This is a genomic window from Burkholderia sp. AU6039, from assembly GCF_002223365.1.
Classification (GTDB): Bacteria; Pseudomonadota; Gammaproteobacteria; order Burkholderiales; family Burkholderiaceae; genus Burkholderia.
The window spans coordinates 57,672-112,559 of record NZ_NKFK01000008.1; the positions used below are offsets into that span (position 1 = coordinate 57,672).

Consider the following 54,888-nt stretch of genomic DNA (forward strand, 5'->3'; position numbering starts at 1 on the left):
TGCAACGTACGTCAGCGTCGGCCACCGCGATTCGCTGCTGGCGTACCACCAGAACGTACTCCGGCTTGAGGCGGAGGGCGCGTGGCAATTGCTGACGGCGGAGCAGATGCAACGAGAAACCGATCGCGTGAAGAATGAAGACGCCGCGTGACGGGCGATTCGGCAACCCGTCACGGGCGCCATTCCAAACACAAACGAACGTTCATGAATCAACCTCTACCTGACATGACGCCGGCGGCGGCTCGCATTGCGCGACTGCGCGGCGCGATGATCCGCGAGGGGACTGCCGCGTATCTCGTGCCGTCCGCCGACCCTCACCTGTCCGAGTACCTGCCCGAACGCTGGCAGGCGCGCCGCTGGCTGTCCGGCTTCACGGGCTCGGTCGGCACGCTCGTCGTCACCGCCGATTTCGCGGGCCTGTGGGTCGACAGCCGTTACTGGGTGCAGGCCGAGGCCGAACTGGCCGGTACGGGTGTACAGCTGATGAAGATGACGGGCGGTCAGCAAAGCGCGCCGCATGTCGAGTGGCTCGCGCAGAACGTGGCGGCCGGTGCGACGGTCGGCGTCGACGGCGCGGTGCTCGGGGTCGCGGCGGCCCGCACGCTGACGGGGGCGTTGAACGCGCGCGGCATCGCGCTGCGCACCGATCTCGATCTGCTCGACGCGATCTGGCCCGAGCGGCCGGGGCTGCCCGGCGACGCGGTATTCGAGCACGTCGCGCCGCAGGCCGACACGACCCGCGCGAGCAAGCTCGCCGAGGTGCGTCGCGCGATGCGCACACAGGGCGCGCAATGGCATTTCGTGTCGACGCTCGACGATCTCGCGTGGCTGTTCAACCTGCGCGGCACCGACGTCAACTTCAACCCCGTGTTCGTCGCGCACGCGATGATCGGCAGCGATCGCGCGACACTGTTCGTCGCCGAAGGCAAGATATCGCAGGCACTGGCCGCGGCGCTCGCGCAGGACGGCGTCGAGGTTCGCGCGTACGATGCCGCGCGCGCATCGCTCGCGGCGCTGCCCGACGGCGCGATGCTGCTGATCGATCCGCGCCGCATGACGTTCGGCACGCTCGAGGCGGTGCCGGCCGGCGTGACGCTGATCGAGGCCGTGAACCCGTCGACCTTGGCGAAGTCGCGCAAGACGGCTGCCGAGATCGAGTGCGTGCGCGTGACGATGGAACACGACGGCGCCGCGCTCGCCGAATTCTTCGCATGGTTCGAGCAGGCGGTGAACCGCGAGACGATCACCGAGTTGACGATCGACGAGAAGCTCATGGCCGCACGCGCACGGCGCTCCGGCTACGTGCAGCCGAGCTTCGCGACGATCGCCGGCTTCAATGCGAACGGCGCGATGCCGCACTACCGCGCGACGCCCGAGTCGCACGCGACGATCGCCGGCGACGGCTTGCTGCTCGTCGACTCGGGCGGCCAGTACACGACGGGCACGACCGACATCACGCGCGTCGTGCCGGTCGGCACGATCAGTTATCTGCAGCGCCGCGATTTCACGATCGTGCTGAAGTCGATGATTGCGCTGTCGCGCGCACGCTTTCCGCGCGGGATCCGCGCGCCGATGCTCGACGCGATCGCGCGCGCGCCGATGTGGGCAGCCGGGCTCGACTACGGGCACGGTACGGGGCACGGCGTCGGCTACTTCCTGAACGTGCACGAGGGTCCGCAGGTCATCTCGCACTACGCGCCGGCCGAGCCGCATACGGCGATGGAAGAAGGGATGATCACGTCGATCGAGCCGGGCGTGTACCGACCCGGCAAATGGGGCATCCGGATCGAAAACCTGGTCGTGAACCGCGAGGGCGAGCAGACGGAGTTCGGCGACTTCCTCGCATTCGAGACGCTGACGCTATGCCCGATCGACACGCGCTGCGTGCTGATCGACCTGCTGCATGACGAAGAGCGCGCGTGGTTGAACGCGTATCACGCGACGGTGCGCGAGTGCGTCGGCGGGCACGTGAGCGGCGATGCGAAGGCGTGGCTGGATGCGCGCACGCAGCCTGTCTGACGAAGCCATCCGGGTCAACACAAGAAGGATCGTCACGTCACCGATGGTGACTTGTGACGACACGTCGCAATTAATACGAGACAGTGGAACATGGAAGCCAACCAGAACATGCAACCGAATGATTTTCTGCATACGCAAGACGAATTCAACCAATATGCGGCCGACATCCTGGCGCACGCCAAGGCTATCGGTGCGACCAGTGCGATGACAAGGATCACGGAAGGCAGCGGCTTTTCCGTATCTGTTCGGCGTGGTGCAACCAATACCATCGAACACAAGCACAGCAAGGGCGCCAGCGTCATCGTCTATGTCGGCAACAAGCAGGGTACGGCGACCACGTCCGATTTATCCCCGGCTGCCCTGAAAGATGCGGTCGCTGCCGCTTACCATATTGCCTGCGCCACGGCCGAGGACACGGCGACCGGGCTTGCCGACGACGACCAGCTCGAACATTCGCCGCGCGATCTCGATCTCTACCACCCGTGGTCTCTGTCGATCGACGGAGCGCTGGAACTGGCGCGCCGAGCCGAGGACGCTGCGTTTTCGGTGAGCCCGCAGATCCAGAATTCGGAGGGTGCGAGCGTCGACACCATGAACGGACACTTCGTGCTCGCCGCGTCGAACGGGTTTCAGGGAGGCTACGCGTCGTCGAATCACTCGATATCATGCAAACCGCTGGCGGGAAGCGGCAGTCATATGCAGATGGAATCCTGGCACACGTCGCAGAGGCGGCCCCAGGATCTGGCGTCGCCCGAATTCGTGGGGCGTTACGCAGCCGAGCGTGCCATCGCGCGTGTGCAGCCGCGCCCCTTCGAGACCAGAAAGGTTCCTGTGCTGGTGGAGGCGCGGTTGGCGACGGGTTTGCTGATGAATTTCGTCCAGGCGGCCAGCGGCAGCGCGCTGTTCGCGAAAGCGTCTTTCCTGGTCGACAGTCTCGGGAAGAAGATCTTCGCTTCGCATGTCCGTATCGACGAGGATCCGCATGTACCCGCTGCGATGGGCAGTGCGCCGTTCGACGGCGAGGGCGTGAGAACGCGGAAGCGTCGCGTCGCGCACGACGGTGTGATCGAAGGCTACTTTTTGTCGTCTTACGCGGCAAGAAAACTCGGCATGCAAACGACCGGCAACGCGCACGGCCCGCACGGTCTGTCGTTGCGCAGCACGGCAACCCTGCCGGGCGACGATCTCGACGGCATGCTCGAGCGCCTCGGGACGGGGCTGCTGCTCACGTCGATGATCGGACAGGGCATCAATTTGGTGACCGGAGACTATTCGCGAGGCGCCGCCGGGTTCTGGGTCGAGAACGGCAAGATCCAGTACCCCGTGGAAGGCATTACGGTCGCCAGCACGCTGCAGCAGATGTTCAGGAACATCGTTGCGGTGGGAAGCGATACGTTTACGGCGGGCGCGTTGACGTCGGGCTCGGTGTTGATCGAAGAAATGACCGTGGCCGGACGATGAGCGGTTTCGTCGAGATCGCGTCGGCTCGCGGGGCGTTGCCTGGACGATTGCCGAATGGCTTTTCCGGGCTGCGTGGAAGGGGGAGCCTTCGTCCGGCAATTTCCTGGACAGTGATCGATGCGTGATTTCCATAGCCGGTCTCGCCAATCCAGTCTGAGGAAACGCGCTCGAAAGATCGATTGCATGCCGCTTCCCCGGCATGTCAGGGATAGTCTGGCGCTCGAATATCATCTGCAACTCGAAGCACTGAAGGCGGGCGTTGGGACGTTGACGTCGCTGCAATTGCTGACAAGGGTGGCACTGGCCGCCGATATGCTGCGATCGCTGGGGTATGGCGCAGCGGAAACGCGGGGGTTCCATGAGTACGAGGCCGCTGCATGGAATGCGCTTCAGGCTGGGCGGGATGGCGAGATCCAGTTCGACGAGGACAGCTATCGGTTATTCGCCGAGCTGGTGACGAGCCATGATGACCAACTGGCTCGCGCTCCCGTGAGCGCGATCGAGGCCGTCGCGAATCGACTGGAATCGGCAAGTCGCCAGGCGTGACACTGCACGGTCGTCTTTTGAAAGTTGACCATGCAGAAGTGGAGTGGGCAGCAATCGCTAGAGGGCAGGCTAGGTGAGAAGGACAGCGAGACACCCATGAATTCCCAAGCTGGGTGGGGTTGCTCCGTCATACCAAGCTTCGGGAGGCAGTTGTCGCAGAGACTGCCTCACCGTTGCCTTTGTTTCCCCGCATGCTTCCAATCGAAGCGATACGATCAGCCTAGCTACTAGAGGCCGAGATCCGACAAGCCGGGATGATCATCCGGCCGACGGCCCAGGGGCCAGTGATATTTGCGCTCGGATTCCTTGATCGGCATATCGTTGATGCACGCATAGCGGCGTTGCATGAGGCCATCCTCGCCGAACTCCCAGTTCTCGTTGCCGTAGGAGCGGAACCAGTTGCCCGAGTCGTCGTGCCATTCGTAGGCGTAGCGCACGGCGATGCGATTGCCGCCGAACGCCCACAGTTCCTTGATCAGACGATACTCGTGCTCCTTCTTCCATTTGCGCTCGAGGAACGCCTGCGCTTCCGCTCGATTGTTCGCGAACTCTGCGCGATTGCGCCATTTCGTGTCGAGCGAATAGGCGAGCGCGACCTTGGCGGCGTCGCGCGAATTCCAGCCGTCTTCCGCGAGACGGACTTTCTCGATGGCCGTCTCCAGCGTGAACGGCGGAAGCGGCGGGCGGAGTTCAGTGTTGGTCGACATGGTGTTTCCTCAGTGGCTGGTGGATGAAGACCCGATACCGGGTCGAAGGGTGGATAAGCGCAGTGCTGCGTGTTCTCGATCGCTTAGTCTGGCGACTCGCCCGTGTGCAGGGCGGACTTCGCCCGCTTACACCGCGAAGGTGATGTAACCGCCCGAGTGCGTCATGATGTGCGCCCAACGCACGGCCGCGTACAGGCCCTCGGCGGATGCAAAGTCGCTGCCGTCAATCGCGACGACCCACTGGTCCTCTTTGAGGCGAAGCGCGAGTCGATGGTTTTCGATCAGGTCGCTGTACCAGCGCCATGTGGCCGGATTCGACTTATCGGCCTGCAGAGCTTGATGAAGGGCAGTGACTTCGCAATCTGAGGGGCACATGACAGTCTCCTTGACGGACCGACCTTGAGTGATTGAGACAGGTCTGTATCAATACTGGTGTAGACAGGTCTGTCTGTCAAGAAATTTCTGTGCCGCTCGGCGCCTATGCAGAGACAGGTCTGTCTGCCATAATGGAGGCATGATTTGGCAAAAAAGGGGCCGAAATGTCACAACCCTCCGCACGCGACCGGATATTGGAAACCGCTGCGCACCTGTTCTATCAGGACGGGTTTCGTGCCACGGGCATCGACAAGATCATCGCCGAGTCAGGCGTCGCAAAAATGTCGCTTTACCGGCACTTCGCCTCCAAGAGCGAACTTATTGCAGCGTTCCTGGACCGTCGTCACGAGTTCTGGATGCGCTGGTTTGTCGAAGAGGTGGAGGCCCGTTTTGCTCAGCGTGCCGGGCTGCCCGTCATCGCGGAAGCCTTAGGTGAATGGTTTGCGCAGGAAGACTTCCGTGGTTGCGCCTTTATCAATGTGGTCGCCGAAGCCGGATCGACGGGAGACCCGGGGCATCTTCAGCAGGCCGTATCACATAAGCACGCGCTTGAGCAGTACATTGCTGAACTCGCTGGCCGCCTCAGGCTCCAGTCGCCTGCTACCGTCGCCGCAGATGCGATGCTCTGCGTGGAAGGCATGATTGTGCGCTATCAGGTGACACACGATCCCACCGTGGCGGATTCGGGCAAGCGTGTACTGGCGAGAATCGAAGAAGGCGCGTCGACAAGGCGCAGGTCCAAAGCTGCTTGAAGGCGCCATTTCTGCGTGGACGTCAACACGCGTGTCGAGTTTCATGTACGCCGAGGCCTCTCATCCGAGTAACCGTTCTTCCAGTTGTACAGAGGCCCCCCTGTCGTCGTCCAGCTTTCGCGCCACCGCCTGTGCACTTGCTTCCCGTGTGCACAGTTCGGACGCCAATGAAGCAGGTCGGCCGACCCTCTACTTCGGCGTGCGCCGGCGCTTCCCTGCCGGCATCGCGGTCGCCGTGCAGGCACGATCCCGAAGCACCGCTCAATCAGCAGTAGCGATTGCCCGCTCAAGCTCGGATTTCGCACAACGCGTGACCGCCGCTGCCGGCACCGCAAGGGAAGTTGCCACTGGGCTTCGCGGCACCGCGCCTGGTGCCGACTTTAATTCGTGGCGAGCAATTCCTTGAATTCAGAAGAGTGCCCGGCTCCCGGGCGGATGTGAGCCGGCGAAGGGACATCTCCACTTCGCAAACGAGGACAAACCTTGTTTGGGTCTACGGCGAACGGAGGCCCTCCGGCGCCCTGGAATTGACGCGTAATATATTGGACTGGCTTTGCCTGGATGATCGCCCGAGCGCGATATCGCTTTGCCGGCGTTCTGCAAATTTCCCAAGATTCCAATATGCGTATCCCGCCGCTCAAGGCCATCATCGCGTTCGAAAGCGTCGCCCGGACCAAAAGCGTCAACCGCGCGGCGGAAGAGCTCGGCCTGACCGCGTCCGCCGTCAGTCATCAGCTCAGCAACCTCGAATCGCAGATCGGTCAGCCGCTGTTTCAGCGCTCGGGGCGCGGCCTCGTCCTCACGCCGACCGGCGAACGCTATCTGGCCGACGTCACCGGCTCGCTCGCCGACCTCAGCCGCGCGACCGAGCGCGCGTCGAGTCGCACCGAGGTCGATATCCTGCGCGTGCATTCGAGCCCGAGCTTCGGATTGATGTGGCTGCTGCCGCGGCTGTCGTCGTTTCAGGAGGCGAACGGCGATATCCAGCTGAACCTCGCGTGCTCCTACGAAAACGTGTCGTTCTCGAACGGCTTCTACGATATCGACGTCCGGCACGGCTACGGCAACTGGGACAACCTCGAGGTCCGGACCGTGCGCGGCGAGTTCATCGCGCCGCTCGCGTCGCCGCGCTATCTCGAGCGGCATCCGGTGAACGCGCCGGAAGACCTGCTCGCGCACCGGCTGATCTATTCCGAAACGCCGCTGGTCCAGTGGAAGCAGTGGTTCGGCCGGACCGGCGTGCCGCTCGCGGCCCAGAAGACCTTCGATTTTTCGTTCGACCGTTCGTACATGTCGCTCGAAACCGCCGCGCTCGGCCTCGGCATTGCGCTCGAAAGCCTGATGCTCGCGTCAGTGAAGATCCGCGAAGGGCTGCTGGTGCCGGTGTTCGGCTCGGAACATGCGGTCGAAGTCGGCGCCCATCATCTCGTTTACCCGCGGCAGAACGCTGAATTGCCGCGCGTGAAGCGCTTCCTTGCCTGGATCGAGCGAGAAGTCGCGGGTCATCAGCAAACGGGTTGACCGGGCCGTTCGGCCGCGCCCCGGGATATTGCGCTGCAGCACCGGCCGCGCGCCGTCATCTGAATTTTTCTCAGCCATGGCTGAGCGTTTCCGCGTTGATGCGGGTGTCAGGGGAGCCGACACTCCATGCACACATCAACACACAGGAGACGACCGATGTTGCTCGACCAGAAGACCATCATCGTGACCGGCGCCGCGTCGCCGCGCGGTATCGGCAAGGCCGCCGCCCGGGCACTGGCCGCCCACGGCGCACGCGTGGCGATCCTCGACCTTCGTCGGGAAGACGCAGAGGCGGCAGCCGCCGAACTCGGGCGCGACCATCTCGGCCTGGCCTGCGACGTGACCGACCGCGACGCATGCTTGGCCGCGGCCCGTGCGACGCTGGAACGCTATGGCCGCATCGACGGCCTCGTCAACAACGCCGGCATCACGCAACCCGTGCGCACGCTGGATATCTCGGCGCGCGACTTCGATGCGATCGTCGACGTGAACCTGCGCGGCACGCTGTACATGTCGCAAGCCGTTCTGCCGGCGATGAAGGAGCAGCGCGGCGGCAGCATCGTGTGCATGTCGTCGGTATCCGCGCAGCGCGGCGGCGGCATCTTCGGCGGTCCGCACTACAGCGCCGCGAAGGCCGGGGTGCTTGGGCTCGCGAAGGCGATGGCGCGTGAATTCGGCGGCGACCATATCCGCATCAATTCAATCACCCCGGGCCTGATCCAGACCGACATCACCGGCGACAAACTGACGCCCGACATGCGCGCGGACATCATCAAGGGCATTCCGCTCGGCCGCCTCGGCGAAGCCGACGATGTCGCCCATGCATGCCTGTTCCTGCTGAGTGACCTGTCGAGCTATCTGACGGGTATCACGCTCGACGTCAACGGCGGGATGCTGATCCACTGAAAACGGCGCCGCGATACGTGCGGCGCCGCCCATCATGCACCCGGGACAACCCGGGGCCGTGGCAGGAGACAAACATGAGAGCAAAGTACCCCGCACCGCCGGTTCACGGCGAGATGCTGCAACAGGGCGATGTACGGACGTTCGAAGCGGCCACCTATGCGAAGGTCGCGCGCCGGCTGATCCCGTTCCTGATGTTGTGCTACCTCGGGGCCTATCTCGACCGGGTCAACGTCGGATTCGCGAAACTGCAGATGCTCAACGACCTGCGGTTCAGCGAGACCGTGTACGGGATGGGCGCAGGCATCTTTTTCCTCGGCTACTTTCTGTTCGAAGTGCCGAGCAACCTGATCCTGCATCGGGTCGGGGCGCGCCGCTGGCTCGCGCGCATCATGCTGACGTGGGCCGTGATATCCGCGAGCTTCGTGTTCGTGAAGTCGCCCACCGCGTTCTACGCGCTGCGGTTTCTGCTCGGTGTCGCCGAGGCGGGCTTCGCGCCGGGCGTGATCCTGTATCTCACGTACTGGTTCCCGTCGGCGCGTCGCGCGAAGGCGCTGTCGCTGTTCTTCATGGCGATTCCGCTCGCCGGGATCATCGGTGGGCCGCTGTCGGGCGCGATCATGCATGCGCTGCACGGCGCGATGTCGATGGCCGGCTGGAAGTGGCTGTTCCTGCTCGAGGCGCTGCCTTCGTTCGTGCTGGGCTTCGCGATCCTGCTGTATCTCGATGACGGCATCGCCGGCGCGAAATGGCTGACCGATGCCGAAAAAGCCTTGCTCGCGCGCAACGTCTCGGCCGATGCCGCGCACACGACCGCTCACCTGTCGATTCGCGCGTTCGTTGCCGATCGCCGGCTCTGGCTGATGGCCGCGATCTATTTCTGCGTCGTGCTCGGGCAGTACGGCCTGACGTTCTGGCTGCCCACGATCATTCGCAAGGCCGGTGTCGCCGATCCGCTGTGGGTCGGGCTGTTCACCGCGATTCCGTATGCGTGCGCGATCGTCGCGTTGCCGCTGATCGGCATGAGCGCCGACCGCCGCCGCGAGCGCCGTTTCCATCTCGCGGTGCCGATGCTGGTCGCGGCGGCGGGTTTCGCGACGTTGCCGATGCTGGGCAGCGTCGGCGCATCGATCGTGTGCCTGAGCATCGCGTCGGCCGGCATTCTCGCGTCGTCGTCGCAGTTCTGGTCGCTGCCGACGGCGCTGCTCGGCGGGATGTCGGCCGCCGCGGGCATCGCCGCGGTCAACTGCTTCGCGAACCTCGCGGGATTCTTCTCGCCGGCGATCGTCGGCTGGCTGAACGACCTGACCGGCAGGTCCACCGCCGGGCTGCTCTTCATCTCCGTTGCGATCACGTTCGGCGCGCTGCTGGTGTTCCTCGTGCCGCGATCCGTGAACCGCTGATTCGACCTGCATACCTTCTGATCCAATACTGGAGTAATCGATGGATACCGAAACGATCCATGAAGCGGTCACGCTCGCCGAGCGCGCGTACCGCATCCGCAGGAACGCCGTGCTGATGGGCGAAGTCCAGGGGCAGGGCTATGTCGGCCAGGCGCTCGACATCGCCGACGTGCTGGCCGTCGCGTACTTCGGCGCGATGCGCTATCGCCCGGACGACCCCGAGTGGGAAGGGCGCGACCGCTTCCTGCTGTCGAACGGGCACTATGCGATCGCGCTGTACGCCGCGTTGTTCGAAGCCGGCATCCTGCCGGCCGACGAACTCGAAACCTACGGCAGCGACGACAGTCGCTTGCCAATGTCCGGGATGGCGAGCTACACGCCGGGGATGGAGATGTCGGGCGGCTCGCTCGGGCAGGGGCTGACGATTGCGGTCGGTCGTTGCCTCGGTCTGAAGCGCAAAGGCTCGGACGCATTCGTCTATACCCTGTTCTCGGACGGCGAACTGGACGAAGGCGCGATCTGGGAAGGGCTGATGTCGGCCGCGCACTGGAAGCTCGACAACCTGATCGCGATCGTCGACGTGAACAACCAGCAGGCCGATGGCCCGTCGACGCAGATCATGGCGTTCGAACCGCTGGTCGACAAGCTCGAGGCCTTCGGCTGGTACACGCAACGCGTGGACGGAAACGACATCGATGCGGTGAAGCGCGCGTTCGACCATGCACGCGAACATGACGCACCGCAGCCGCGCATCATCGTCTGCGACACGAAGATGGGGCGCGGCGTACCGTTCCTCGAAGCACGCGAGAAGAGCCATTTCATTCGCGTCGATGCGCACGAGTGGAAGCTCGCGCTCGACGCACTCGAAGCAGGGAGACACGCATGAGCACCGTCGACAACAAGCCGCGCCTGAAGACTTCCGCGATGATCGCGTCCATCGCCGCGGAAGGGCAGGCGACCCGCTCCGCACCGTTCGGCCATGCGCTGGCCGAACTCGCACGCACGAACGCCAACGTGATCGGCATGACGGCCGATCTCGGCAAGTACACCGACCTGCACATCTTCGCGAAGGCATTTCCCGAGCGTTACTACCAGATGGGGATGGCCGAGCAGCTGCTGATGGGGGCGGCCGCCGGATTCGCGCACGAAGGGGCGCAGCCGTTCGTCACGACCTACGCGGTGTTCGCGACGCGCCGCGCGTACGACTTCATCCATCAAGCGATCGCCGAGGACAATCTCGACGTGAAGCTGATCTGCGCACTGCCGGGGCTTACGACCGGCTACGGACCGAGCCACCAGGCGGCCGAGGATCTGGCGTTGATGCGCGCGATGCCGAACATGACCGTGATCGATCCGTGCGACGCGCTGGACATCGAACAGATGGTGCCGGCCATCGCCGCGCACAAGGGGCCGGTGTACGCACGCCTGCTGCGTGGCAATGTGCCGGCCGTGCTCGACGAATACGATTACCGTTTCGAGCTCGGCAAGGCGAAGCTGCTGCGCGACGGCAACGACGTGCTGCTGATCTCGTCCGGGATCATGACGATGCGTTCGCTCGAGGTCGCGAAGGCGCTCGAGGCCGATCGCGTCGATGTCGCGGTGCTGCACGTACCGACGATCAAGCCGCTCGATACGGCGACGATCGTCCGCGAGGCGGCGCGCAGCGGGCGCATGGTGATCGTCGCCGAAAATCATACGGTGATCGGCGGGCTCGGCGAAGCGGTCGCGACCGCGCTGCTGGCGGCCGGCGTTGTCGTGCCGTTCCGGCAGATCGGGTTGCCCGATGCGTATCTCGCCGCGGGTGCGCTGCCGACGCTGCACGATCGTTACGGGATCTCGGCCGGCGCGATGCGGGCGAATATCCGGTCGTGGATCGGATGACGGATTGAAGCCGGGGTATGCCGGGAGAACGTTACATAGTGCGACGGCCGTATTGTGACCGCTTCCTGGCGCTACCGGCTGCTTGCTACAGCCTCCCCGGCAAGCAAGCGGTTTGCTGGGGAGCATTGCCAAGATCGAATATTGACGACCTGAATGGGTTAGCGGTAACGGCCTTTTTCTGGTCCGCGGTGGCTCTGCACCCCGTTAAAGCGACGCGCCGCTGCACACGACGGTTGCTGCCTGAGGATCTCGCGTGCATCCGCGCTCAACAGGAAGCCCGTCAGCGCAGGGGTGCCACCGAAGCCCCTGTGATTCGGTGTCGACGGAACGAATCCGCGACGAAGCCCGACACCTTCATCTCCTCGACGAACTGGCCGAGCAGCGCGGCGGCCGCTTCGCCGCGGCTCTTCGGCACGCCCATCGCCTGGCGGATCACCATGAAGCGCTCGTCGAGCAGGCGCAGGCCGGGCGTCTTCGCCGCATCGGCTTCGAGCTGCTGCTTCACGCCGGCCGCGACTTCGAGCTGCTGTTCGACGAACGTCGGCACGACGGCCGGCGATGTCGGCGCGCGCACGATCTGCGCGGCCTTCAGTTCGCGCGTGAGGAACAGGTCATATGCGCTGCCCTTGCCAACCGCCACCCGGTTGTGCGGCTGGTCGACATCCGCGTTGCCGCGAATCGGCGAATCGTCGCGCACGAGATAGAAGCCTTCGATCAGCACGTACGGTTCGGTGAACGCGACCGTCTCGCCGCGCAGCGGATCGACCGCGAAGAAGCCGAAATCGGCGCGCTCTTCGGTCAGCGCCTGCACGGACTTGCCGGCGGCGTCGAACACGACGAGCTCCAGCTCGGCAGACAGCCGCTCAGCGAACGCGCGTGCGAGGTCGATCGACACGCCGAACGGCTCGCCCGTGGCCGGGTCGCGGTTCGCAAGGATCGGGTTGCCGAGATTGATCGACGCTCGCAGCTTGCCGGTCGGGGTGAACGCGGAGAGGACGGAAGGGTCGACGGTCATGAAAGGGCTCGTTTGGGAATCGGATGCGCCGCTCGCACGGGCGCTCAAGGTTTGAGAATGGCGCTGATGCGCGACAGCGCATCGAGCGTATGCAACAGGTGTTGACGCAGTTCTTCCGACGCCTCTTCATTGCGCTCGCGCTCGAGCAGCTCGAGCACGTGAAGATGCTGCTTCGCATGTTCGACGTAGCGCTCGCGATCCTGCATCGAGCGGTACGACAGCAGGCGGCGCACGCGATTCACGCGCCGGATCGTGTCGATGAAGAAACTGTTGCCCGATGCTTCGACGAGTGATTCGTGGAACCGCACGCCGCGATCGTGCAGTTGATCGGCGGTATCGGCCTCGATGCCGCCGGCGAGCAGGTGTTTCTCGACTTCGCGGCACCGTTCCAGCACCTTCGGTTCGAGCCGGTAGCCGGGTTCGAGCAGTGCGGCCGGTTCGAGCGCAAGGCGCAGCCGGTACGATTTCAACAGGCTGTCGGGCGTCGTGAGCATCGGCGAGAACTGCCAGCCGTAGCCCGGCTTGCGCTCGGCCCAGCCTTCTTGCGCGATACGCCCGAGCACGGCCGTGAGCTGCGCGTTCGTCAGCCCGTAGCGGGTGCGGATCAGCTGCTCGGAAAATTCGTCGGGCAGCTCGCCCTTCAGGCGATCGTCCGCGATCCGGAAATACACGCTCGTGATCACGTCGGCTTCGCCGAGACCGAGTTCGTCGACGACGTCCGACAGCGGCTCGATCACGGGCTTCGCGACGAAGAAGCCGCGATTGCGCTCGCGCGTCAGGATGCCTTTCTCGTGCAGCAGCGCGAGCGCCTCGTTGACGGGTGAACGGGATACGCGCAGGCGGTCGGCCAGCATCTGCGCGGGCAGGTGCGCGCCGACGGCGAGTCCTTCCGTCTTGATCAATTCGACAATCTGGGTCGCGATGGAGCGGTCGATCATGTGAGTGAGCATTCGGGGCGCCGCGGGCGGCTTCGGTCTCAAGCCTCCTGCGTCGTCAAGTTCTTCTGCAATATCAGCGGAATGACGCCGCCTGAGCGCAGCAGCTCGCATTCGAGACGGGTCTCGACCGCGGCCGTCGCGTCGACGGGCTCGACGCGACCGTCGGCGCGCACGATGCGCACGGGCACCGTGCAGCGCGGCGACAGCGCATCGGCCGGCGCGTCGACCTCGAGCTTATCACCTGGCCGGAGGTCCAGCGTGTCCGGGTGGATGCCCGCCGCGAAGCGCAGCGGCAGGATGCCCATCCCGATCAGGTTCGAGCGGTGGATGCGCTCGAAGCTTGCCGCCAGCACCGCGCGGATGCCGAGTAGCCGCTGGCCTTTCGCGGCCCAGTCGCGCGACGATCCGGTGCCGTAGCGCTCGCCGGCGACGAGCACGACCGGATTGCCTTCCTCCCGGTAGCGCGCGGCTGCCTCGAAGATCGGCAACACGTCGCCGCTCGGCACGTGCAGCGTATGCGCGACCGGCATGCCGTCGCGCAGCCGGTTGACGAGGGTCCGGTTGTAGAACGCGGCCCGCATCATCACTTCCCAGTTGCCGCGCCGCGATGCGAACACGTTCAGGTCATCGCGATCGTCGCCGCGCGACACGAGGAAATCCGCGACGAAGCTGTCCTTCGGGATCGCGCTGGCGGGCGAGATGTGATCGGTCGTCACGTCGTCGCCGAGCACCAGCAGCGGATACGCGCTGTACGTGCCGAGCTGGCTGCGCTGCGACGCCGACGCGAACGGCGGCCGGCGCAGCGCGGTCGAGGCCGGATCCCACGGGAACTGCGCGCTGTCGGGCGCGTCGAGGTCGTGCCAGGCCGGGTTCGCACTGGCGTGCGCGAAGGCGCGCGGGTAGTCGTGCGGATCGGCGGCGGCCGCCGTCAGTTCGGCGATGGCTTCGCGTGTCGGCCACAGGTCGTGCAGGTACACGGGCCGGCCGTCGGCCGTGTGCTGGAGCGGGTCGCGACTCACGTCGATTTCGGCGTCGCCGGCCAGCGCGAACGCGATCACGAGCGGCGGCGACATGATGAAGCCGAGGTCGAGATCCGGGTGGATGCGCCCCGGGAAATTGCGGTTGCCTGACAGCATCGCGACCGGCCGGATCGACGCGTCGGCGAGCGCCGCGCGGATCGGCTCGGTCAACGGCCCGGAGTTGCCGATGCAGGTCGTGCAGCCGTACCCGACGATATCGAAACCGACCGCCGACAGGTCGTCGACGAGCCCGGCCCGTTCGAGGTAGGCGGCCGCCGCGGGCGAACCGGGGCCGAGCGACGTCTTAACCCATGCCGGCACCTTCAGCCCGAGCGCGCGCGCGTTGCGCGCGACGAGGCCGGCTGCGATCAGCAGCGCAGGATCGGACGTGTTCGTGCAGCTCGTGATCGCGGCGATCGCGACCGGATGCTTCGGCATCGACGGATGCGGATGCGCGGGATGGAACGCGAGCGGCGCGAGCGCGGCGGCCGTCTGCGAATGATCGAGCAGGTCCTGCGGGCGGCGCGGCCCGGCGACGTGCATGCCGATCGACGCGAGGTCGAGGTCGATCGTGCGCGTGTAGCGCGGCTCGGCATCCGGATCGAACCACAGGCCGGCTTGTCGCGTGAACGCTTCGACGAGCCGGATCGCCGATTCGGATCGGTGGGTCGCGCACAGGTAGTCGAGCGTGTTGCCGTCGACCGGGAAGAAGCCGGTCGTCGCGCCATACTCGGGCGCCATGTTCGCGACGACCGCGCGCTCGCCGGCACTGAGCGTCGCGACGCCCGGGCCGAAGAACTCGACGAACTCACCCGATACGCCGATTGCACGCAGCCGCTGCGTGACGGTCAGCGCGAGATCGGTCGCCAGCACGCCCGCGCGCAACGCGCCGGTCAGCCGTACGCCGATCACGTCGGGAATGCGCTGCATCACGGGCATCCCGAACATCACCGTCTGCGCCTCCAGGCCGCCTACGCCCCAGCCGAGCACGCCGATGCCGTTGATCATCGGCGTGTGGCTGTCGGTGCCGATCAACGTGTCGGGCACGGCCCAGCGCTCGCCGTCGCGCTCGAGCGTCGTGACCACCGTCGCCAGTTGCTCGAGGTTGATCGTATGCATGATCCCCGTGCCCGGCGGATGGATGCGCACGCCCGTCAGCGACTTCGATGCCCAGCGCAGGAACCGGTAGCGCTCCGCGTTGCGGCGCAGCTCGCGCTGCAAGTTCAGCGGCGCGGCGTCCGGCCGCGCGAAATATTCGACGGCCAGCGAGTGGTCGACCGACGAATCGACCGGGAGCACCGGGTTCAGCGACGCCGGATCCGCGCCGGCTTCGGCGAGCGCGTCGCGCATCCCGGCGATATCGACGAGCGCCGGCGTGCTGGTGGTGTCGTGCATCAGCACGCGGTTCGGCTGGAACGCGATCTCGGCCTCGCTGGTCGCGCGGCGCGTCCATTCGACGATGGCGTCGACCGCCTGCTGCCGCTCGTCGCCATCGGTATTGCGGATCACGTTTTCGAGCAGCAGACGCAGCACGACGGGCAGTTCGCGCAACGTGGCGCCGAACCTGCCGGGAAGGTCGACGAAGCGAAACGTCGCGCCATCGACTGTCAACCGGGCTTCCGAGGGGGAGTTGGTGTTTTCCATGACTGTATTTTTGCACTTTAACAAGTAAAAATGCAATCTAGTGCTAACCCGACATACAACAATTCAGGAGACGACCGTGACGAAAACAGGCAACGACCCGGACGAAAACGGTCCGGATCCGATGCGTCGCCGCGTGATGGGGCACACGGCGGCGCTCGGCGCGCTCGCGCTCCTCGGCGCGGCCGCCGGGCCGGTTTCTGCAGACGAATCACACAAGGCTTTGAAAGGAAAAACACCCATGTTTGCTTATGTCGGATCGCGCACCACGCGCGAACGAAACGCCCGCGGCGACGGGATCAGCGTCTATCGCGTCGATACCGGAACGGGGGCGCTCGAGCGCGTGCAGCTCGTCAAGGATCTGGTGAATCCGTCGTTCCTTGCGTTGAGCGCGAATGGCGAACACCTGTACACGGTCCACGGCGACCTGAGCGACATCAGCGCATTCAAGGTCGACAAGACGACCGGCCAGCTCACGTTCCTGAACCGCCAGAGCACGCAGGGCAAGAACCCCGTGCATCTCGCGATCGACCCGACCGGCCGCTACGTGGTCGTGTCGAACCACATCGGCGCGAGCCTGGCGGTGCTGCCGATCGCGGTCGACGGGACGCTGCAGGAGGTCGCGCAGCTCGTTCCGCTCGAAGGCCCGATCGGCCCGCATCGCATCGAGCAGAAGCAGGCGAAGCCGCACTTCAACCCGTTCGACCCGACCGGGCAATTCGTGATCGTGCCGGACAAGGGGCTCGACCGCGTGTTCTCGTTCCGGTTCAAGGACGGGCGGCTCGCGCCGGCCGATCCGGCGTTCGTCGTCACGCGCGAGACGGCCGGCCCGCGTCACGTCGCGTTTCATCCGAACGGCGCGCTCGCGTATGTCGTCAACGAACTCGACTCGACCGTCACGACCTATCGGTACACGTCGTCGAACGGTGCGCTGACGCCCGTGCAGATCGTGTCGTCGCTGCCGGACACGTACACCGGCAACAGCCGCGCGTCGGAGATCGAGGTCGATCCGGCCGGGCGCTTCGTCTACGCATCGAACCGCGGCGACGACAGCATCGCCGTGTTCCGCATCGACCCGGCCAGCGGCCATCTCGCGTTCGTCGCGGCCGAACCGGCCGGCGGCCGCACGCCGCGCTTCATGACCGGCACGCCGGACGGCCGCTTCATGTACGCGCTGAACGAAGACAGCGACAGCATCGTCGCGTTCGCGATCGATGCCGCGACGGGCCGCCTCAAGCCGACCGGCTTCTCGGTCGCGTCGGGCAGCCCCGTGTGCATGGTGTTCTCCGGACACCGCGCGTAATCCTTCCCGCCCCATCAGGAGACAGCCGGCGGCAGGTCCGCCGGTGCACATTCATGAATCAAGCAACCCCTATCGACGAACGCGCGCTGGTGCGCAAGATCGCGTGGCGCATCATCCCGTTCGTGTTCGTCCTCTACATCATTTCGTATCTCGACCGCGCGAACATCGGCTATGCCGCGTTGCAGATGAACAAGGAGCTCGCGCTGTCGAGCGAGGCGTTCGGCTTCGCGTCGGGCATCTTCTTCATCGGGTATTTCCTGTTCGAAGTGCCCAGCAACGTGATGCTCAACAAGTTCGGCGCACGCGTATGGATCGCGCGGATCCTGGTGACGTGGGGCGTCGTGTCGGTGATCTCCGCATTCGTGCAGGACGCGACGCAGCTCTACGTGCTGCGGTTCCTGCTCGGCGTGGCGGAAGCAGGCTTCTTCCCCGGGATCATCGTGTACCTGACCTACTGGTTCCGTGCGAAGGAACTCGCGACGACCGTCGCGCTGTTTACGGCCGCGATCCCGGTGTCGTACATCATCGGCGCGCCGCTTTCGACGTGGATCATGGATCACGTCCACTGGTTCCAGTGGAGTGGCTGGCGCTGGATGCTCGTGCTCGAAGGCGCGCCCGCGCTGGTCGGCGGGATCCTGTGCTTCCTGTACCTGACGGACCGCCCGGGCGACGCGAAGTGGCTCACGCCCGCGGAGCGCGCGTGGCTGCTGAACGAACTCGACAACGACCGCAAGGCGCGGCCGCGTGCGCAGCATCTCGGTTCGCTGAAGACGATGACGAACCCGAAGGTGTTGTACCTGTCGTTCATCTACTTCGTGTATCAGTGCGGCAGCCTCGGCGTCGGGTACTGGATGCCGCAGATCATCAAGGGCTTCTCGTCGAGGCTCTCGCATACCGAGATCGGGCTCATCGCGACGGTGCCCTACGTGGTTGCGACGATTGCGATGGTCATGTGGTCGCGTCGTTCGGACCGGCGCAGCGAACGACGCCTGCATTCGGCGATTCCGCTGGCGGTGGCCGCCGCGGCGCTGCTCGGCGCGGGCCTGTCGACGAACCCGTACGTGTCGATCGCGATGATCAGCCTGAGCCTCGCGGGCCTGTACGCGTTCAAGTCGCCGTTCTGGGCGCTGCCGACGCTGTTTCTCAGCCGCTCGACCGCGGCCGTGTCGATCGCGGTGATCAACTCGATCGGCAACCTCGGCGGCTTCGTCGGGCCGTTCATGATCGGCTTCGTCAAGGGAGCGGGGCAGAGCGCGACCCCTGGACTGCTGTTTCTCGCGGCGCTGCTCGTCGTGTCGTTCCTGATGACGTTCTTCATTCGCGTTCACGAACAGCCGGCCGCCGACACGCCGTCGAACGTGGTGAACCAGACCCATTGACACGATGAAGCTCAATCCGGCGGCGAGCCGGAACATATAACCGAAGGAGGAGATCGATTGATGAAGAAGCTTTCATTTTGCTTGGTTGTACTGAATTCAGTGCCGGCGATCGCACTGGCGCAAAGCAGCGTGACGTTGTACGGGATCATCGACAGCGGCATCAATTACACCAGCAATGTGCAAACGGCGCGAACGGCGGCCGGCCCGGTCGGTGGTCATCAGATCGCGATGATCGAAGGCGGATCGGCCGGCCTGCAGGGGAGCCGCTGGGGGCTCAAGGGCAGCGAGGATCTCGGCGGCGGTCTCAAGGCACTGTTCGTGCTGGAGAGCGGTTTCTACAGCAATAGCGGCGTGCTGAACCAGGGCGGTGCGATGTTCGGGCGGCAGGCGTATGTCGGCCTGGGCCATCCGGTCGGCACGGTCACGCTCGGGCGCCAGTACGATCCTGTCGTTGACTTTTACGGGCCGTTCCTCGCCGCGCCGCAGTGGGGCGGCTACATGACCTCGCATCCGGGCGACCTCGACAACGCGTTGAACACGCGACGCATCAACAATTCGATCAAGTTCCGCAGTGCCAGCTACCGCGGGCTGACGGTCGAAGCATTGATGAATCTCGGCGGCACCGCCGGGTCGTTCTCGACCAACTGGATCTGGGGCGCCGGCGCGTCGTACGCGGCGGGGCCGTTTTCGATCGGCGCGGGCTACCTGAACGTCCGCAACCCCAACACGTCGTTCTTCGGCGCGAATCCGAATGCCGGCCCGGCGACAAGCAACAACCTCGGCAGCGCCGGCAGCGCGAGTGCGCCGGAGAACAACCCCGTGTTCGCCGGCTATGCGTCGGCGAACCGGCTCGAAATCGCCGGCGTCGGAGCGGGCGTGACGCTGGCCGCCCTCAGCGTCAATCTCGCGTATTCGAATACGCGCTTCGAGGGGCTGGGCTCCGCGTCGGGGCCGAATGCGCTGCGTTACGCGGGCACCGCGGCGTTCAACAACGTCGAGATCAACGCGAAATACCAGTTTACGCCGTCGTTGCAAGCCGGCGTCGCCTACGACTACACGAGAAACGGCGGTGCCGGCGGCAAGGGCGGCGCGAATTACAACCTGTTCAGCGCGGGTGTCGATTATTTCCTGTCGAAGCGTACCGACGTTTATACGGTTGCCGTGTTCGAGAAGGCGAGCGGGACGGACTCGCTCGGGCAGCCCGCGGTTGCGCAGATCACCGGATTGACACCGTCCGCGACTGACAAGCAGGTTTCGCTTCGGGTCGGGGTGCGGCATAAGTTCTGAGCGAGCAGTGGCGGGCGCCGGGTGTGCTGGGCGGAGCGGCTCAATGAGCGTCCGCGAATAGCCCTTTACTTCGATACACCGGCTGAGCGATTTCATCAAGCTGTTGCATCGACGGGTTGAATCCACCGTCATCATCGTCTTCGCGTGGCACGACCTGACGCGCGTCGATCCCTGACGACCATTGCGGGGGCGTTCGCGTTGCTCGCCGCCCAGCGGCACGGCGATCATGTCCTTCTCGATGACCTGTCCCAGCCGGATCCCGGCATTGAATTCGCGCGCGACGACGTCGAATGCTTCGTCCGTGACGGTCATGTCGATGGTCGCGTCGGGATAACGCACCGCAAAGCTTGCCAGCCACGGGCCCGACAGGAAGGGCTCGGCAATCGACGTGGCCGAGAGCCGAAGATGGCTGCGCGGCGCGGCGCGTCCGTCGTGCCTCAACGACGCCCTTGGCGCCGTGACGGACGAATGCTCTCCGCACCGCGGAGAGCATTCAGGCCAGGCCCGTCAGGGCTCATTCCTTGCTCGATTGTTTTCTCGGTAGTTCCGAGAACGTTCGAACAAGGAGGGCCTGACATGAAAGCAGTCGTATTTCACGGTATCGGCGACATTCGCATCGACACGGTGCCCGATCCCGAAGTCACCGACGCGACCGACGCGGTCGTGCGCCTGACGGCCAGCGCGATTTGCGGCACCGACCTGCACATGGTGCGCGGCACCCTCGGCGGGATGAAGCCGGGCACGATCCTCGGCCACGAGGGCGTCGGCATCGTCGAGACGGTCGGGCGCGACGTGCGCAACCTGCGGCGCGGCGACCGTGTGCTGATTCCGTCGACGATCGCATGCGGCAGTTGCGCGTACTGCCGCGCGGGCTACACCGCGCAATGCGACGTCGCGAACCCGGGCGGCCCGCGTGCGGGTACCGCGTTCTTCGGCGGTCCGGCCGCGAGCGGCGCGTTCGACGGGCTGCAGGCCGAGTACGCGCGCACGCCGCTTGCGCATGCGAGCCTGATTCGGCTGCCGGATGCGATCGACGACGATCGCGCGATCCTGATGTCGGACATTTTTCCCACCGGCTATTTCGGCGCGCAGCTCGCGGAAGTGCGCGCGGGCGACACGGTCGCCGTGTTCGGCGCGGGGCCGGTCGGCCAGTTCGCGATCGCGAGCGCGAAGCTGATGGGCGCCGGGCGCGTGATCGCGATCGACCGCGTGGCGTCGCGCCTCGAGATGGCGTGCGCGCAAGGCGCGGAGATCGTCGATTTCGCGGAGGACGACCCGGTCGAGACGGTGCTGCGGCTGACGGGCGGAATCGGCGTCGATCGCGTGATCGACGCGGTGGGCGTCGACGCGATGCGCGCGACGCACGGGCCGGCCGCGGCCGATCGCGACGCGGCGCATGCATTCGATGCGGAAGTCGAGGCGATCGCGCCGCACCGCAAGCCGGACGGCCGCAACTGGGTGCCGGGCGACGGGCCGTCGCAGGTGCTGCAATGGGCGGTGCGCGCGGTCGCGAAAGCCGGCACGGTCGCGGTGATCGGCGTGTATCCGCCGGCGGCGCGCGTGTTCCCGGTCGGCGATGCGATGAACCGCAACCTGACGATCAAGATGGGCAACTGCAATCATCGAACGGTGACGCCGCCGCTCGTCGAGCTCGTGCGCAGCGGCGCATTCGACCCGCTGTCGGTGCTCACGCGTTGCGAGCCGCTGACGAATGCGATCGATGCCTATCGCGCGTTCGACACGCGCGAGCCGGGCTGGATGAAGGTGAAGCTGACGCCGTGACGATGCCAACCGAAACCGGGAGGACTGCGATGAACGACCCCTACGACAACTGCATGGCCGCTTGCGACGCGTGCGCCCACGCCTGCGATGCCTGTACGGCCGCGTGCCTCGCCGAGCGCGACGCGCAGGCGCTGGCCGACTGCATCGCGCTCGACATCGAATGCGCGCAGCTGTGCCGCTTCGCGTCGGGCGCGATGGCGCGCCGCAGCGTGCTCATGCCCAGCATCTGCGCGCTGTGCGCGCAGGCATGCGACTTGTGTGCGGCGGAATGCCAGCGGCATGCACACGATCATTGCCGCCGCTGCGCGCTCGCGTGTGAAGCATGCGCGGCGATGTGTCGCGCGGTGGCTTGAGCACGTGAGCACGGCGGTCACGGTGTGCGGCGAACCCGGCGTGCGACGCGCTGCAGCAGCGCGTCGAGCACGGTGATTTCGACGGGCTTCACGAGGTGCTCGTCGAAGCCTGCGCGTGCGGTGCGCTCCAGGTCCGCCGCGCTGGCGTGTCCCGACAGCGCCACGCAGGTCGTGTCGCGCAGCGCGTCGATCGCGCGCAGTTCGTGCAGGAGCGTGAAGCCGTCGACGTCGGGCATCGTGAGGTCGAGGATCATCAGCTGCGGGGCGTAGTCGCGGGCGAGCGCCACGGCGTCGTGCGCGTTGTAGGCGACGCGCGGCGCGTGCCCCTTCACCTGCAGCAGCACGGCGAGCGTGTCGGCCGAATCGCGATTGTCGTCGACGATGACGATACGGAGCGGCGTCGTGTCCGTCTGCGCGGACTTGACCGGCCCGCGCACGTCGCCGCGGGTCGCGCGCGCCATGCGGTCGATCGGCAGCCGCACCGTAAACGTCGCACCGTGACCGGGCCCGGCACTTTCGGCCGAGATGCGCCCGCCGTGCAGTTCGACGAACGTCCGGCAGATCGCGAGACCGAGCCCGAAGCCGTCGGTCGGCCGCCGGCCCGCCCCGCTTTCCTGCTCGAACAGGTCGAAGATGGTTTCGAGCGCGTCGCGCGCGATGCCGACGCCACGATCGGTCACGCGGATCGCGACGACCGGCCCCTCGATCGTGGCGCCGACGTCGATGCGTCCGCCGAGCGGCGAGAACTTCGACGCATTGTCGAGCAGGTTGTGCAGCACCTGGACGAGCCGCGCATCGTCGCCGTGCAGCGGCACGGCATCGGCCGGCAGATCGACGTGGATGTGCTGCCCGCGCGCGGCCAGCTTCGGCTGGATGCTTTCGACGCCGCGGCACACGATGTCGCGCACGGTAATGGGGCGGTCGTTCAGCTCGAGCTTGCCGGCGGTGATGCGCCCGACGTCGAGCAGGTCGTCGACGAGCCGCGTCAGTTGCGTGACCTGACGATGCACGGCGTCGCGGCACTGCGCGAGCGCGGGGGCCGGGTTGGCCAGGCTCTGCAGCACGCCGACCGAGTGGCGCAACGGCGCGAGATGGTTGCGCAGTTCGTGCGCGAGCATTGCGATGAACACGCTGAGCCGGTGCGTCGACGCTTCGAGCTCCTCGAGCCGCTTGCGCTCGGTCATGTCGCGCGTGATCTTGATGAAGCCGCAGAGCTGGTTCGAGTGATCGTGCACGGGCGTGATCGTCACGTTCGCCCAGAACTGCGAGCCGTCCTTGCGCACGCGCCAGCCTTCGTCCTCGAAGTGGCCGTTGGCGGCCGCTTCGGCGAGCCCGAGCGACGGCCGGCCGGCCGCGATCGCGTCGGGCGGATAGAAGCGCGAGAAGTGGTGGCCGACGATCTCAGCGGCGCGATAGCCCTTGATGCGCGCGGCCCCCGCGTTCCAGGTCGCGACGTTGCCGTACGGGTCGAGCATGAACACCGCGTAGTCGGTGATCGACTCGACGACCGTCTGGAACCGGAACTCGGCGAAGCGGTGCAACAGGTCGCACGCCTCGGATTGCCCGAGCGGCGGGGGAGGCGAGCGAGGATTGAGGTCGTCTTTCATCATCGGAGCGGCTTGTCGAAGACGGGCGGGCAAGCGCCGCCCGGCCGCCGTCGGGCGGGCCGGCGGCGGCGGTACGGATCGGATTGGCACCCCGAAAGCTTAGGGGATTGGCACCCCGAAAGCATAAGGGAACTCAATTTGGCTGATCAATGGGTGCGCATCGGTTGTGCCGATCGCCATTCCGGCCGCGCGCAATCGGTTCCGGTGCGCGGCGCGGCACGCCGATTGCATGCGCTTGCGATCCGCCAGCCGCGCCGCGTGGGCCGGCTGCACGCGGCCGCGAGCCTCGCAAGGAGAACCACATGAACAGCACGCTGAACCCCGACAACGAACCGTCCGGCCCGGACGACGACAATGCCAGCCGCGGCCGCGACGGCCGCGCACTGGGGCCGAGCGACTCGTCCGACAGCGGCAGCGACACGGCCGGCGCGCGGCGTCATCCGTTCGACGTTGATTCGCCGCTCGACGATCACGCGCTCGAACGCGGCGATGCGTCGCTCGACAGCGATACGGATCGTGCGGGCACCGGTGAGCGCGCGTCGGCGGACGGCGATTCGACGCTCGACGAGGGCATGGACATCAAGCCGGACCGTACCGAGCGGCTGAGCGAGCCCGGTCGCACGACGGAACCGGATGACGGGGACGAAGCGGGCGATGACGGCACGCCGTGACGCCCGGCACGCAAAAACTGCAATCGCATTGCAGATTCTCGCGTCCGGCAGCCGATCGACGTCGCGATGCGCGTCCGTCTTCCATCGGCCACCACGGCGGCACGCGACTTGCATTCGACCTGACCGACGCGCGCCGTGACCCGGCATGGGGCCGTGCACGGCGCAGGCGCGCTCAAGGAGGGACACGATGCAACGACGATATCCCGGACGGCACGGCGAACGCGGTTGCCCGCCCGACTGGCAGGAGCGCAACGAACGCGCGACCCGAGGCGCCGGCGAGCGCGGCATCCCGGACGATCCGGCGCGATGGCCGGAAGCGGGCGACGAGTCGGCGTACCGCCGCTTCGCGAGCGAGGACGTCGGTCCGGAAGACTGGGGCAGCGAATGGAGCGAACGCGCGGCGCGGCCGGTCGGCCAGCGGCGCGTCGGGGCCGAGGCGGGCTGGCAGCGCGATTTCCCGCGCCAGCCGGCGCGCGAACCCGAGCCCGGCTACGGCGAGCGCGACTATCGCGCGCAGGGCCGTGACTGGGGGGAAAGCCAGTACAGGGAAGGCCCGTACCGCGGCGTTCCCCCGGCGTTTCGCGGGCATCACCGGATGGGCGAATACGACCGCGACCGCGCCTATGGCGATCCGCGCGACGTTCCGCGCTACCGCGGCGACGCCCCCGACTTGTCGCGGTTCGGCAGCGACGCCGAACGCGACGCGCTGCGCAATCGTCGCGGGCCGAAAGGCTATACGCGCTCGGACGAGCGGATCCGCGAAGATGTGTGCGAGCGGCTCGCGCATGCACTCGACATCGACGTGAGCGACGTCACGGTGCAGGTGCAGGACGGCCGCGTCGAACTGGACGGCACGGTGCCGGCGCGATGGATGAAGCATGGCATCGAGGATCTGGCCGACGGCTGCATGGGCGTGCGCGACGTCGAGAATCGCGTGCGGGTTCGGCGTGACGAGGGCGAGCACGATTCGGGGATGGTGCTGCATCCCGACCAGCGGACCGTGACGCCGACGCAGCCCGCCGTGCTCGATCCCGAGCCGGGCACCGTCGGTCGCGACCGCGAGCGCAAACCGCACCACTGAGCGCTCGTGCATGAACCGGCGCGCCCCGAACCGCCCCCCGCACGCATGACGACGGGAACCGACGATACGCCGCCCGGGCGGTGCTCGTGATCGTCGTCGTCATCGGCAAGTACGGCGGCGGCTTCGTCACGTTCGCGATCGATGCGGCCTGCCCGGCGCGTGCTTACGCGCCGGCGGATGCGTTGCCAGCGGCGCGTCATTCGCCAGATCGACGCCGCGCGCGATCGGGAAGGCTGCGCGCCGCTCGAGGGCGTGGCGCTGTCCGGCCACGCGCGCGAGCGCGACCGCACGCGCGCGGTCGAGGCCGGTTTCCACGCTTACCTGACCAAGCCCGCCGCAACGGCCGACCTGATCGCGACGTTGCGCGCACTCGCCTTTTCCTCTGGAGAAACCCATGTCGAATCCGCCACCCGAAGCGCTGACCGGCCGCCGCGCCGGTAGCGCGTTTGTCGACCGCCAGACCGCGGTCGCCGCGGTCGAACTGCTGCTGCCGAGCCTGTCTGCCGCGCTGCAGAGCGACTTCGTCGGCGACAGCGGCTGCCTGCACATCGTGATCATGGATCCCGCGCTCGGGCCGCGCGACACGCCGTTCGAGGACGCGATCCTGTACGAGTTCTCGTTGCCCGACCCGAAGGACTGGGACGCCGACTACCGGGCGTATGCGCGCGCGAAGGCGCGGCTGTCGTGGGAAACGGGCCGCGACGGCCACGTCGTGCAGGTGCTCGAGCCGTACCGGCTGCGCGCGGGCGATACGAACCTGTGGGGCGGGGTCGCGCTCGGCGGGATCGTGGTCGGCGTGTCGGGCGCGCAGCCGTGGTTCGACGAGGCGTTCGCCGGCTGCATCGCGCACTACCTGCGTGCGCTCGCGAAGCGCCGCGCGCAGGCGACGCCGGACGCGCTGGCGATCTGAGCATGGCCGGCCGGGGCGGTTTTTACAGCAGCTTATAAAAAAGCGTGCGAGCGCGTGCAGACGCGCGAGGTGGCACGCGCGCCGGCAAGCCGGCACGGTTCTCGCTGTATCTCCTGCACCGACGCTTGTCGCGACAAGCGTCCCAGCCGGTCCGGATGCGTCCGGACGTTTGCAAGGAGGTGCAGGTGAACGACGTCAAACACGATTCGCCCCAAGCGCCGCTCGCCGGCCGCGTCGTGCTGGTGACCGGCGGCGGCCGCGGGCTCGGCGAGGCCATTTGCGAAGACCTGGCGCGGCACGGTGCGCACGTGGTCGTCGCCGATCTCGACGGCGACCGCGCGGCCGCCGTCGCGCAGCGGCTCGAACGGCACGGCGGGCCGGCGGTCGGCCGGCCGCTCGACGTGCGCGACGAGGCGTCCGTGCTGCAGGTCGTGCACGACGCGCGGGAAGCGCTCGGCGATCTCGACGTGGTCGTCAACAACGCGGCGATCGACGTGACCGCGCCGATCGACGACGTGAGCGTCGACGCATGGCGGCAGGTGCTGATGACGAACCTGCTCGGCCCTTACCTGATGTGCCACGCCGCGGTGCCGATGATGAAGGCGCGCGGCACCGGGCATATCGTCAACATCGCGTCGACCGCGTCGAAGCGCGCATGGCCGAATGCGTCCGCCTATCACGCGACGAAGTGGGGGCTGCTCGGCCTGTCGCATGCGCTGCATGCCGAACTGCGGCCGGCCGGCGTGAGCGTGTCGGCGATCGTCGCGGGCGGGATGCGCACGCCGTTCCTGCTCGACCGCTTCCCGGACATCGACGCGGACACGCTGCAGCCGGCCGAGAACGTCGCGGCCGCCGTGCGCTTCGTGCTGATGCAGCCGCCCGGCACGGTGGTGCCGGAAGTGATGGTGCTGCCGATGAAGGAGACGTCATGGCCTTGACGCGCGAAAGGGGGCTGCCCGGCGCCGTGCTGATCGACAAGGACGGCACGTTGCTCGACGACGTGCCCTACAACGTCGATCCGGCGCGCATGCGCCTCGCACCGGGCGCGGCACGTGCGCTGCGCACGCTCGGCGCGACCGGCATGCCGATCGTGGTCGTCTCGAACCAGCCGGGCGTCGCGCTTGGCCGCTTTACCGAAAACGAGCTTGGCGCGGTCCGCCGGTGTCTCGCCGAACTGTTCGAAGCAAACGGCGCGACGCTGGCGGATTTTTTTTACTGCCCGCATCACCCGCGCGGCAGCGTGCCGGCCTATACGGTTGACTGCGTGTGCCGCAAGCCGCGCCCCGGCATGTTGCGTCGCGCGCTGGCCATGCTGGGCGTCGTCCCCGAATGGAGCTGGATGATCGGCGACATCCTCGACGACGTCGCGGCCGGGCGCGCCGCGCGCTGCCGCACCATCCTCGTCGACTGCGGGCACGAGACCGAATGGCGCACCGACGCCTCGCGATCGCCGCACCACGTCGTCGATCGCGTCGACCTCGCGGCCGACATCGTCGCGCGCGAAGCCGTGCGGCGGCACGGCACGTGGGGGCGGCGATGAACGCCGCGTGGCGTCGCGCGCGCCGCATCCTGTGCGTGCGGCTCGACAGCGTCGGCGACGTGCTGATGACGACGCCCGCGTTGCGCGCGCTGAAGGAAAGCGGCGAGGGTCGCCGGCTCACGCTGCTGACGTCGCGCACGGGCGCCGCGCTGGCGGCGCACCTGCCGATGGTCGACGACGTGTGGACCTACGATGCGCCGTGGGTCAAGCACCCCGACGTGCGCGGCGATCCGGTCGCCGATCTCGACATGATCGACCGGCTGCTGGCCGGCCGTTTCGATGCGGCCGCGGTCTTTACCGTCTACAGCCAGAACCCGTTGCCCGCCGCGATGATGTGCTGGCTGGCGGGCATTCCGCTGCGGCTCGCGCATTGCCGCGAGAACCCGTATGAACTGCTGACCGACCGTGTGCCGGAAAGCGAACCGGAGTCGCACGTGCGGCACGAGGTGGCGCGGCAGCTGGCGCTCGTGCGCGCGATCGGCGCCACGACGTCGAACTGGCGGATGGCGTTCGAGCCGGGCGACGCGGCGCGGCGTGAGGTGAGCGCGCGGTTGCAGGCCACGTTGCAGCGCATCGGCGGCCCACGCCGGCCGGGCGCGCCATCGGGGCGCTGGCTAATCGTGCATCCGGGCGCGAGCGCGGCGTCGCGTCGCTGGCCGGCCGAGCGCTTCGGCGAGGTGGCCGCGAGCGTCGCGCCGCTGTTCGACGGCATCGCGGTGACCGGTAGCGAGAGCGAGCGCGCGCTGGTCGACACGGTGTGCGCCCGCGCGGGCCCGCGTGCGGTGCCGTTGGCGGGCGTGCTGTCGCTCGGCGAACTCGGCGCGCTGATCGAGACGGCCGACCTGCTGCTGTCGAACAATTCCGGCCCGGTGCATCTCGCGGCCGCGCTCGGCACGCCGGTGGTCGATCTCTATGCGCTGACCAATCCGCAGCACACGCCCTGGCGGGTGCCGCACCGGGTGCTGAACGTCGACGTGCCATGCCGCAACTGCTACCGCAGCGTGTGCGACCAACCCGGCCATCCGTGCCTGCGCGCGGTGAGCGTCGACGATGCGGTCGCCGCCGTGCACGCGCTGCTGCGCGGTCGCATGCGCCATGCGCGGCGGGCGGCCGTGCGGGCCGCCCTGCACGGTGACGGGCCGGTCGACGCGAGCCCGTCGAACGTGATTCCGTTCTCGCCCGCCATCACGAGGAGCTGACGCATGCCCGAACCGATCCATACGCTCGGCATCAACGCCGCCTTTCACGACAGTGCCGCGTGCCTCGTGCGCGACGGCATCGTGATCGCGGCCGCCGAGGACGAACGCTTCACGCACGTGAAGCATGCGAAGCGCCCGGTACCGTTCTCGACCTGGGAGCTGCCCTACCATGCGATCGACTACTGTCTCGCGGAGGCCGGCATCGCGCTCGCGGACGTCGACCACGTCGCGTATTCGTACGACCCGTGGTTCGAGCTCGACCGCGACACGGCCGAGCCGTCGCTGACCTTGCCGCTTTCGCCGTCGGCGCACGCGCCGCGCAACGGCGGCGCGTCGCCATGGCATCCGCTGTTCCTGTCGTCGATCGTGAACGCGCCGCGCCAGCTCGCGGGCGGTGCGCCGCACCACCTGCAGCGGCGTTTTCGCGGCGTCACGCACGACGGGCCGTTCCGCTGGCATTTCGTCGAGCACCATCTCGCGCACGAGGCGAGCGCGTTTCTCGCGGCGCCTTTCGCGCGCTGCGCGGTGATGACGATGGACGGGCGCGGCGAGCGTGCGACGACGAGCTACGGCGCGTTCGACGGCCGGGCGTACCGGCGGCTCGGCCAGGTCAACCTGCCGCATTCGCTCGGGTTGCTGTACGAACGCGTGACGCGCTACCTCGGCTTCCTGCACTCGTCCGACGAGTACAAGGTGATGGCGCTCGCGTCGTACGGCAAGCCGGTGTTCGCCGACGCGATGCGCAAGCTGGTGCGCTACGACGGCGACGGACGCTACGCGATCCTCGACGGCGATCTCGTCGCGCTGTTCGGCCCGCCGCGCGAACGCGGCGGCCCGATCGAGCCGCATCACTGCGACATCGCGCATGCGTTGCAACTGGTGCTGGAGGAAACGGCATTGCAGGCGGTCGACTGGCTGGCCGCCGGCACCGGCGAACGACAGCTCGCGATGGCGGGCGGGGTCGCGCTGAACTGCGTGATGAACGCGAAGATCCGCGATCGCGGCCCGTTCGACGACGTGTGGGTGCAGCCCGCCGCCGGTGACGCCGGCACCGCGCTCGGCGCGGCGCTGTGGACCGACTTCCGGATGCGCGGCGAGCGCGGCGCGTGGCGGATGGATCATGCGTATCTCGGGCCGTCATACGGTGACGACGCGATCGAGGCGTTCCTGAAGGACGCCCAGCTGCCGTACCGGCGGCTGGCCGACGTCGCCGCGCAAACGGCCGCGCTGCTCGCGGCGAACCGCGTGATCGGCTGGTTCCAGGGGCGCATGGAGTTCGGCCCGCGCGCGCTCGGCGCACGCTCGATCCTCGCGTCGCCGACCGATCCGGACATGCAGCGCAAGCTCAACAAGATCAAGGATCGCGAGGATTTTCGGCCGGTCGCGCCGGTCGTGCTCGAAAGCAAGGCGCATCACTGGTTCCGCGGCGGACGGCGCACGCCGCTGCGCGCGCCGTTCATGCTGTTCGTGTACGACGTCGCGCCCGGCGCGGAGGCGACGATTCCGGCCGTGCGCCATATCGACGGCACCGCGCGCGTGCAGACCGTCGACGAAGCGCAGCATCCGCTGCTGCACGCGTTGCTGACCGAGTTCGACGCGCTCACCGGCGTGCCGGTGCTCGTCAACACGTCGTTCAATACCCGCGGCGAGCCGATCGTCTGCACGCCGCGCGACGCGCTCGAATGCTTCTGGACGTCGCCGCTCGACGCGCTCGTGATCGGTTCGTTCCTGCTGGAGAAACCGAGATGAACGCGCGCGACACGCAGCGGCCGCCGGTCGTGTCGGTCGTCGTGCCGACCTACCGGCGGCCCGACCTGCTCGAACGCTGCCTCGACGCGCTGTGCGCGCAGGTGTTCGACCCGACGACCTACGAGATCATCGTGGTCGACGACGACGCCGCCGGCAGCGCGCGGCCCGTCGTCGAGCGGTGCCGTGCGCGCGTGACCGACGTGCCGGCGATCCGCTACATGACCGCGCCCGCCACGCAGGGGCCGGCCGGTGCGCGCAACGTCGGCTGGCGCAGCGCGTGCGGCGCGTTGATCGCGTTCACCGACGACGACACGATTCCCGATCCGGCGTGGCTGCGCCACGGCACGGCCGCGTTGCTGGCCGAGCCGACCGCGTCCGCCGCCGCGGGCCGCATCGACGTGCCGTTGCGGCCGCACCCGACCGACTACGAACGCGACGCGGCCGGCCTCGCGCATGCGGAATTCGCCACGGCGAACTGTTTCGTGCGGCGCGTGGCGCTCGAACGGGTCGGCGGCTTCGACGAACGCTTCACGCGCGCCTGGCGCGAGGACGCGGACCTGATGTTCGCGTTGCGCGAACACGCGGGGCCGATCGTCGACGCCGATGCGGCGTGTATCGTGCATCCGGTGCGCCCGGCGCGCTGGGGCGCGAGCATCGGCCAGCAGTCGAAGGTCTATTTCGACGCGCTGCTGTACAAGAAGCACCGCGCGACCTACCGCCGCCATATCCGGCCGGTGCCGCCGTGGCATTACTACGCGGCTGTGCTCGCCGCGCTCGGCGCGCTCGTGTGCTTCGCGGCCGGGTGGCCGGCGCCGGGCGTGGCATGCGCGGCGGCCTGGGCCGTGTTGACGGCGGCGTTCTGCGTGAAGCGCCTGCGCGGCACGCGGCTCACGCCGTCGCACGTGGCCGAGATGATCGTCACGTCCATCGCGATTCCGCCCGTGTCGCTGTACTGGCGCATGCGCGGCGCGCTTCATTTCCGGGTCCTGTTCCTATGACGACCGAACCTGCCGACTTCGAGCGCGTGCGGCGCCCGGCGCGCATCGCGGTGTTCCGTGCGCTGCAGCTCGGCGACATGCTGTGCGCGGTGCCCGCGTTGCGCGCGCTGCGGCGCGGCGAACCCGACGCGCGGATCACGCTGATCGGGCTGCCGTGGGCGCGCGAGTTTGCGTCGCGCTTCTCGGACTATCTCGACGGTTTCATCGCGTTTCCCGGTGCGCCGGGGCTCGGCGAACAACCGGTGCCCGACGCAGCCACCCGTGAAGCGTTCATCGCCGAGTGCCGCGCGCGGGATTTCGACCTCGCGATCCAGCTGCACGGCAGCGGCACGACCACCAATGCGATCGTCGCGTCGCTCGGGGCCACGCGCACGGCCGGCTTCGTGCCGGCCGACGGTGGCGCGACCCGGCTCGACCACACGCTCGCGTGGCGGGACGACGAGCCCGAAGTCACGCGTTACCTGGCGCTGATGCGCGCGCTCGGCTACGCGGAATGGGGCGACTACCTCGAATTCCCGCTCGGCGGCCTCGATTACGCGTTGTGGCACGTGCTGTGCGACGAGCATGCGCTCGATCCGGGGCGCTACGTGATCGTGCATCCCGGTGCGCGGATGGCGTCGCGGCGCTGGCCGGTCGACCGCTTCGCGCTCGCCGCTCGGCAGCTCGCCGGCGACGGCTGGCAGATCGTGTTGACCGGCACGCGCGCGGAACGGGCGCTGGCCGGTGCGTTCGCCGAGCATCTCGCGCGGCCCTGCGTGAACCTGTGCGGCCGCACGCCGCTCGGCGCGCTTGCCGCGCTGATCGGACGCGCACGGCTGGTCTTGTGCAACGACACGGGCGTGTCGCACGTCGCGGCGGCGCTCGGCACGCCGAGCGTGGTCGTCGCGTGCGGCAGCGACACGGCCCGCTGGGCGCCGCTCGACCGCGCGCGTCACCGCGTCCTCGCGAACTATCCGGCGTGCCGGCCGTGCATGTTCGACACGTGCCCGTATGGGCACGAATGCGCGCTGGCGATCGGGGTCGGCGACGTGATCGAGCAGGCGGGCGAACTGCTGGCGGAGGAGAGGCGTCATGTCACGTAAGCGGCTGCGCGTGCTGACCTGGCACGTGCATGGCAATTACCTGTATTACCTGTCGCAGGCGCCGCACGAGTTCTTCATCGTGACGAAGCCGCACGATCCGCCCGGCTATGCGGGCCGCGTCGGGCACCTGCCATGGGGCGACAACGTGCACGAGGTGCCGGCGGAGTGCGTGCGCGACACCGCATTCGACTGCGTGCTGTACCAGCATCAGAAGCATTACGAGCACGACCGGCTGCGGCTGCTGAGCGACGACCAGCGTGCGTTGCCGACCCTGTTCGTCGAGCACGATCCGCCGCGCGGGCATCCGACCGATACGCTGCATCCGGTGCAGGATCCGAACGTGCTGCTGGTGCACGTGACGCCGTTCAACGCGCTGATGTGGGACAACGGCGTGACGCCGACGCGCGTGATCGAGCATGGCGTGCTGATGCCCGACCACGTCGCGTATCACGGGACGTTGCCGAAAGGCGTGACGGTCGTGAACAACCTGGCGCGCCGGGGGCGTCGCCTGGGCGCCGACCTGTTCGAGGCCGCGCGTCACAGCGTGCCGCTCGAACTGGTCGGGATGGGCTCGGCCGAGCTGGGCGGGATCGGCGAGGTGCCGAACCCGGCGCTGCCGCACTTCCTGTCGCACTACCGGTTCTTCTTCAATCCGATCCGCTATACGAGCCTCGGGCTCGCGGTGATCGAGGCGATGATGATCGGGATGCCGATCGTCGCGCTCGCGACGACCGAGATGGCGCTGCTCATCCGGAGCGGCCGCAACGGCATGGCCGATACGCGGCCGGCCGTGCTGATCGATGCGATGCGCATGCTGATCCGCGATCCCGATCTCGCACGCGAGTGGGGCGCCGCCGCGCGACGCGACGCGTGCGAGCGCTTCGGCATCGAGCGGTTCGTGCGCGACTGGGACGCGGCGTTGCACGACGTCGCGACGTGAGTCGCACGCGTGCCGCGCGGGCTCAGGGAGTCGGTGCGTCGGGCGGGTTCGGCACGTTCGGCACGTTCGGCACGTTCGACGTGCCGGTTCCGCGAAACGCCTCCCGTTCATGTTCGGGCAGGAGCGCGAGCCGGTTGTACAGCGTCTTCAGGCTGATGCCGAGCGCTTTCGCGGTGCGCGGCTTGTCGCCGTTGAAATGCCGCAGCGACGCGACGATGAAGCGCTGCTGCGTGTGCGCGAGCGTCGTGCCGATATGCAGCGTGATCGCGTTGTGACGACATTCGTCGCGCGGTGGCGCACGGCGCGGCAACTGCAGCTCGATCTGCTCGTCGGCGAGGATGAACGCGCGCTCGAGCGTATTGCGCAGCTCGCGCACGTTACCGGGCCACGTGTAGGCGCGCAACGCCTTCATCGCCTGGATGGACAGCCGTTTTCTCGTGCGGTGCCGCGCGTTCAGCCGCTCGACGATCTGCAGCGCGATATCGTCGACGTCGTCCTCGCGCTGCCTGAGCGCGGGCACGTGCAGCGCGACCGTCGCGATCCGGTAGAACAGGTCCTCGCGCAGCCGCCCGCTGCGCACGGCCTCGACCGGGTCGTGATGGGTGGCGGCGACGATCCGCACGTCGAGCGGGATCGATTCGTGGCCGCCGACCCGCACGATCGTGTTCGACTCGAGCGTGCGCAGCAGCTTGACCTGCAGCTCGGCCGGCATTTCGGCGATCTCGTCGAGAAACAGCGTGCCGCCGCGCGCGGCCTCGAACATGCCGACGTGCTGGGCAACGGCGCCGGTGAAACTGCCTTTCTCGTGACCGAACAGGTGCGATTCCGCAATGTCGTGAGGAATCGCGCCGCAATTGACGGGAACGAACGGCCCGCGGCGGCGTGGGCTCATGTCGTGCAGGAGCCGCGCGACGATGTCCTTGCCCGCGCCGCTTTCGCCGACGATCAGCACGCCGACGCGCGTCACGGCCACGCGTGACACCTTCAGCAACAGGGTCTGGATCGTACGCGAGCGGCCGAAGAGCCGCGTGCCGTCATCGACGGATTTCGACATGGTGTGATATCGAATGGGAAGATTTGACCGAATGCGTCGAGACCAGGTGAAAAAATGACGTGGCATGCGTCACCGTTTTCCTGTATCGAGAATACCTTTTATATTGACGGTGAGACATTGAATCTGCAATGCGGGCCGCGCGGCCGGATAGATTTATTCGATAGGCGGGGAATGCGCGACACCATTCTTCTATACTGCTAAGCGTCGTATCCCGCGCAGGAACGCTTGTCCTTCCGATCATGCACAGCGCGGCGCATACCGCCACGAAACGAGGTGGAGACAGTGCGCTGCGCGTCCGTCGCGGTTCCGGCCATGCACGGGTCGGGCCGCTTCAAGAGGAGCCTCGATGCCCTACGTCCTGATCGTCGAAGACGATGCCGATACACGCACCATGCTCGCGACGCTCGCCCGCACCCAGCAGCTGTCGTGCGATACGGCCGCGACGCTCGAGGAAGCGCGCACGCTCGTGTCGACGCATCCCCCCGATCTCGTGCTGTGCGATCTCGTGCTGCCGGACGGCAACGGGATGGATCTGTTCGATGCGTTGCCGAAGCGTGCGCACTGTGAAATGGTGCTGACCACCGGCCACGCGAGCCTCGAAACCGCGATCGATGCACTGCGGCGCGGCGCGACCGACTACCTGGTGAAGCCGCTCAACATGCAGCGGCTGAACAGCATCTTCGCGCGCGTGCCGCGCACCACCGCGCTGCATGAAGAGATTGCCGAACTGCGTTCGGAACTGCAGCGCCTCGGCCGTTTCGGCCGCATGCTCGGCAGCTCGCCCGCGATGCAGGCCGTCTACGACGCGATCGGCCGGGTCGCGCGCACCGAGGCATCGGTGCTGCTGACGGGCGAATCGGGCACCGGCAAGGAGCTCGCCGCGCAGACGGTGCACGACCTGAGCCTGCGCCGCCGAGGCCCGTTCCTCGCGGTGAACTGCGGCGCGATCGCCGCGAACCTCGTCGAGAGCGAGATGTTCGGTCACGACCGCGGCAGCTTCACGGGCGCGGAGCGCCAGCACAAGGGCTTCTTCGAACGCGCGGACGGCGGCACGCTGTTTCTCGACGAGATCACCGAGATGCCGCTCGAGTCACAGGTCAAGCTGCTGCGCGTGCTCGAGACGGGGCGCCTCACGCGGCTCGGCTCGACGCGCGAGATCGATGTCGATGTGCGCATCGTCGCGGCGACCAACCGCGACCCGGAGGCCGCGATGGCCGACGGCAAGCTGCGGCCCGACCTGTTCCACCGGATCAACGTGTTTCCGATCCCGCTGCCGTCGCTGCGCGAGCGCGGCGACGACATCCCGATGCTTGCCGATGCGTTCCTGCAGCGCTACAACGAGGAAAGCGGCCGTTCATTGCGTTTCTCGCCCGCCGCGCGCGACGCGCTGAAGACCTATGCGTGGCCCGGCAACGTGCGCGAGCTGCGCAACTTCGTGCAGCGCGCGAGCATCTTCAGCGATACGGACCTGATCGATACGCTGCCGCCGCCGATCATGGACGAGTTGTCGAGCATGGTCGATTCGCATGACGATCGCGTCACCGTGCCGTTCGGCACGCCGCTCGAGGAAGTCGACCGCAAGCTGATCCTCGGCACGATCGCGCAATGCGGCGGCGTGAAGGCGCAGGCGGCCGAGGTGCTCGACGTCAGCCTGAAGACGATCTACAACCGGCTCGCGCAACTGGACGACGATGCGGGAAAACCGGATTCCTGATGGTGCCGCCGCGCTCATGCTCCGTGGCACGCATCCCGACGCGCATCGCGTTCAAGCTGGCGGCGCATGCGTTCCACGTGCGGCGGGATCGTACGGCGCTCACGCAGGATCCACACCAGGCCCGCGAACGTGCGCGCGAGCATGCGGTCGCGCCACAGGCGCGGCAGCAGCCGCACGGTCTGCCGCAGCGCGGCCGGGGCCGGCCACCTGAGCCAGGCAGTCCATACCGCGTTGCGGGCGGTGACGCGGGTGCGCGTGTGCGCGTCGCGCTGCGGCGACGGGTCATGGTGGACCGTGAGGCGCGGCGCATAGACGAGCCATCCGCCGGCGCGGTACAGGTCGAGCGCGAGCAGCGCTTCCTCGCCGCCGAGAAAGTAGCGCGGATGGTAGCCGCCTGCCTGCATGAACGCGTCGCGCCGGAACGCCGTCGCGCCGGCCAGCAAGCCGAGGATCGGGCGGCCGGGCAGCGTGACGGGCGCATCGAGCGGGCTGTCGGCCATCAGGCGGCAGGTCGGGTCTTCGCGCTGGTCAGGGCCGACGAGCACGCGCGCGGTGACGGCCGCGACGTGCGGATACGCGTCGAGCAGGTCCGCCGCTTGCTCGATCGAACCGGGCGCCCACCATGTGTCGTCGTCGCAGAACGCGACGTGGCGCGTGCGGGCGACGGCCACGCCGAGATTGCGGCCGGCCGCGCCGAGATTGGCGGGCGCCTGCACGAGTACGACGTGCGGATAGCGTTGGCGGATCAGCGCGACGGTGTCGGCTTGCGCCGCATTGTCGACGACGACGATGGCGGGCCGGTCGGGCAGCGACGAGAGCCGGGCCAGCGTGTGCGCGAGCCCGGCCGGTCGTCGGAACGTCAGCACGATGGCGGTCACGCGCGGTTCGGGCGGCGGCGCAACGTGGCGCGCGGGGGTTACGCGAACGTGACGTCGCATTCGAGCCGCCAGTACGTTTCGGGTTCCTTGAGATCGGCACGCATATGAGGATCGAACAACCCAACCTGGCTCGCATACGCGGCGACCGCGGCGGCTTTCGCGGCGATGGCTTCCGCGCGGTCGCAGGCCGGGGCGCCGGCCCGATGGGTGATCCAGCCGCGCTCGCGCCAGCCGGTCACGCGCTGGGCCATCAGCCCCGCGATCCGGCGGTACGGGACGTCCTCGTAGAAGCGCCACGCGCGCGCCGCGTCGTGCGACGCGCGTGCGCGCTCCAGCAGCGACAGCGCGGCCTGCTGCACTTGCAGATGATCGCGGTGGAACAGGCCGGCCGGCGCGAGGACGCCGAACCCGGCGTGAGCGTCGATCTCCCGCGCCACGCGCGCGGCAATCGCGGCCGATGCGGCGGGCGTGCCGTATTGATCGTCGAGAAAGTCGAGCCAGACCGGCTGCGCGTCGAGCCGTGCGAGCGCGCGTCGGTCTTCGTCGCGGCGCGCGCGCACGGCTTCGTCGGCGCGCTGGAAGCCTGCGCGGCGATCCCATGGCGGCGCCGGCGCATCGCGCGGCGGAATGCCGGCGAATACGGTGACGACGATCGAGCCGGGCGCTGCCGCAAGCAGGCGCCCGCAACTGAAGACGGCGTCGTCCAGATGGGGCGAGATAACGAGCCAGCGTGTCGGGTCATGCGTCACGAGATGATCTCCCGGGTGGTGGGCCAGCCGGGCGAGCAGGCGTCGTGCCCGGCCGTCGTTTCCGGGAGAGCGCCCGGCCACTCGAGGCAGGAACGTGTCCGATGATTGAAATGACCCGACCGCGCGCCGGCAATTACGTGATGGCAGCGATGCTGGTCGCGATCGCGACCGTGTTGCAGTCGCTCGCGATCCGTTTCGGCGGCGTGAACCTGCCGTTCGTGCTGTACTACCCGTTGCTCGCGGGCGCCGCATGGGCGACGTCGTTCCTGTTCGGCATCGTGTCGACCGTGGCCAGCGGAATACTCGTGTGGACGTTGTTCCTCTCGGATCCCGCGGCCTATACGCAGCCGCTGCCCGATCGGCTCGTGCAGCTCGGCACGTTCATGCTGGTCGGCGTGCTGGTGTGCGCGCTCGCGGCGATGCTGCGCCATACGCGGCTCACGAACGATCGTGCGCGCCGGCGCGAGGCGGCCGCGCGGCAGCGGCTCGAAGCCGTGTTGCAGGCACTGCCGCACGGCGTGATCGCGACCGATGCGAACGGGCGGGTCACCTACCTCAACGCGGCCGCGGCCGCGCTCGTCGGTTGCACGCCGGAAGACGCGACGGGGCGGCCCGCGCGCGACGTGCTGCGGATCGTCGACGACGCGGGCGGTCGCGTGCCGACGACCCCGCTCGAACGCGCGCTCGGCGGCGCCCATGCGACGTCCGACCGGCACTGGCTGCAGGCGGCGGAGGGCGGCGATCCGGTACCGGTCGTCGAGGTGGCGTCGCCGCTCGGTGACGTGGACGGCCACATCGACGGCGCGGTGATGATCGTGCGTGACGCCAGCGCGGACCGCGCGCGGGTCGATGCGTCGCGTCTTCAGCAAGCGGTCGTCGACGCGTCGCCCGACGCGATCGTCGGCGTCGACGGCGATGGCCGCATCGTCAGCTGGAACCCGGCCGCGCAGCGGATTTTCGGCTATGACGAAGACGACGCACGCGGCCGTTCGCTCGAGTCCCTGGTCGCGATGCGCTGGCTGCGGCGCAGCCCGCTCGCCGAATCGTTCGACGGCCTGAGCGACGCGCTCGGGCCCATTGAACTGCTGTGCGTCCGGCGCGACGGCCGGCGGTTTCGCGCGACCGTGTCGGCCCGCCCGTTGCACGGCGATGCGCGCTCGGCCCTCGCGCTGTCGCTGACGCTGCACGAGACCGGGGCGCGGCGCCGGCATGACCTGCGCGCGAAGCGGTCGCTGCAGGGGGCGCGCGATGCGCGCGACCAGGCCGATACGTCGAACCGGTTGAAGGACGAGTTGCTGGCCACGGTGTCGCACGAACTGCGCACGCCGCTGAACGTGATCTACGGTTGGGTCGAGGTATTGCGCCATTCGGTCGACCACGCGCTGCAGCGTCAGGCGATCGATGCGATCGACCGCAGCGCGCGCTCGCTCACGCGGATGGTCGGCGACATTCTCGACGCGTCGTCGCTCGCGACCGGCAAGCTGCGGCTCGACGCGGCGCCGGTCGACCTCGCGCGGCTGTTCTCCGACTCGGTCGGCACGTTCCAGACGGCCGCGTCGTCGGCCGGCGTCATGCTCGAATTCGCTTGCGGGTCCAGCACGTTCATCGTGTCCGGCGACGCCGAACGGCTGCGGCAGATGCTGTCGAACCTCGTGTCGAACGCGCTGAAGTTCACGCCGGGCGGCGGCAGCGTGCATGTCGGGCTCGCGCGCAACGGCACGCATGCGGTATTGACCGTGGCCGACACGGGGCAGGGGGTCGCGCCCGAGTTCGTGCCGTACGTCTTCGACATGTTCCGTCGCGCGGACGATTCGCCCGCGTCGTCGCGGCGCGGGCTCGGTCTCGGGCTGTCGATCGTGCGGCATATCGCGGAGCTGCACGGCGGCACCGTGACGGCCGAAAGCGCGGGCCGCGATCTCGGCTCGACGTTCACGGTGAGGCTGCCGGCCGGCTGGCAGCCGGCCGGCGCGATGGCGTGGGGGCTCGCGCAGGCGGGCGACCGTCACGCGCCGCTCGGGCTCGCCGCGCAGCGGATCCTGATCGTCGACGACGATGCGACGACGCGCGCGAGCCTGACCGCCGCGCTGACGACGTTCGGCGCGGCCGTCACGGTCGCGTCGTCGGGCCGCGAAGCGCTCGCGATGGCCGCCGGCCTGCAGCCCACCGTCGTGCTGTCCGATCTCGCGATGCCGGACGGAGACGGCTTCTGGCTGCTCGACGCGCTTCGGCGCGGTGCGGGCAATGGCGACGGCGACGGCAACGGCGACACGCGGAACCTGCGCGTGCTTGCCGTCACCGCGCACGCGGGCCCGGCGGATGAGCGCCGAGCCCTCGAGGCCGGCTTCGACGGCTATCTGTGCAAGCCGGTCGACGTGCGCGAACTGGCGCACAAGATCATGCTCGTGACGAAGCGCGACGACTGACGGACTGACGGACGGCGCGCGCCGGACGCGCCGGCGTCGTCACTGCGCCGGTGCCGGGCGGCGCGGCATATCGGCCTGCGCGAGCAGGTGCGACGCGATCTGCGTGCTGCGCACGAGATCGCCCGGTTGGTGAAGCGCGGCCTGCCGATGAATGAAGTACCGCACGGTACGCGCGAGCCCGGTGGCGAGCGGCGTGGTCGCGCGCCAGTCGAGGCGCCGCTGCGCGGCATCGAGGTTCGGCCGCCGCTGGCGCGGATCGTCGGACGGCAGCGGCCGGAACTCGATCGCGACCGTCGCGCCGACGATCCGCACGACTTCGCGCGCGATGTCGAGCATCGCGATCTCGGCGTCGCTGCCGAGATTGACCGGTTCGCTCGCGTCGCCCGGCTCATTCATCAGCCGGATCAGCGCGTCGACCATGTCGTCCACGTAACAGAACGAGCGCGTCTGCCTGCCGTCGCCATAGACGGTCAGCGGCGCGTCGGCGAGCGCCTGCGTGATGAAGTTCGACACGACGCGGCCGTCGGCCGGATGCATGCGCGGGCCGTACGTGTTGAAGATGCGCGCGATCCGCACGTCGACGCCGTACTGGCGGTGATAGTCCATGAACAGCGTTTCCGCGCAGCGCTTGCCTTCGTCGTAGCAGGCGCGCAGGCCGACCGGATTCACGCGGCCGCAGTATTGCTCGTGCTGCGGGTGGACGTCGGGGTCGCCGTACACCTCGCTCGTGGACGCCTGCAGGATGCGCGCCTTCACGCGCTTCGCGAGACCGAGCAGGTTGATCGCGCCGTGCACGCTCGTCTTGGTCGTCTGGACGGGGTCGCGCTGGTAGTGGACGGGCGACGCGGGGCACGCGAGGTTGTAGATCTCGTCGACCTCGACATAGAGCGGAAACGTCACGTCGTGCCGCATCAGTTCGAAGGTCGGCGCGTCGAGCAGATGCGCGATGTTGTCCTTCGCGCCCGTGTAGAAATTGTCGACGCACAGCACGTCGTGGCCGTCCGTCACGAGGCGTTCGCACAGGTGCGAGCCGAGGAAGCCGGCGCCGCCGGCGACGAGCACGCGTTTGCGATCATGGCCCTTCATCATGCGTTCTCCTTGCGATGGGCGAGCGCGCCCGATGTGATCGACACGGGCGTGCGGCGACCGGTGCCGGCCGACGCGCCGGCGCTGCGCGGCCGCGCGACGTCGCGATAGATGTCGACCAGCCGGTCGGCCACGCCTTGCCATGTATAGAAGCGATGCGCGCGCAGGTAGCCGGCGCGCCCCAGCGCCGCGCCCAGTTCGGGTTGCGCGCGCAGCTGGACGAGCCGCGCGGCCAGCGCGGCGGGATCGCGCGGCGGCACGAGATAGCCGGTCTTGCCGTCTTCCACCGTCGTGCGGATGCCGCCGACGTGGCTGCCGATCACCGGCGTCGCGCAGGCCATGGCCTCGACCGGCGTGATGCCGAACGGCTCGTACCACGGGGTCGTGACGAACACGTCGGCCGCGCTGTAGTACAGGTGCAGCGCGTCGCGGTCGCGCCGGCCGACGAAGGTCACGCGATTGGCGATCCCCAGGTCGTGCGCCAGCCCGGCGAGGCGGGCGAGTTCCGGGTCGCGGGCCGGGTCGGGCGTGGCCTGGCTGCCGCCGACGATATACAGGTGGGTCGGCCGGCGTGGGTCGCGCGGCATGCGGGCCAGCGCGTCGATCACCGTGTCGATGCCTTTGCGCGGCACGAGGCGGCCGAGCTGCAGCACGGCGAAGGCATCCTGCGGCCAGCCGAGCTGCGCGCGCGCGTCGATGCGCGGCGTCGGCCTGAGTTCCCGCACGTCGAAGCCGCACGGCACGATCTCGATGCGCGCGGCATTGGCGCGATAGTGCGTCGTCAGGTCGAGCGCATCCTGCGGGCATTCGGCGATCACGCGGTCCGAACGGCGCGCGAGCGTCTCCTCGATCGCGAAGCGCGCATCGGGAAAGCCGTCGGCGTCGCCCTGGTGCAGCCGGCGCACGCGGCCGAGTGCATGGAAGGTCGTGACGAGCGGAATGCCGAGCTGCCGCTTCACGCGCAATGCCGCGTCGCCCGACGTGAAGAAGTTCGCGTGCATCACGTCGACCGGGTCGGGCTCGCGCCGCATGCGCGCGACCATGCCGTCCGCGAACGCGACCATGTACGGCAGCAGCCGCTCCTTGGGCACGTCGGTCGGCGGCCCGGCCGGTACGTGGATCACGCGCATGTGCGTGCCGATCGGCACGACTTCCGGCAGGTGCGGGTTGTCGCAACGCGTATAGACATCGACGTCGAGGCCGCGCTCGGCCAGTTGCTTCGCGACGTTCGCGACATAGATGTTCTGCCCGCCGGCATCGACGCCGCCGATCACCCCCAGCGGCGATGCGTGCTCACTGATCAACGCGATTCTTTGCATGGTGTTGCTCCCGGTATCGGGGCCGCGTGGATGGGCCACCGTTGCCGGTGGTTCGGCAAGCGGCATACCCGGGGCGTTGCCCGCGGAGCCCCCCGTCGGGATACCGAAAAAATTACAACGGGTTGGATGAAAGGGCGTCTGATCGGGCGAACCCGCGGCGGCGCCGCACCGGCACCGAGGCACGCGACTTGCGCTGTCCCGCTCACCCGCCGGCTATCCCGGCTCGACGAAAGGAGGTCACGATGAAGGCATTCCCGCTGCAAGCCCGTTCCCCGAGGGTCCGTCGTCGCAACGCGATGCGCGCCGGCATGGCGATCGCGATCGCCGCCACCACGGCGTGCGCGGTGATCGCGCCGAACGCGCTCGCCGCCGGCGACGACAGTGCCGCGTCGGCGTCAGCGTCGTCGCATACGACGACCGGCACGAAAATCCGCGACGCCACGATCACGACCAAGGCGAAGGCCGAGCTGGTCGGGACGAACGGGCTGTCGTCCGGCGACATCCACGTGAAGACGCGGCGCGGCATCGTGACGCTCACCGGCAGCGTGCCCGACGAGGCGCAGCGCACGCAGGCCGTCAGCGTCGTGAAGCAGGTCGACGGCGTACAGGACGTGCGCGATCAGTTGACGATCCGGGCCAAGTGACCGCGGCCGCGCCGCACAAGGAGTCCAGCCATGAACTGCATGCTCAAACCGGTCGGCGAGCAGACGATCGTGATCACCGGCGCGACGAGCGGCATCGGCCTCGTCACCGCGCGCAAGGCCGCGCGCCGCGGCGCGAAGCTGGTGCTGTTCGCGCGGAACGAAGCCGCGCTCAATACGTTGTGCGAGGAGCTTCGCCAGCATGGCGATCTCGCGGTGGCGGTCGCGGGCGACGTGGGCAATCTCGAGGACCTGCAGCGCGCGGCCGCCAAGGCCGTCGAGACCTACGGCGGCTTCGACACGTGGATCAACAACGCCGGCGTATCGATCTTCGGCCCGGCTTCCGCGGTGCCGCTCGACGACCAGCGCAAGCTGTTCGACACCAACTACTGGGGCGTCGTGCACGGCTCGCTCGTGGCGGCCGACCACTTCCGGCGCAAGGACGATTTTCACGGCGGCGCGATCATCAACATGGGCAGCGAGGCGTCCGACGCGCCGGTGCCGTTGCAGAGCGCGTATGCGGCGTCCAAGCATGCGGTGAAGGGCTTTACCGATTCGCTGCGGCTCGAGATGGAGGGTGACCACCTGCCGGTGTCCGTGACGTTGATCAAGCCGGCCGCGATCGACACGATGTTCGTGATGCACGCGAAAAACTACATGAACGTCGAGGCGAAGCTGCCGCCGCCGATCTACGACCCGGAACTGGTGGCCGACGCGATCCTGTTCGCGGCCGCGCATCCGCGCCGCACGCTGTTCGTGGGCGGCGCGGCGAAGTTCACGTCGGCGAGCGCGTATCACGCGCCGCACCTGTTCGATCGCATCGCGGCCCGGCTGTTCTGGCGCAGCCAGCGCACGGATCGACCCGCCCGCCCGCGCGACGACAACGCGCTGTACGAGCCGCGCCATGCGCTGCACGAGCGCGAAGGCATGGACGGGCCCGTGCTGCGCGGCTGCGCCTACAACACGGTGGTTCAGCGGCCGAAGGTGGCGGGGGCGGTCGCCCTCGGTGCGGCGGCGCTGGTGGTCGCCGCGCTGGCGCGGGCGCGCCGTGCGTCGACGTGATTTCGTTCATCCCCAAGGAGATTTTCATGACATCCCGACAACATACGGGCCACGAATACAGCCACTCGCGCGCGCACGAAGGCGAGCGCGCGCAGCAGGACCATGACAAGGGCGGCCATCAGGGCGGCCACGGCAAGGCGCCGAGCCCGATCGACGTGCAGAAGGCGTTGAAGGGCATGGACTATCCGGCCAGCAAGGCGGCGGTCGTCGAGTGCGCGGAACGCTCGCACGCGGACCCCGGCGTGATCGACATGCTTCGCCGCATTCCCGATCGCGAATACGGCACGCCGGCGTCGGTGTCGAAGGAACTCGGGCGGCTGATGTGAGCGCCACCCCCGTCACGAGGAGCACGACCATGGCGATGATCGTCGCAGGCCGCTTCACGACGTTCGACGAAGCGGAAGGTGGGGCGCGTCACCTTTACGAGCGCGCGTTCGGTTCGGACGACGTATCGATCTTCTTCCTGAATCCGGCTGGACAGCATGCGCGCTTTCCGATCGGCGGCGACGTCTATGCCGATACGGCGGCGAAGCCGGGCGGGCGCGGCGCGATGATCGGCGCGATCCGCGGGGTGGTGATCGGCATCGTCGTGGGGCTCCTCGTCTATGCGATCGGCGTGCGCTACTGGTTCGTTCCGGCCGCCGCCGCGCTGGCCGGCGCGTATCTCGGCGCCTTCGGCGGCGCGCTGGGCCGGATGCGCGGCGAGCAGGCCGAGGGCAAGGGCACGCTCGCGCAGAGCGAATCCGGCGTGATCCTCGCGGTGCGCGTGGCGCCCGACACCGTGAATACCGCGGAGGACGTGCTGCGCGCGACCGGGGCGTCGTCGATCGAGCGTGTCGAGGGCGACTGGCAGGACGGCGAGTGGCGCGACTTCGATCCGGTACGCCGGCCCGGCGAGCCCGCGTCGGACGGCCAGCCACGCTGAATTTTTTACGCCCGTTTGCAGCGTGGCACGCGCAACGACGGCGTTGCGCGGTGCGGCACGCCGCTTGCGAGCGATATGACGACACCGTTCAGGGAGGAACGCCCCCATGACTGCCGCACAGACTCCGCCGCCCCAGCACCAGGACCACCAGCCGGGCACCGAGCGCGACATGCATCCGCAGCCGCGCGACGACGCCGCCGACTACGTCGGCAGCGGCAAGCTCGCCGGCAAGGTCGCGCTCGTGACGGGCGGCGACAGCGGGATCGGCCGCGCGGTCGCGATCGGCTTCGCGAAGGAAGGGGCCGACGTCGCGATCGTCTACCTGAAGGAGTCGGCCGACGCCGCGCATACGAAGCAGTTGATCGAGCAGGCCGGCCGGCGTTGCGAGGCGATCATGTGCGACGTCGGCGACCGACGGCAGGCGTACGACGCGGTGGCGCGCACGGTCGAGCGGCTCGGGCGGCTCGACGTGCTCGTGAACAACGCGGGCGAACAGCATCCGCGCCCGGGCATCGAGGACGTGACCGAGGAACAGCTCGAACGCACGTTCCGCACGAACGTGTACGGCATGTTCTTCTGCACGCAGGCCGCGCTGCCGCACATGAAGCACGGCGGACGCATCGTCAACACCGCATCGGTGACCGCGTATCACGGCAATCCGACGCTGCCCGACTACTCGGCGACCAAGGGCGCGATCGTCGCGTTCACGCGGTCGCTGTCGGCGGAGCTGGCCGAACGCGACATCCGCGTCAACGCGGTCGCGCCCGGGCCGATCTGGACACCGCTGATTCCGTCGACGTTCACGGCCGAGCAGGTCGCGAAGTTCGGCGCGAACGTGCCGCTCAAGCGGCCGGGGCAGCCGGACGAACTGATCGGCTGCTACGTGCTGCTCGCGTCGGAAGGCGCGAGCTACATGACCGGGCAGACGCTGCATCCGAACGGCGGCTCGATCGTCGGCGGCTGACGGCCGTCTCTCGCCCCATGCAAGGAGGAAACCCATGAAACGACCCAACTGGACGATCGCGGCGTTCGCCGCGGCCGTGCTCGCCGCCGGCGGGCTCGCCCGCGCGCAGATGCCGAGCGAGCCGCCCGCATCGAATTCACATGTGCCGGGCGGCGTGATCAACCCGTCGTCGGGCGCGGGCGACGCGATGATCGCGAAAGCGCCGCAAGGCGGCGACGCGGAATTCGTCGACAAAGCCGCGATCGCCGGCAAGGCCGAGGTGCAGGCGAGCCAGCTCGCGCTGCGGCAGGCGCAGTCGCCGGACGTGCGCGCCTTCGCGCAGCGCATGGTGGCCGATCACGGCAAGGCGAATGCGCGCTTGAACGAGATCGCCGCGCGCCAGGGCATGAAGCCGCAGGTCGAGCAGATCCAGGACCCCGACGTCGAGGCGCTGCGCGGTAAGCACGGTCGCGACTTCGACGTCGCGTACGTCGCGGCGGTCGGCCCGGCTGCACACAGCAAGGCCGTCGCGCTGTTCGAAGGCGAAGCGCGAAACGGGCGGGATCCGCCATTGAGGGAGTTCGCGAGCACCACGCTGCCGACGCTGCGGCATCACCTGAGCATGGCGCAGGCGCTCGAACGCAAGGTGGGCGCGCAGTAACGCGCGCCCGTTCAACCCCGGGCCGCGGGTGCGGCCCGTCTTTTTGGAGAGGCAGTCATGGCCCATCGGCAACCGAAACACGAAGGCATCCGCGAATTGCTCTGCCAGGCATACGAAACCGAGCTTGGCGGCGCGAAGATCTACGAAGCCGCGCTGCAATGCGCGACCGACGAGGATCTGCACAAGGAATGGGAGAAGTACCATCGCGAGACGCTGCATCACCAGGAGGTGCTGCGCAAGGTGTTCGAGACGTTCGGCATGGACCCGGACGCGCAGACGCCCGGCCGCAGCGCGGTGGCGGCCATCGGCAAGGCGCTCGTGCATACGATCGAGCAGGCGCAGAAGCAGGCCGAGCCGGCCGTCGCGCAGGTCGTCGCGGCCGAGTGCGTGGTGCTCGCCGAGACCAAGGATCACCTGAACTGGGAGCTGATCGGCTATGCGGCCGACCAGCTGTCGGGCGATGCCGCGAAGACGCTGAAGGACGCGCACGACGAGGTCGAGGCCGACGAGGATCATCACCTGTATCACACGCGGGGCTGGGCGCGCGAGATGTGGATCCAGTCGATGGGCTTCAAGGCGGTGCTGCCGCCGCCGGAGGAAGTGAAGAAGGTCGAGTCGGCGGCGGATGCGGCGCGCGCCGAACGTTCGCGCGGCAAGATGATGTAAGCGCGGCGGGCCGGGCATGGCCGCGACGCGGCCGGCCCGGCGCCGCGAAAGTGGCGCGCGCAATGAACGGTCGATGCGCGGTTCAGGTCAGCAGGTCGACGACCATCGTCACGACCGACGCCGCCATCAGCGCGACCGCCAGCCAGCCGAACGTTTTCGACACGATGCCGCTGCCGGGTTGTCCGGCCGCCTCGCGCCGGTGCGTCAGCAGCATCACGAGTACGAGCATCGGTACCGCCGCGATCCCGTTGAGCACCGCGCTCCAGTACAGCGCCTTGATCGGATCGATGGGGCTCACGCAGATCACGATGCCGATGATCACGCACAGCGCCAGCACCGCATAGAACGCGGGGGCACGCCGCACCGGCTCGTTCAGCCCTTCGCGGAACCGCCACGCTTCCGCGCAGCCGTACGCGGCGCTGCCCGCGAACGCGGGAATCGCGAGCAGCCCGCAGCCGACGATGCCGAACGCGAACACGAGAAACGCGGCTTCGCCGGCGATCGGCCGCAGCGCTTCGGCGGCTTGCGCGGTGGTGCCGATGTCGTGCCGGCCGCGCGCGAAGAACACCGCGGCGCCGATCACCATGATGCAGAACGACACCGCGTTCGTGACGATCATGCCCACCCACGTGTCGAACGTGACGCGCCGCTCGGTTTCGCGGCGCGTGTCGGGTGGCCCGGATGCGGTTTCCTCCACTTCCAGCGCGGCCTGCCACACGAACAGGTAGGGGCTCAGCGTCGTGCCGAGCACGGCCACCGTGGTCGTCGCATACGCGTGCGTGAATTCGATCTTCGGCAGCACGATCGCATGCATCACGCCGTGCCAGTCGATCGGCACGAAGCCGAGTTCGAGGACGTAGGCGATCAGCCCGAGCGTCATCCATTTGAGCCAGCGCGCATAGCGCTCGTACGACAGCGTCACCTGCAGCGCGAGCGAGGCGATCCCGTAGACCGGGGCGTACCAGTAGCTGCGCCCGCCTGCGACGAGCGCGGTCGCGTCTCCCATCGCCGCGAGATCGGCGCCGACGTTGACGACGTTGACGATCGCGACCATCACGATCAGCGCCTTGGCGAGCCGGTCGGAGTAGTGCTCGCGAATGCCCGCGACGAGGCCCGCGCGGTTGCGGCGCCCGATGAACGCCGACGCGAGCTGCACGGCCACCATCATCGGCAGCGTGACGACGATGATCCACAGCATGTTGAAGCGGAACTGGCTGCCGGCCTGCGCGTAGACCGCGATGTTGCTCGGATCGGCATCGGACGCCCCCGCGAGCAGGCCGGGGCCGAGCCGCCGGTACCACGGTGTCGCGGTGCGCGGCGCGGCGCCCGCGGCCGGCCGCGCGTCGTCGCCGGGTGCGCTCATCGAGTGCCTCCGCGTGCGCCGGGCCGGTTGTCGCGATCGAGGTCGCCGTCGCGGTCGGGTTCGCCGGCCAGGCGCGATGCGGTGCGCAACGCGTCGACGAGCCTCCGGTACGCATGCTCGCGCGAATCGGCGCCGCGCGTGCGCAGCACGTACGACGGGTGATAGGTCGCGACGACGAGCAGGCCTTGCGCCGTGCGAATCGGCGCGCGCGCGGCCTCGAGCGTCGCATCGTTGTCTTGCAGCAGCGCGCGCAATGCGGTGCCGCCGAGCGCGACGACGACGCGCGGCCGTACCGCATCGAGTTCGCGTTCGAGCCAGTAGCGGCACGCGGCCACCTCGCGTTGCGCGGGCGTCTTGTGCAGCCGGCGCTTGCCGCGCGGCTCCCATTTGAAATGCTTGACCGCGTTCGTCAGGTAGCAGTGCGCGCGCTCGATCCCGGCTTCACCGAGTGCGCGGTCCAGCATGCGCCCGGCCGCGCCGACGAACGGCAATCCCTGGCGGTCCTCCTGGTCGCCCGGCTGCTCGCCGACCAGCATGATCGTCGCGTCGACGGGGCCGGCGCCGGGCACCGGCTGGGTCGCATGCTCCCACAACGCACAGCGGCGGCATGCACCGAGTGTCGCCGGTGCGTCGGCGTCGGCGTCGGCGGGCGGCGGATGGCGCGTCATGTGACGACGCCCGTGCGGCCCGGGGCGCGGCAGGTCGCCCACGCCAGCGGGGCGGAACAGAAACGAAAGCGCAGCGTGACGCGCATGACGGGCTCCGGTACGACGATTCGTCCCTGTGCAGCAACCGCCGTTCCGCATCGGCCGAGACGGGCGCGGGGTTTGCGTGGAGGCGGTGTCAGCGACAGGAGAAACGCGATGCTTCCCGATCCCGGCGACGATCCGGCCGCGGACGACGTGCTGCTGTGGCGCGCCCCCGACAGCGTGCCGAGGCGCCCGCGTCGCGTGCTGATCGTCGACGGCTATCGCGACGCCGCCGATGCGCTGCGCCTGCTGCTCGAGGCGCGCGGCTTCGAATGCCGCATTGCCGTCGATCCGTTCGCCGTCTGCGCGATCGCACGCGACTGGCAGCCGTTCGCGGTCGTGATCGATATCGCGATGCCGGGCCTCGACGGGCTGCAGCTGGCGGCGCGGCTGCGCGGTGATCCGCATACCGGCGGCATGTTGCTCGTCGCGTGCAGCGGGCTCGCGTCGCGACGCGACTGCGAGGCGGCGAAGCAAGCCGGGTTCGACGCGCACTGCGCGAAGCCGCTGACGCCGCACCGGCTGCTGGGCTATCTGGACGCGGCGAGCGGCCGCGCGACGTCGGACGGGGCGGTTACACGGCGCTTGTAAAAAAGCCGCCGGGGCGCCGTGGCGCAGGCATCAACCGCCGGTGCGCGTGGCGGCATGTCGGGCGGACCGGCCCGCGACGACGGCCAGCCCGCTGGCGAGCGCGAGCAGCGCCGCGCTCATCGCGAAGGTCGCGCGGTAGCCGTGCAGGTCGAACAGCATGCCGCCGATCGTCGCGCCGAGCCCGATCGCGAGTTGCACGACCGCCACCATCAGCCCGCCGCCGGCTTCCGCATCGTGCGGCAGCGTCCGGGCGAGCCACGTCCACCAGCCGACCGGCGCCGCGGTGCCGAGCAGCCCCCAGGCGCCGAGCAGGCAGGCGGTGGCCGCCGTGGAGCCGCCGAACACCATCAGCGCCGCCGCAATCGCGGCCATCAGTGCCGGCGTGGCCACGAGTGTCCGGTAGAGCCCGCGTGCCAGCACGCCGCCGATCAGGAACGTGCCCGCGAAACCCGCGACGCCGATCACGAGCAGGAGCAGCGACAGCGTGACGGTGCCGGCGTGCGTGACGGTTTCGAGGAACGGACGCAGGTAGGTGAACAGCGTGAACTGGCCCATGAAGAACACGCTGACCGCCGCCATGCCGAGCGCGACCGGCGGCCGGGCCAGCAGCCTGAGCGCGTTGGCCGACGCGCCGCGCGGCGCGGACCGCATCGACGGCAGGCTGACGAGCTTCCAGCCGAATGCGATCGCGGCGACCGGCACGACGCAGAAGAACGCCCAGCGCCACCCGACGATTCCGCCCAGAAAACTGCCGAGCGGGGCCGCGACGACGGTCGCCAGCGCATTGCCGCCGTTCACGATCGCCAGCGCGCGCGGCACGTGCGGCGCCGGCACGAGGCGCATCGCGGTGGCGGCCGACATCGACCAGAAGCCGCCGATCGCCACGCCGATCAGGGCGCGGCCGGCGATGAACGCCGCGTAGTTCGGCGCGAACGCGACGAGCGTGCCGGACACGATCGTCAGCAGGGTCAGCACCAGCAGCAACGGCTTGCGATCGCGCCGGCCGGCGAGCGACGCGATGAACAGGCTCGTGACCAGCGCGAACGCGCCCGATACGGAGATGGCCTGGCCGGCCTGGCCTTCGCTGACGTGCAGGTCGCCTGCAATCGGCGTGAGCAGGCTGACCGGCATGAACTCGGAGGCGACCAGCGCGAATGCGCCGAGCGACATCGCGAGGACGGCGCCCCATGCGGCCGCACCGTCAGGTGCCGTGCCGCGATCGGGGGTGGAGACGGATGGCATGTCGGGAACCGGATCGGAACAAGGAGTGGGTCGCGCGCTCAGTCGCAACGCGTCGTGGCGCCGTGCCCGGCGAGCTGCGTGCGCGCGTCGTCGGCGTGACCGGCCTGCACCCGGGCCGCGGCGGCCTGGGCGTCGTCGACCCAGCTGCGCGGGTTCATGCGCGCCGGATTGAAGCCGGCGGCCTCGTAGCGCTGCATGTCCTGGCGGACCTGCTCGCGCGTCAGGCCCGGTGCGGATTGCGCGAACAGCGAGCCGGACGCGACCAGCGCGGCAGTGGCGGCGACGGCGGTGAGAAAGCGGGTAGTCATGAGGTTGGGCTCCGGAATGCGGGTAGTCCGAGCGTCCGGGCGCTGCCGCGACGCATCGGGTCGATGGCTTCGCAGTCTAGTGATTCGTCGCGGATCGATTAAGTAGCGCGGCGCGCTTGGACTCATGAGCCAAACTGATGAATCGCCGCCGGCGGTGCTACGATGGGCGTCCGTCCCGACCGGAGCGTTTCGACATGGCGCGCGAAAACCTGAACGACCTGCTCGTGTTTCTCGCGGTGGCCCGCGAGCGCAGCTTCACGCGCGCGGCCACGCGGCTCGGCGTGTCGCAGTCGGCGCTGAGCCATACCATTCGCGATCTCGAGGCGCGGGTCGGCGTGCGGCTGCTCACGCGCACGACGCGCAGCGTGTCGACGACCGACGCGGGCGAAGCGCTGTTCCAGGCGGTGGCCCCGCGCATCGACGAGATCACCGCGCAACTGGCCGCGCTGTCGGATTTCCGGGACAAGCCGGCCGGCGTGGTGCGCATTACCGCCACCGAGCATCCGATCGACACGATCATCTGGCCGAAGCTCAGGCAGGTCCTGCCCGCCTACCCGGATATCCGCATCGAGCTGTCGGTCGATTACGGGCTGTCGAACATCGTCGAGGAGCGCTACGACATCGGCGTGCGCTACGGCGACCAGGTGGCGAAGGACATGATCGCCGTGCGGATCAGCCCGGACGTCCGGATGGCGATGGTCGCGTCGCCGGCCTATCTCGATGGCCGCAAGCCGCCGAAGAAGCCGCAGGACCTGCTCGATCACGATTGCGTCACGTTGCGGCTCGCCACCGCGAAGGGACTCTATGCGTGGGAGCTGAAGAAGGGCAGGAACGACGTGCTGGCGCGCGTGAACGGCCGGATCACCTGCAACACGCAGCCGCACATGGTGCAGGCGGCGCTCGACGGCTTCGGCATCGCGTTCGTCACCGAGGACATCGTGCTGGAGCATGTCCGCGACGGCCGCCTGCGGATCGTGATGCCGGACTGGTGCCCGGTCTTTCCCGGCTACCACGCGTACTATCCGAGCCGCCGCCCGGCGTCGCGCGCGTTTACCGTCGTGATCGACGCGCTGCGGCATCGCGCGTAGCGCCTGTCCCCTGTCGCCAGTCGCCAGTCGCGTCCGGGCCGCCCCCGCGACGGCCGGCAAGAAAAACGCCCCGCGCGGGCGGGGCGTTCGACGCGGCTGCGCCGGTGAACCGGCGCAGCGCGATGGCGCGATCAGAGACGGTCGCGTGAGCGCGGATCGTTCAGTTCCTCGGTCGGGTCGGTCAGCCCGAGTTCGTCGCCGGCGCTCCAGTACGGCGTGCTGCCGTAGAACTCGTGCAGCGGCGCGGCCCATTGCGGATCGGCCATCGCCGGCCAGTGGTCCTTGTCGAACCCCGGTGCGTTGCGGATCCGCTCGGACGACACCGACAGCAGGAAGCACTTGCGCTCGGTGTCGAGCGTGAGCGCGCTCCACGGGATCGCGTGCAGCTTGTCGCCGATGCCGAGGATGCCGCCGCTCGACAGTACCGCGTAGGCGACGCGGCCGGAGCGCACGTCGAGCATGATGTCCTTGATCTTGCCGACATCGTCGCCGTCGGTCGTATAGACCTTGTCGCCTTCCAGCGTATCGGCCGCCATCACGTCGGGGCCAGGGCCGGCCGCCGTCGCGGCACCCTTGCCGATGATGCGGGTTTGACCTTGATCGGAAGTCTGCATGGTTTCCTCCAGGCTGCATGGGGCGCGACGGTGCCCGGGGCGGGCCCTGCGGGTCGCGCGGGGTGGTCGGGACGGGGCGGGAATCGCTCCGTCACGTCTGCTTCGGTTGCGACACGCCTTCGAGCGTGTTCGCGAGATCGTCCCGCTCGGGGCCGGCCATGCGCGTCGCGATGTCGGCGAGCGACAGCATGCCGACCAGCCGCTTGTCGTGATCGACGACCGGCAGGCGGCGCAGTTGCGCGTCCGCCATGTAGTGCTGGATCTCGTCCAGCGAATCGTCGTCGAAACACCATTCGATCGGTCCCGACGCGACTTCGTGAATGCGCGTCTCCGGCGGCTTGCCGGCCGAAATCGCGCGCACCGCGAGATCCCGGTCCGTCACCATCCCGATCAGCCGGTTGTTGTCGCACACGGGCAGCGCGCCGACGTCGTAGCGCTCCATCAGTTGCGCGGCATGACGGATCGAGTCGGTCGGTGCGATGTGCACGACGTCCTGCGACATGATTTCGTTGACGCGATGCATGAAATTCTCCTCACGGGTTCGGTAGTGCAATGGGTCGAAACGGGCGCGACAGAATCAGCAAGCCACGTGCCGTGCGCGCTCATGCGTCGCCGCGTTCGCGCTTGTCCTGCCACGGCCCCTCGTCGTGCGTGCCGGGCGGCGTATCCGGCTCGATGCGCGTGACGCCGCCGGTCGCGGGCGGGTCGCTCGCGGGAAACGTGTCCTCGAGCTGCTTGTCGATATGGCGT

The 54,888-nt window shown here is 68.4% G+C and carries 54 protein-coding genes and 1 pseudogene (2 of these 55 running past the window's edge); 37 read left to right on the top strand and 18 right to left on the bottom strand.

Translation table 11 applies throughout. The features are described from left to right. The 4 genes from CFB39_RS35985 to CFB39_RS36000 form a co-directional block, all read left to right on the top strand. Positions 1-151, top strand: partial view of an ABC transporter ATP-binding protein/permease gene (locus CFB39_RS35985; protein WP_089476590.1) — the 3' portion only. 1,616 nt of this gene lie to the left of the window's left edge; only the last 151 of its 1,767 coding nucleotides appear in the window; its start codon lies off the left edge, out of view; it ends in the stop codon at positions 149-151. Positions 152-204: 53 nt separating this feature from the next. Next, on the top strand, positions 205-2,019 hold the full coding sequence (locus CFB39_RS35990) for an aminopeptidase P family protein (protein ID WP_089476591.1): 1,815 nt from the start codon (positions 205-207) through the stop codon (positions 2,017-2,019). A gap of 90 nt (positions 2,020-2,109) precedes the next feature. Next, the gene (locus tag CFB39_RS35995) at positions 2,110-3,480 is read left to right on the top strand and encodes a metallopeptidase TldD-related protein (RefSeq protein ID WP_089476592.1); all 1,371 of its coding nucleotides are present in this window, start codon (positions 2,110-2,112) and stop codon (positions 3,478-3,480) included. A 183-nt stretch (positions 3,481-3,663) separates the two neighbouring features. Continuing rightward, on the top strand, positions 3,664-4,026 hold the full coding sequence (locus tag CFB39_RS36000) for a Fis family transcriptional regulator (protein ID WP_241026011.1): 363 nt from the start codon (positions 3,664-3,666) through the stop codon (positions 4,024-4,026). Between the two features lie 227 nt (positions 4,027-4,253). Here the strand turns inward: CFB39_RS36000 and CFB39_RS36005 are convergent, their stop codons facing one another. After that, positions 4,254-4,733, bottom strand: a complete 480-nt coding sequence (locus tag CFB39_RS36005) for a DUF1348 family protein (RefSeq protein WP_047851177.1) — start codon at positions 4,731-4,733, stop codon at positions 4,254-4,256. A 126-nt stretch (positions 4,734-4,859) separates the two neighbouring features. Further along, entirely contained in the window at positions 4,860-5,108 is a 249-nt protein-coding gene (locus CFB39_RS36010) for a hypothetical protein (RefSeq protein WP_089476594.1), read from the bottom strand. Between the two features lie 164 nt (positions 5,109-5,272). On the opposite strand from CFB39_RS36010, the gene CFB39_RS36015 reads away from it, so the two are divergent. The 6 genes from CFB39_RS36015 (at position 5,273) to CFB39_RS36040 (ending at position 11,568) form a co-directional block, all read left to right on the top strand. Then, positions 5,273-5,860, top strand: a complete 588-nt coding sequence (locus tag CFB39_RS36015) for a TetR/AcrR family transcriptional regulator (RefSeq protein WP_089476595.1) — start codon at positions 5,273-5,275, stop codon at positions 5,858-5,860. 621 nt (positions 5,861-6,481) lie between these two features. Then, the gene (locus tag CFB39_RS36020) at positions 6,482-7,381 is read left to right on the top strand and encodes a LysR substrate-binding domain-containing protein (RefSeq protein WP_089429258.1); all 900 of its coding nucleotides are present in this window, start codon (positions 6,482-6,484) and stop codon (positions 7,379-7,381) included. A gap of 156 nt (positions 7,382-7,537) precedes the next feature. Beyond that, on the top strand, positions 7,538-8,287 hold the full coding sequence (locus CFB39_RS36025; protein WP_089476596.1) for an SDR family NAD(P)-dependent oxidoreductase: 750 nt from the start codon (positions 7,538-7,540) through the stop codon (positions 8,285-8,287). 74 nt (positions 8,288-8,361) lie between these two features. Further along, on the top strand, positions 8,362-9,687 hold the full coding sequence (locus CFB39_RS36030) for an MFS transporter (protein WP_089476597.1): 1,326 nt from the start codon (positions 8,362-8,364) through the stop codon (positions 9,685-9,687). 40 nt (positions 9,688-9,727) lie between these two features. Beyond that, positions 9,728-10,573, top strand: a complete 846-nt coding sequence (locus CFB39_RS36035; RefSeq protein ID WP_089476598.1) for a transketolase — start codon at positions 9,728-9,730, stop codon at positions 10,571-10,573. Next, a complete protein-coding gene (locus tag CFB39_RS36040; RefSeq protein WP_089476599.1) occupies positions 10,570-11,568 on the top strand; it encodes a transketolase family protein in 999 nt (332 codons plus the stop codon). Before CFB39_RS36035 ends, CFB39_RS36040 begins: the two co-directional genes overlap by 4 nt. 280 nt (positions 11,569-11,848) lie before the next feature. Here the strand turns inward: CFB39_RS36040 and CFB39_RS36045 are convergent, their stop codons facing one another. From CFB39_RS36045 to acnA, 3 genes are read right to left on the bottom strand one after another with little or no spacing between them, the layout of a single operon-like run. Next, the gene (locus CFB39_RS36045; protein WP_089476600.1) at positions 11,849-12,583 is read right to left on the bottom strand and encodes an ABC transporter substrate-binding protein; all 735 of its coding nucleotides are present in this window, start codon (positions 12,581-12,583) and stop codon (positions 11,849-11,851) included. A gap of 44 nt (positions 12,584-12,627) precedes the next feature. After that, positions 12,628-13,521, bottom strand: coding sequence for a GntR family transcriptional regulator (locus tag CFB39_RS36050; protein WP_089476601.1), 894 nt, complete (start codon positions 13,519-13,521; stop codon positions 12,628-12,630). A 38-nt stretch (positions 13,522-13,559) separates the two neighbouring features. After that, complete coding sequence (acnA, locus tag CFB39_RS36055) at positions 13,560-16,184, bottom strand: aconitate hydratase AcnA (protein ID WP_089476602.1); 2,625 nt, start codon at positions 16,182-16,184, stop codon at positions 13,560-13,562. Between the two features lie 238 nt (positions 16,185-16,422). Between acnA and CFB39_RS36060 the strand changes: the two genes are divergently transcribed. The 5 genes from CFB39_RS36060 (at position 16,423) to CFB39_RS36080 (ending at position 22,285) form a co-directional block, all read left to right on the top strand. After that, positions 16,423-17,484 (top strand): lactonase family protein, encoded by a 1,062-nt coding sequence (locus CFB39_RS36060; protein ID WP_089430075.1) that lies wholly within the window; start codon positions 16,423-16,425, stop codon positions 17,482-17,484. A gap of 53 nt (positions 17,485-17,537) precedes the next feature. Further along, a complete protein-coding gene (locus CFB39_RS36065; protein WP_089476603.1) occupies positions 17,538-18,863 on the top strand; it encodes an MFS transporter in 1,326 nt (441 codons plus the stop codon). Positions 18,864-18,923: 60 nt separating this feature from the next. Continuing rightward, positions 18,924-20,150: a porin gene (locus CFB39_RS36070; protein WP_089476604.1), complete on the top strand. Its 1,227-nt coding sequence runs from the start codon at positions 18,924-18,926 to the stop codon at positions 20,148-20,150. Between the two features lie 576 nt (positions 20,151-20,726). After that, entirely contained in the window at positions 20,727-21,932 is a 1,206-nt protein-coding gene (locus CFB39_RS36075) for a zinc-dependent alcohol dehydrogenase (RefSeq protein WP_089476605.1), read from the top strand. 29 nt (positions 21,933-21,961) lie between these two features. Next, a complete protein-coding gene (locus CFB39_RS36080; RefSeq protein ID WP_179257789.1) occupies positions 21,962-22,285 on the top strand; it encodes a four-helix bundle copper-binding protein in 324 nt (107 codons plus the stop codon). 17 nt (positions 22,286-22,302) lie between these two features. Here CFB39_RS36080 and CFB39_RS36085 read toward each other — a convergent pair whose 3' ends face one another. After that, entirely contained in the window at positions 22,303-23,895 is a 1,593-nt protein-coding gene (locus CFB39_RS36085) for an ATP-binding protein (protein ID WP_089476607.1), read from the bottom strand. 299 nt (positions 23,896-24,194) lie between these two features. On the opposite strand from CFB39_RS36085, the gene CFB39_RS36090 reads away from it, so the two are divergent. From CFB39_RS36090 to CFB39_RS36140, 11 genes and pseudogenes are all read left to right on the top strand, one after another. Further along, a complete protein-coding gene (locus CFB39_RS36090) occupies positions 24,195-24,563 on the top strand; it encodes a chemotaxis protein (protein WP_089476608.1) in 369 nt (122 codons plus the stop codon). A gap of 187 nt (positions 24,564-24,750) precedes the next feature. Next, positions 24,751-25,644 (top strand): BON domain-containing protein, encoded by an 894-nt coding sequence (locus CFB39_RS36095; protein WP_089476609.1) that lies wholly within the window; start codon positions 24,751-24,753, stop codon positions 25,642-25,644. Positions 25,645-25,842: 198 nt separating this feature from the next. Beyond that, positions 25,843-26,085 (top strand): annotated as a pseudogene (locus tag CFB39_RS41065) (response regulator); the annotation flags it as partial. After that, positions 26,039-26,554, top strand: coding sequence for a hypothetical protein (locus CFB39_RS36105; protein ID WP_089476610.1), 516 nt, complete (start codon positions 26,039-26,041; stop codon positions 26,552-26,554). The pseudogene CFB39_RS41065 and the gene CFB39_RS36105, both read left to right, overlap by 47 nt. Before the next feature lie 155 nt (positions 26,555-26,709). After that, positions 26,710-27,492 (top strand): SDR family oxidoreductase, encoded by a 783-nt coding sequence (locus tag CFB39_RS36110; RefSeq protein WP_089476611.1) that lies wholly within the window; start codon positions 26,710-26,712, stop codon positions 27,490-27,492. Continuing rightward, positions 27,483-28,094, top strand: a complete 612-nt coding sequence (locus CFB39_RS36115; RefSeq protein ID WP_089476612.1) for an HAD-IIIA family hydrolase — start codon at positions 27,483-27,485, stop codon at positions 28,092-28,094. The genes CFB39_RS36110 and CFB39_RS36115 overlap by 10 nt, the downstream gene beginning before the upstream one ends. Then, entirely contained in the window at positions 28,091-29,293 is a 1,203-nt protein-coding gene (locus CFB39_RS36120; RefSeq protein ID WP_089476613.1) for a glycosyltransferase family 9 protein, read from the top strand. The genes CFB39_RS36115 and CFB39_RS36120 overlap by 4 nt, the downstream gene beginning before the upstream one ends. Before the next feature lie 3 nt (positions 29,294-29,296). Next, positions 29,297-31,042 carry a carbamoyltransferase C-terminal domain-containing protein gene (locus CFB39_RS36125; protein ID WP_089476614.1) on the top strand — a complete coding sequence of 582 codons (1,746 nt, stop codon included), beginning with the start codon at positions 29,297-29,299 and terminating at the stop codon, positions 31,040-31,042. Further along, the gene (locus CFB39_RS36130) at positions 31,039-32,040 is read left to right on the top strand and encodes a glycosyltransferase family 2 protein (RefSeq protein WP_089476615.1); all 1,002 of its coding nucleotides are present in this window, start codon (positions 31,039-31,041) and stop codon (positions 32,038-32,040) included. Before CFB39_RS36125 ends, CFB39_RS36130 begins: the two co-directional genes overlap by 4 nt. Then, positions 32,037-33,122, top strand: coding sequence for a glycosyltransferase family 9 protein (locus tag CFB39_RS36135; protein WP_089476616.1), 1,086 nt, complete (start codon positions 32,037-32,039; stop codon positions 33,120-33,122). Before CFB39_RS36130 ends, CFB39_RS36135 begins: the two co-directional genes overlap by 4 nt. Beyond that, positions 33,112-34,062, top strand: a complete 951-nt coding sequence (locus tag CFB39_RS36140; protein WP_089429276.1) for a glycosyltransferase — start codon at positions 33,112-33,114, stop codon at positions 34,060-34,062. Before CFB39_RS36135 ends, CFB39_RS36140 begins: the two co-directional genes overlap by 11 nt. Before the next feature lie 22 nt (positions 34,063-34,084). On the opposite strand, the gene CFB39_RS36145 is transcribed toward CFB39_RS36140, so the two are convergent. Beyond that, positions 34,085-35,116 carry a sigma-54-dependent Fis family transcriptional regulator gene (locus tag CFB39_RS36145; protein WP_089476617.1) on the bottom strand — a complete coding sequence of 344 codons (1,032 nt, stop codon included), beginning with the start codon at positions 35,114-35,116 and terminating at the stop codon, positions 34,085-34,087. Positions 35,117-35,462: 346 nt separating this feature from the next. On the opposite strand from CFB39_RS36145, the gene CFB39_RS36150 reads away from it, so the two are divergent. Then, complete coding sequence (locus CFB39_RS36150; RefSeq protein ID WP_089434090.1) at positions 35,463-36,830, top strand: sigma-54 dependent transcriptional regulator; 1,368 nt, start codon at positions 35,463-35,465, stop codon at positions 36,828-36,830. Between the two features lie 14 nt (positions 36,831-36,844). On the opposite strand, the gene CFB39_RS36155 is transcribed toward CFB39_RS36150, so the two are convergent. Both CFB39_RS36155 and CFB39_RS36160 read right to left on the bottom strand, forming a co-directional pair. Beyond that, positions 36,845-37,768 (bottom strand): glycosyltransferase family 2 protein, encoded by a 924-nt coding sequence (locus CFB39_RS36155; RefSeq protein WP_089476618.1) that lies wholly within the window; start codon positions 37,766-37,768, stop codon positions 36,845-36,847. Further along, positions 37,747-38,457: a PIG-L family deacetylase gene (locus CFB39_RS36160; RefSeq protein ID WP_089476619.1), complete on the bottom strand. Its 711-nt coding sequence runs from the start codon at positions 38,455-38,457 to the stop codon at positions 37,747-37,749. The genes CFB39_RS36155 and CFB39_RS36160 overlap by 22 nt, the downstream gene beginning before the upstream one ends. 101 nt (positions 38,458-38,558) lie before the next feature. Between CFB39_RS36160 and CFB39_RS36165 the strand changes: the two genes are divergently transcribed. Next, positions 38,559-40,880 (top strand): PAS domain-containing protein, encoded by a 2,322-nt coding sequence (locus CFB39_RS36165; protein ID WP_089476620.1) that lies wholly within the window; start codon positions 38,559-38,561, stop codon positions 40,878-40,880. 39 nt (positions 40,881-40,919) lie between these two features. Here CFB39_RS36165 and CFB39_RS36170 read toward each other — a convergent pair whose 3' ends face one another. Further along, positions 40,920-41,966 (bottom strand): UDP-glucuronic acid decarboxylase family protein, encoded by a 1,047-nt coding sequence (locus CFB39_RS36170; RefSeq protein ID WP_089430080.1) that lies wholly within the window; start codon positions 41,964-41,966, stop codon positions 40,920-40,922. Next, on the bottom strand, positions 41,966-43,285 hold the full coding sequence (locus tag CFB39_RS36175; protein ID WP_089476621.1) for a glycosyltransferase family 1 protein: 1,320 nt from the start codon (positions 43,283-43,285) through the stop codon (positions 41,966-41,968). The genes CFB39_RS36170 and CFB39_RS36175 overlap by 1 nt, the downstream gene beginning before the upstream one ends. A gap of 242 nt (positions 43,286-43,527) precedes the next feature. Here CFB39_RS36175 and CFB39_RS36180 point away from each other — a divergent pair, with 242 nt between their 5' ends. From CFB39_RS36180 to CFB39_RS36210, 7 genes are all read left to right on the top strand, one after another. Then, positions 43,528-43,929 (top strand): BON domain-containing protein, encoded by a 402-nt coding sequence (locus CFB39_RS36180; protein ID WP_089476622.1) that lies wholly within the window; start codon positions 43,528-43,530, stop codon positions 43,927-43,929. Positions 43,930-43,959: 30 nt separating this feature from the next. Then, a complete protein-coding gene (locus CFB39_RS36185) occupies positions 43,960-44,988 on the top strand; it encodes an SDR family oxidoreductase (protein ID WP_089434096.1) in 1,029 nt (342 codons plus the stop codon). A 26-nt stretch (positions 44,989-45,014) separates the two neighbouring features. Continuing rightward, positions 45,015-45,314 (top strand): DUF2795 domain-containing protein, encoded by a 300-nt coding sequence (locus tag CFB39_RS36190; protein WP_175238089.1) that lies wholly within the window; start codon positions 45,015-45,017, stop codon positions 45,312-45,314. Between the two features lie 29 nt (positions 45,315-45,343). Beyond that, the gene (locus CFB39_RS36195; protein ID WP_089429284.1) at positions 45,344-45,913 is read left to right on the top strand and encodes a hypothetical protein; all 570 of its coding nucleotides are present in this window, start codon (positions 45,344-45,346) and stop codon (positions 45,911-45,913) included. Positions 45,914-46,019: 106 nt separating this feature from the next. Further along, positions 46,020-46,877 carry an SDR family oxidoreductase gene (locus tag CFB39_RS36200; protein WP_089476623.1) on the top strand — a complete coding sequence of 286 codons (858 nt, stop codon included), beginning with the start codon at positions 46,020-46,022 and terminating at the stop codon, positions 46,875-46,877. Positions 46,878-46,911: 34 nt separating this feature from the next. Beyond that, complete coding sequence (locus CFB39_RS36205; RefSeq protein WP_089476624.1) at positions 46,912-47,517, top strand: DUF4142 domain-containing protein; 606 nt, start codon at positions 46,912-46,914, stop codon at positions 47,515-47,517. A gap of 57 nt (positions 47,518-47,574) precedes the next feature. Then, a complete protein-coding gene (locus tag CFB39_RS36210) occupies positions 47,575-48,183 on the top strand; it encodes a DUF892 family protein (protein WP_089476625.1) in 609 nt (202 codons plus the stop codon). An 82-nt stretch (positions 48,184-48,265) separates the two neighbouring features. Here CFB39_RS36210 and CFB39_RS36215 read toward each other — a convergent pair whose 3' ends face one another. Together CFB39_RS36215 and CFB39_RS36220 are read right to left on the bottom strand one after the other, a co-directional pair. Then, positions 48,266-49,546, bottom strand: coding sequence for an NRAMP family divalent metal transporter (locus CFB39_RS36215; protein ID WP_089476626.1), 1,281 nt, complete (start codon positions 49,544-49,546; stop codon positions 48,266-48,268). After that, entirely contained in the window at positions 49,543-50,214 is a 672-nt protein-coding gene (locus tag CFB39_RS36220; protein WP_089476627.1) for a UdgX family uracil-DNA binding protein, read from the bottom strand. The genes CFB39_RS36215 and CFB39_RS36220 overlap by 4 nt, the downstream gene beginning before the upstream one ends. 195 nt (positions 50,215-50,409) lie before the next feature. On the opposite strand from CFB39_RS36220, the gene CFB39_RS36225 reads away from it, so the two are divergent. Next, positions 50,410-50,886, top strand: coding sequence for a response regulator (locus tag CFB39_RS36225; RefSeq protein ID WP_089476628.1), 477 nt, complete (start codon positions 50,410-50,412; stop codon positions 50,884-50,886). A gap of 30 nt (positions 50,887-50,916) precedes the next feature. On the opposite strand, the gene CFB39_RS36230 is transcribed toward CFB39_RS36225, so the two are convergent. Both CFB39_RS36230 and CFB39_RS36235 read right to left on the bottom strand, forming a co-directional pair. Continuing rightward, positions 50,917-52,128: an MFS transporter gene (locus CFB39_RS36230; RefSeq protein WP_089476629.1), complete on the bottom strand. Its 1,212-nt coding sequence runs from the start codon at positions 52,126-52,128 to the stop codon at positions 50,917-50,919. A 38-nt stretch (positions 52,129-52,166) separates the two neighbouring features. Beyond that, positions 52,167-52,436: a DUF4148 domain-containing protein gene (locus CFB39_RS36235; RefSeq protein ID WP_089476630.1), complete on the bottom strand. Its 270-nt coding sequence runs from the start codon at positions 52,434-52,436 to the stop codon at positions 52,167-52,169. 194 nt (positions 52,437-52,630) lie between these two features. On the opposite strand from CFB39_RS36235, the gene CFB39_RS36240 reads away from it, so the two are divergent. Next, a complete protein-coding gene (locus CFB39_RS36240) occupies positions 52,631-53,524 on the top strand; it encodes a LysR family transcriptional regulator (RefSeq protein ID WP_089476631.1) in 894 nt (297 codons plus the stop codon). A 131-nt stretch (positions 53,525-53,655) separates the two neighbouring features. On the opposite strand, the gene CFB39_RS36245 is transcribed toward CFB39_RS36240, so the two are convergent. The 3 genes from CFB39_RS36245 to CFB39_RS36255 all read right to left on the bottom strand — a co-directional run. Then, positions 53,656-54,138 (bottom strand): PRC-barrel domain-containing protein, encoded by a 483-nt coding sequence (locus CFB39_RS36245; RefSeq protein WP_089463676.1) that lies wholly within the window; start codon positions 54,136-54,138, stop codon positions 53,656-53,658. A 91-nt stretch (positions 54,139-54,229) separates the two neighbouring features. After that, positions 54,230-54,661: a CBS domain-containing protein gene (locus CFB39_RS36250; protein WP_039371315.1), complete on the bottom strand. Its 432-nt coding sequence runs from the start codon at positions 54,659-54,661 to the stop codon at positions 54,230-54,232. A gap of 79 nt (positions 54,662-54,740) precedes the next feature. Continuing rightward, on the bottom strand, positions 54,741-54,888 hold the 3' portion of the coding sequence (locus tag CFB39_RS36255) for a hypothetical protein (RefSeq protein ID WP_089434103.1). 107 nt of this gene lie beyond the right edge of the window; 148 of the gene's 255 nt are visible here — the last part of the coding sequence; the start codon falls outside the window, past its right edge; the stop codon is at positions 54,741-54,743.

What these genes read in the sequence shown, in the direction of transcription:
- CFB39_RS36125 (WP_089476614.1), top strand. Translation starts at nt 29,297, where the DNA reads ATGCCCGAACCGATCCATACGCTCGGCATCAACGCCGCCTTTCACGAC.
- CFB39_RS36150 (WP_089434090.1), top strand. Translation starts at nt 35,463, where the DNA reads ATGCCCTACGTCCTGATCGTCGAAGACGATGCCGATACACGCACCATG.
- CFB39_RS36090 (WP_089476608.1), top strand. Translation starts at nt 24,195, where the DNA reads ATGAACAGCACGCTGAACCCCGACAACGAACCGTCCGGCCCGGACGAC.
- CFB39_RS36110 (WP_089476611.1), top strand. Translation starts at nt 26,710, where the DNA reads ATGCGTCCGGACGTTTGCAAGGAGGTGCAGGTGAACGACGTCAAACAC.
- CFB39_RS36145 (WP_089476617.1), bottom strand. Translation starts at nt 35,116, where the DNA reads ATGTCGAAATCCGTCGATGACGGCACGCGGCTCTTCGGCCGCTCGCGT.
- CFB39_RS36180 (WP_089476622.1), top strand. Translation starts at nt 43,528, where the DNA reads ATGAAGGCATTCCCGCTGCAAGCCCGTTCCCCGAGGGTCCGTCGTCGC.
- CFB39_RS36120 (WP_089476613.1), top strand. Translation starts at nt 28,091, where the DNA reads ATGAACGCCGCGTGGCGTCGCGCGCGCCGCATCCTGTGCGTGCGGCTC.
- CFB39_RS35990 (WP_089476591.1), top strand. Translation starts at nt 205, where the DNA reads ATGAATCAACCTCTACCTGACATGACGCCGGCGGCGGCTCGCATTGCG.
- CFB39_RS36105 (WP_089476610.1), top strand. Translation starts at nt 26,039, where the DNA reads ATGTCGAATCCGCCACCCGAAGCGCTGACCGGCCGCCGCGCCGGTAGC.
- CFB39_RS36080 (WP_179257789.1), top strand. Translation starts at nt 21,962, where the DNA reads ATGAACGACCCCTACGACAACTGCATGGCCGCTTGCGACGCGTGCGCC.
- CFB39_RS36200 (WP_089476623.1), top strand. Translation starts at nt 46,020, where the DNA reads ATGACTGCCGCACAGACTCCGCCGCCCCAGCACCAGGACCACCAGCCG.
- CFB39_RS36135 (WP_089476616.1), top strand. Translation starts at nt 32,037, where the DNA reads ATGACGACCGAACCTGCCGACTTCGAGCGCGTGCGGCGCCCGGCGCGC.
- CFB39_RS36040 (WP_089476599.1), top strand. Translation starts at nt 10,570, where the DNA reads ATGAGCACCGTCGACAACAAGCCGCGCCTGAAGACTTCCGCGATGATC.
- CFB39_RS36185 (WP_089434096.1), top strand. Translation starts at nt 43,960, where the DNA reads ATGAACTGCATGCTCAAACCGGTCGGCGAGCAGACGATCGTGATCACC.
- CFB39_RS36005 (WP_047851177.1), bottom strand. Translation starts at nt 4,733, where the DNA reads ATGTCGACCAACACTGAACTCCGCCCGCCGCTTCCGCCGTTCACGCTG.
- CFB39_RS36010 (WP_089476594.1), bottom strand. Translation starts at nt 5,108, where the DNA reads ATGTGCCCCTCAGATTGCGAAGTCACTGCCCTTCATCAAGCTCTGCAG.
- CFB39_RS36140 (WP_089429276.1), top strand. Translation starts at nt 33,112, where the DNA reads ATGTCACGTAAGCGGCTGCGCGTGCTGACCTGGCACGTGCATGGCAAT.
- acnA (WP_089476602.1), bottom strand. Translation starts at nt 16,184, where the DNA reads ATGGAAAACACCAACTCCCCCTCGGAAGCCCGGTTGACAGTCGATGGC.
- CFB39_RS36095 (WP_089476609.1), top strand. Translation starts at nt 24,751, where the DNA reads ATGCAACGACGATATCCCGGACGGCACGGCGAACGCGGTTGCCCGCCC.
- CFB39_RS36085 (WP_089476607.1), bottom strand. Translation starts at nt 23,895, where the DNA reads ATGATGAAAGACGACCTCAATCCTCGCTCGCCTCCCCCGCCGCTCGGG.
- CFB39_RS36155 (WP_089476618.1), bottom strand. Translation starts at nt 37,768, where the DNA reads ATGCGACGTCACGTTCGCGTAACCCCCGCGCGCCACGTTGCGCCGCCG.
- CFB39_RS36165 (WP_089476620.1), top strand. Translation starts at nt 38,559, where the DNA reads ATGATTGAAATGACCCGACCGCGCGCCGGCAATTACGTGATGGCAGCG.
- CFB39_RS36230 (WP_089476629.1), bottom strand. Translation starts at nt 52,128, where the DNA reads ATGCCATCCGTCTCCACCCCCGATCGCGGCACGGCACCTGACGGTGCG.
- CFB39_RS36210 (WP_089476625.1), top strand. Translation starts at nt 47,575, where the DNA reads ATGGCCCATCGGCAACCGAAACACGAAGGCATCCGCGAATTGCTCTGC.
- CFB39_RS36195 (WP_089429284.1), top strand. Translation starts at nt 45,344, where the DNA reads ATGGCGATGATCGTCGCAGGCCGCTTCACGACGTTCGACGAAGCGGAA.
- CFB39_RS36225 (WP_089476628.1), top strand. Translation starts at nt 50,410, where the DNA reads ATGCTTCCCGATCCCGGCGACGATCCGGCCGCGGACGACGTGCTGCTG.
- CFB39_RS36060 (WP_089430075.1), top strand. Translation starts at nt 16,423, where the DNA reads ATGTTTGCTTATGTCGGATCGCGCACCACGCGCGAACGAAACGCCCGC.
- CFB39_RS36235 (WP_089476630.1), bottom strand. Translation starts at nt 52,436, where the DNA reads ATGACTACCCGCTTTCTCACCGCCGTCGCCGCCACTGCCGCGCTGGTC.
- CFB39_RS36170 (WP_089430080.1), bottom strand. Translation starts at nt 41,966, where the DNA reads ATGAAGGGCCATGATCGCAAACGCGTGCTCGTCGCCGGCGGCGCCGGC.
- CFB39_RS36205 (WP_089476624.1), top strand. Translation starts at nt 46,912, where the DNA reads ATGAAACGACCCAACTGGACGATCGCGGCGTTCGCCGCGGCCGTGCTC.
- CFB39_RS36245 (WP_089463676.1), bottom strand. Translation starts at nt 54,138, where the DNA reads ATGCAGACTTCCGATCAAGGTCAAACCCGCATCATCGGCAAGGGTGCC.
- CFB39_RS36250 (WP_039371315.1), bottom strand. Translation starts at nt 54,661, where the DNA reads ATGCATCGCGTCAACGAAATCATGTCGCAGGACGTCGTGCACATCGCA.
- CFB39_RS36030 (WP_089476597.1), top strand. Translation starts at nt 8,362, where the DNA reads ATGAGAGCAAAGTACCCCGCACCGCCGGTTCACGGCGAGATGCTGCAA.
- CFB39_RS36175 (WP_089476621.1), bottom strand. Translation starts at nt 43,285, where the DNA reads ATGCAAAGAATCGCGTTGATCAGTGAGCACGCATCGCCGCTGGGGGTG.
- CFB39_RS36240 (WP_089476631.1), top strand. Translation starts at nt 52,631, where the DNA reads ATGGCGCGCGAAAACCTGAACGACCTGCTCGTGTTTCTCGCGGTGGCC.
- CFB39_RS36215 (WP_089476626.1), bottom strand. Translation starts at nt 49,546, where the DNA reads ATGAGCGCACCCGGCGACGACGCGCGGCCGGCCGCGGGCGCCGCGCCG.
- CFB39_RS36015 (WP_089476595.1), top strand. Translation starts at nt 5,273, where the DNA reads ATGTCACAACCCTCCGCACGCGACCGGATATTGGAAACCGCTGCGCAC.
- CFB39_RS36070 (WP_089476604.1), top strand. Translation starts at nt 18,924, where the DNA reads ATGAAGAAGCTTTCATTTTGCTTGGTTGTACTGAATTCAGTGCCGGCG.
- CFB39_RS36130 (WP_089476615.1), top strand. Translation starts at nt 31,039, where the DNA reads ATGAACGCGCGCGACACGCAGCGGCCGCCGGTCGTGTCGGTCGTCGTG.
- CFB39_RS36000 (WP_241026011.1), top strand. Translation starts at nt 3,664, where the DNA reads ATGCCGCTTCCCCGGCATGTCAGGGATAGTCTGGCGCTCGAATATCAT.
- CFB39_RS36065 (WP_089476603.1), top strand. Translation starts at nt 17,538, where the DNA reads ATGAATCAAGCAACCCCTATCGACGAACGCGCGCTGGTGCGCAAGATC.
- CFB39_RS36035 (WP_089476598.1), top strand. Translation starts at nt 9,728, where the DNA reads ATGGATACCGAAACGATCCATGAAGCGGTCACGCTCGCCGAGCGCGCG.
- CFB39_RS36025 (WP_089476596.1), top strand. Translation starts at nt 7,538, where the DNA reads ATGTTGCTCGACCAGAAGACCATCATCGTGACCGGCGCCGCGTCGCCG.
- CFB39_RS36075 (WP_089476605.1), top strand. Translation starts at nt 20,727, where the DNA reads ATGAAAGCAGTCGTATTTCACGGTATCGGCGACATTCGCATCGACACG.
- CFB39_RS36115 (WP_089476612.1), top strand. Translation starts at nt 27,483, where the DNA reads ATGGCCTTGACGCGCGAAAGGGGGCTGCCCGGCGCCGTGCTGATCGAC.
- CFB39_RS36020 (WP_089429258.1), top strand. Translation starts at nt 6,482, where the DNA reads ATGCGTATCCCGCCGCTCAAGGCCATCATCGCGTTCGAAAGCGTCGCC.
- CFB39_RS36050 (WP_089476601.1), bottom strand. Translation starts at nt 13,521, where the DNA reads ATGATCGACCGCTCCATCGCGACCCAGATTGTCGAATTGATCAAGACG.
- CFB39_RS36190 (WP_175238089.1), top strand. Translation starts at nt 45,015, where the DNA reads ATGACATCCCGACAACATACGGGCCACGAATACAGCCACTCGCGCGCG.
- CFB39_RS36220 (WP_089476627.1), bottom strand. Translation starts at nt 50,214, where the DNA reads ATGACGCGCCATCCGCCGCCCGCCGACGCCGACGCCGACGCACCGGCG.
- CFB39_RS35995 (WP_089476592.1), top strand. Translation starts at nt 2,110, where the DNA reads ATGGAAGCCAACCAGAACATGCAACCGAATGATTTTCTGCATACGCAA.
- CFB39_RS36045 (WP_089476600.1), bottom strand. Translation starts at nt 12,583, where the DNA reads ATGACCGTCGACCCTTCCGTCCTCTCCGCGTTCACCCCGACCGGCAAG.